This is a genomic window from Pseudomonas fontis (assembly GCF_028656955.1).
GTDB classification, from domain to species: Bacteria; Pseudomonadota; Gammaproteobacteria; order Pseudomonadales; family Pseudomonadaceae; genus Aquipseudomonas; species Aquipseudomonas fontis.
Genome location: NZ_JAMDGY010000013.1, coordinates 1 through 54903 on the forward strand (window position 1 = coordinate 1; position 54903 = coordinate 54903).

Here is a 54903-nt window from a genome sequence, read left to right on the forward strand (position 1 = left end):
AAAATTTCTGACACCCCCAAGTTTCCCGGTATTTCCACCCCACTCACGGCTGCCACCCATCTCGTGGAAAGGATCGTGGCAGCTCCAAATGAAAAACTTGGAGTGGATCATGCGCACCTTTAGCCCGCTTGAAATCTCGGTAGCGTCCCATCGTCAGCCCATCCGGCTCAGCTTTAGGCTGAAGGTCGGTGCCCTATGACTCCCAATGAACGTGCCAACCTCCTGAAAAACTGCCTCTGGACCCTCGAAATGCTCAGTGACGCCCTCATCGAGAACGACGATTGCCACGGTTCAATCCCCGAGCCGCAGCTCACCTTTCGAATGACCGCAGGCATCCACCACGCTATGCGCATCATCAGCGGTGTGGCAAGCGAGCAGTGGATTGTGCTTCAGGATCAACGAACCTGACCTAACGGCTCAACGGTTTCGAACCGTCTACGAGGCACACCCCAAAGCCCGCCTTGCGCGGGCTTTGTTGTTTCAAGCTCTCTCTTCAGGCTTGTGCGCACGCACCCTCATGATCAGCAAACTCAGCTAAACCCCCTGCCGGCGCATACTCAAAATCGCAGCCCCAAAGAAGATAAACGTCGACCCCACAACCCGGCTCACCCACTTGGAGAACTCAGGTCGGGTCAGCACGCCTTTGGCTCGCGAGGCGAGGGCGGCATACAGGCTCAGGGAGGTCAGCGACAGGCCCATGAAAATCGCCGTGAGGATCAAGAACTGCGGTAGCAGCGCCGCACCCTGGTCGATGAACTGCGGGAACAAGGCGGTGAAAAACATCGTCGCCTTGGGGTTGGTGGCGGCGGTGAGGAAGGCCGACTTGAACAGCTTCCAACGCGATGGCTTGACCTGTTGCTGGCCTGCTTCAACTTCACTGGTCAACATGGGGCTCTTTTTCAGCAACTGCTTGGCGCCGAGATAGAACAGGTAGCCGGCGCCGAGGATCTTCACAGCGTTGAACAACCACTCGGAGCTGGCCAGTAAGGCACCCAACCCGAGCATCGCCGCCGCCGACAGGCAGAACAGGCCGCAGGCATTGCCCAGCGACGACCAAACCGCATAGCGCGGGCCATAGGCCAGGCTGTTGTTGATCGCCATCAAGGTGGCAGGGCCAGGGCTGGCGATGGCAATCGCGGCAACCAGGGTAAAGGCTAAGAGTGCATGCAGGTCCAAGGTTCTGACTCACGGGGACAGGACGGGGCTGGAATGTTACAGGTTAAAGACCCTTAGGGCAGCCAAGGAAGCACCCTCGGGAAGAAGACGGCACTCAGTAACGCTGGGAGGGGATATTGATAATGTCGCGGCATAGGGGGAGTGAGCCCTTCAGGCAACGTCCGAAAGTTGTCCGACCAGCCTTGAACGAAGCGAAACGCGCGTTAACTACCGCGCGTTCCTTTACGCATCAGCCCACAGATCTAGGTCATCTCGGGCGGTGAGAGCCTTTACGGCTTGAAGTCTATCGCGGACTCAAGAACGAGGCGGGGGTGATACGTCAGCAACGATTCACGCGACATGAATCCGCTCAATACCGCGCATGTCTGAATGCCCAAGGCATCGCCAACCTGAATATCTTTACCCGTGTCGCCAATCATCCAGTCAGTCGGTTTCAGATCGCTGACCTGCTGCGCAATCAACGACTCCTTGGTATCGCGTTGCGCAGTGACCATGACCTCGTCGAAATACGGCAGCAGCCCAAGATTGGTTAGCTGCTGGATGGCGGGCTCACGCAGTTGGCGAGCGGTACAAACGTGAAGCCGTGCGTGCTGCTTGAGTCCCGCCAGGGCCTCGTGCATACCCGCGAAGTTGACATCCAGGGCGAGAAACCCAGGGCTCTCGATCAACTGCATCCAGTCACTGACAAATTGCGCGGTTTCTTGCTCGCCATAGCCGAACTCGCGCGAAAGAATAGCTTCGTGCGAGAGCTTGGCGTGCTTGAAGGCCCAATATTGATCAAAACTCAATTCAGATGCAGGAACCAATTGCTGAAACAGCGCGTACAAGCGCGGTTTTGAATCAATCAGCGTGCCATCAAGATCGAATATGATGTTCACTTCAGGCTCTCGAAATAGGCAAACTCCGTACGCAGGCCAGACAAAAAGTCAGTCTCTACCGGCAGCAAGTATTTCTTTAGCCTGGTGGTGTCAAAAACGAAATCCCGTTTGACCCCATTGAACGCCCGCGGTATGACTTCGACAGGTCTGCCACTGAGCAAGATCAACTGGTCCAGCACTTCCTTGATCGATACCGCGTGACCACCAACAAGGTTGATGACCCCAACGCTCTCGTCCAGCGCTACGGCAGCAAGAATGGCTTTGATCACGTCATCTATGTAGATGAAGCTTCTCAGCTCAGCCCCGTCACCGTACAACTCGACACTCGCACCGTTAACAATGTTGCCGATGGTCTTGGGCAGGAATTTTGCGTATTTCTCCTCCCCAGGCCCATAGACATGGCCAACGCGCAGGATTTGGCTGACGATTTTTTTCTCTGCCGCAAAGGCTGAAACTACCTTTTCGCAGTAGAGCTTGGACCAGCCGTACAAGGTCGCAGGCTCGGTGGGTGTCTGCTCGCTGATCGGTGTCGCGGCAGCGTATACATCAAGCGTGCTGGTAAACACGATCTTTTGCAGGTTGTTGAACGGTAGTTTCAACAACTTTTCGGTAAAGAAGATGTTTTCGTTGCAGGCACTGATGACGTTGGCTTCACCACCGCTTTTCGGCGTGTAGGCACCGGCATGAACCACCACCTCCACGCCCTCGAGCAGGGCCTTGTCGGCAGCCGACAAGCCAAAATCGCTCGCGTCGCGATTGTAGACAATCGTTTGACAACCGGAGATCTCTTGCGAGCTAAAGGCAATCACATTGTCATTGCCCCACGCTGCAATTGCCCCATCCAGTAGTCGCCCACCGATAAAGCCAGATGCCCCAGTGATCAAGATTTTCATAGGAAGGTAATCTCTTCGCGAATACCTTCAGCTGTGGTCAAGCGTGGAGCGGTGTCCATGCCACGCAACCACATCAAGTCATTTGGCAGCGGATTGATCTTGTTCTCCAGATCAGGGAACTCGCCATACAGCGCGATATCCTTGAAGATTTCCGGCATGTTCAAGCCCGCTTCGGTGAAGAACTGAACGGTGGTGAAGAACCGCGAAATATTGATTTCGGTAGGGTTGGGCACACCGTTGAAGTCGTAGGCCATGTCCACGCCGAAGATGCCGTGCGGTTTGTCAGAAACGGCCTTGACGCAGTTGATGGCAATTTCGGTTGCCTGGTCATTGGTGCAGGTCACACCTACTTTTGTAACGCCGGTCACACCGGAAATGCTGCGGTTGCCGTGGGTCCAGCTGCGACGTTCGCGCGACTGGGCAACCACCAGATTACCTTCGTGCCAAATGGTCAGGCAGGTAATAGTGTTGGGGGTCAGCATTTCGGCAGCAACGAAGTCGCCCCAACCTTTGTAGTGATCGATCCAGGCTTTGGCCAAGGCGAAATCATTGGTTGGAATCGCACCTTTACCGCCACCGCCAATGGAAGAGGCACGCAGCCAGATCTTGCCGTCTTCTTTGCCGAGGGCCTTGAAGGCCTCGCGCAGGTCGTTTTCATCATTGATCATGATGTTGCGTGGGACGGTAATGCCGGCTTTTTTAAACGCTTCGTAGGACTTGTACTTGAAGACACAGGTATCGATAACGTCATGGTCGGGCATGAACAGCTTGGTGCCCGTAGCAAGGATGTCTTCGCGAATCAGGGAGGCATGGTAGATTTCCAAGTCATTTTGGAAGTGCACCAGGTCAGGCTTTTCAGTATTCAGCAGTTGAAGAAGCTTTTCTTTGTATTCCGGAGAGTTGGCATAGGGAATGTAAAACTTCTTGCTCGCCTTTGACAGAAAGAGATCGGTCGGTTCGGAGCCCATCCCAATGACCGTTTCATTCTTCTTGCCCATCAGGATAGAGTTGATAACGCCCTCGGAAGGTGCGCCGCCGGCTCCTGCGATAAGTATTTTAGACATCCAAGATTCCAATCCGTGAAGCACAGTGTTCAAGCTGTGCAAATAAAATAAACACTCTAACGAGTATCGTGTGCGAAACGGGTATAGAAAGTCGCTTCGCTTTTATCCAACTTAATACTGTTTTGACCCAACTTTGCCTCACAAAACAGGCAGGCTGAAGCGTCAGAAATTTGCTCGTAGCATACCTAAGGAACGCGCCAATGTCATGGCCCGCTAGGCGCTTTCAGTATTCGGGTGGGGCCCTAAACGGCTCGCCCGCTGACTGCCTTGGCGGCCCTTTTGCGAGGCGTTGGTAAACCGTGGAGTGCAGCGTCGGCAAGACCAGCTCTAGAGGGGTTTTAGGGTGCGAGGCGCGCAGCAGGATGTACAAGCGCGTACTCACACAGGTGGCCGGGTCGAGCGGTTGCACCGCTCAGGGGAGCGCAACTTCAAACGCCCATTTCACACCAGGTCGCTTTGCTTTGAACATGCAGGTGCTTCTGCTTGGCAGGCACAAACGGGTCATCCAAACTGCTCAGCGCTATCGAAACCCAATCCGAATAGTCGCCCTCGGTCCTCGACCAAAACAGCGACGCGCCACACTGCCCACAGAACTGTCGCAGCACGGTAGGGGAGGAGGCATAGCCCTTGAGCGTGTCGGTGCCTTGGGTGATCTGCAAATCCGCCCTTGGCACGCTCGCAAAACTCGCAAACGCTGCGCCATTGCTTTTCTGGCACTGGCGACAATGGCAGTGGGAAACAGCTTTTGGCGTTGAACGCAGCTCATACGCCACGGCGCCACAAAGGCAGCTTCCTTTAAACAGGCTTGTCACGCTTACAGACTCCCATCCACATGAGGGTGTGCACATTATTCCCTTCAGGGCCGACCCACAAACGTCATCGTGGTCGAGTTCATTTCCAGACTTTCCCCCAGACACAACAAAGCCCGCTTCACGCGGGCCCTGTCGTTACCTCCAACCTCCAGGCAAATCACCCCACCCAAGGCTGCTGATGCGTCACGCAGTGAATCCCGCCACCACCGGCCGAAATGGCATCAATGTTCAACTGAATCACATCACGGTCCGGGTACAGCTCGGACAACAGGTCGAACGACTTCTTGTCCGCCACCTTGTCGCCAAACTCCGGTGCAATCACCGCGCCGTTGATCACGAAGTAGTTGATGTACCCCGCAGCAAAGTCCGGGTTGTCCTGGCTGAACTTGCTCGGCCGCGGATTCAACGGTGGTGAAATGGTGTGGATCTCCAACGGCCGACCATCGGCATCGGTAGCCTTTTTCAAGATTTCCAGATGCGCCAGGGTGACCTTGTGGTCGTAGGACGCCGGGTCCGTGTCCAGGTTGGCAATCACCACCCCGGGGCGGACGAAGCGCGCATAGAAGTCCACGTGCGCGTCAGTGATGTCCTTGCCCTTGATGCCCGGCAGCCAGATGATCTTGCGCAAGCCCAACTGCGCCATGAGCTCGGCCTCGACATCGGCCTTGCTCCAGCCCGGGTTGCGGTTCTTGTTGATCCAGCAGCTCTCGGTCAGGATCGCGGTGCCGTGGCCATCCAGCTCGATCCCGCCACCTTCACCGACCAGCTCGCTGCGCTCACGTGGCACACCGGCCAGCTTGCACACCAGCGCCGCGATCCTGGCGTCGTTGCGGTGATCCTGCTTGTTGCCCCAACCATTGAAGTTGAAGTCCACCGCCGCCACATCACCCTTGCCGTCGATGACAAAGTTCGCGCCGATATCGCGCATCCAGATGTCGTCCAGCCTGGTCTCGACAAAAGTGATGTTGTGGGTGCCGCACTCTTCCTCGGCAATGTCCCGCTCCTCACGGCGGCAGAACACCGTCACCGGCTGGTACCTGGCAACGCTGCGGGCAATCCGCCCCAGCGCCGCCTGCACATCACCGGTGAAGTCTTCCCAGAGATCCTCGTGTGCGCCAAAGGCAATGAAGGCCCGTACTTGCCTGTCGCCTTCGTCCGGCATATGCCAGCCGACCACCGGCGCGGCCTGCAGTAGCGGGGTATTGAAGCCGAACGTGGCCACGGCACCCATGCCGGCGACCACGGAGGCCTGTTTGATGAATTGTCGACGTGTAGGCATAGCGATGTATCTCTGGTTGACCGGTTACTTTCCGGTAGCTGTCTTGAATTTGGTCCAGGCACGCATCCGCGCACGCATGTCGGTCTGGGGGATGTCCTTGCCCGGGATCAGCCGCTCGAACGTGGCCTCATCCAGGTAGATATCCGGGTTGTTGCGCATTACCGGGTCAACACTCGAGCGCGCCTTGGCGCTGGAGGTCGGGTAGCCGGTGAAGTTGCTGATTGCCGCCATGTTCTCCGGGCGCATGACGAAGTTGATGAAACTGTAGGCATACTCCGGATGCTTGGCGTCCACCGGGATGGCCATGTTGTCCATCCAGACCGTGGTGCCTTCCTTCGCCACGCGGTACTGGAAGTCGACTTTCTTGCCGGCCGCATCTGCGGCGCGCTGCGCCTGGGTCATGTCGCCGCTGTAGCCGAACGACAGGCACAGGTTGCCGTTGACCAGGTCCGTCACTGGCTGTGACTGGAACTTGCGGATGTACGGGCGAATGCTCATGAGCAATTCGCTCGCCGCCGCCAGGTCTTCCTTCTTCGCGCTTCGCGGTTCACGGCCCAGGTAGTTGAGCACCACGGCCAGCACTTCGTCCGGCGAGTCGATCATCGAGATCCCGCAGTCGGCGAACTTGGCCGCCAGCTCCGGCTTGAACAACAAGTCCAGGCTGTTGACCGGGGCGTCCGGCATGCGCTGGCGAATCTGCTCATCATTGTAGGTCAGGCCGATGGTGCCCCAGGTGTAGGGCACGGTGGCCTTGGCCGAATGTGGGTAGTGCTCGCGCAGCTTTTGCAGGCCCGGCTCGATGTCGTTCAGCGCGGTGAGCTTGCTCGGGTCCAGCGTCTGCAAGCTGCCGGCCCGCATCAAGCGCTCGGCGACGGTGTCACCGGGGAAGATCAGGTCGTAGCCGCTGCCGCTGGTCATCAGCTTGGCTTCCAGCACCTCGCTGCCGTCCATCACGTCGTAGATCACCTTGATCCCGGTTTCCGCAGTGAAGCGCTTGAGGGTGTCTTCAGCGAAATAATCCGACCAGTTGTACAAACGCAGGGTTTTGTCGGCGGCGTGCGCCATGCTGACGGCGCTGCCGAGCGCCAATCCCAGCAGGCAACGCGCCAGTGTTTTGCTCGGCTTCATTTCACACCTCCCGAACGAGTCGGCTGCTGCGGCCATCCAGGCCCATCATGGCGCCGTACATCTCTGGCCGGCGGTCGCGGTAGATGCCCCAGGTCAGGCGTTCCTCGGCCATGGCGGCGAGGTCCAGGCTGACCAGTTGGATATCGGTGTTGCGCCGGTCAGACTCGACCAGCAGCTTGCCCTTGTGGTCACACACGAAGGACGAGCCGTAGAAGTCCATCTGCAGCAGCGGGTCGTTGGTCGCCGCCTCGCGACCGACACGGTTCGACGCTACCACCGGCACGATGTTCGCCGCCGCGTGGCCGCGCATCGCCATCTGCCAATGGTCACGTGAATCCATCGAGGCATTGCCTGGCTCCGAACCGATGGCGGTCGGGTAGAGCAATACCTCGGCGCCCATCAGCGCCAGGCAGCGAGCGGTTTCCGGGAACCACTGGTCCCAGCAGATACCCACGCCCAGGCGGCCGAAGGCGGTGTCCCACACGCGAAAACCAGTATCGCCCGGGCTGAAGTATTCCTTCTCCTGGTAGCCGATGGCGTTGGGGATGTGCGTCTTGCGGTACACACCCAGCAGCTTGCCGTCGGCATCGGCCACGCTCAGCGAGTTGAAGTAGGCGTTGCCGGCCTTCTCGTACCAGCTTAGCGGCAACACCACCGACAGCTCGCGGGCCAGCGCAGCAAAGCGCGCGAGCACTTTGCTGTCGCGGTATTCCTCGGCCAGGGCCAGGTGCTTGTGGTCCTGCTCGATGCAGAAGTACGGCGTGGCGAACAGCTCCTGCAACAGGATGACCTGGGCCCCTTGCGCGGCCGCTTCGCGCACCAGCTGTTCGGCCTGGTCAAGGTTGGCGCCCAGGTTCCAGCTGCACGGCATCTGGGTGGTTGCGACAGTCAGCAGGCTCATGCGTTGATGCCCTTCAGCGGCCAGGCCGGCTGTTGCTGGGTGATGCAGTGCACGCCACCGCCGCCGTGGGCCAGGTGATTGATCCGCACCGGCACGATTTCGCGGCCAGGGAAGGCGCCGCCCAGAACCTTGGCGGCCTCGTTGTCGGCCTCGATGCCGTAGGCCGGCATGATCACCGCACCGTTGCACAGGTAGAAGTTGGTGTAGGACGCGCAGAACACTTCGGCGTCGGTGTCTACCGCTTCGCTGGCCTCGTACAGGTCGATCAGCTCGAAGCGACGGCCCTTGGCGTCGGTGGCCAGTTCCAGGGCACGGCGGTTCTCGCGCGCCACTTCGGCATACACCGAACTCTTGTCATGGGTCGCGTCTACCAGCACCACGCCCGGGCGGACGAAGGCGCATACGCCATCGACGTGGCCGTCGGTCATGTCGCCGGTGACATACTGCGGGTCGCCCGGCAGCCAGATGGTTTTCTTCACGCCCAGCAGGCGACTGAAGACTTCTTCCATCTCGGCCTTGGTCACGCCCGGGTTGCGGTTGGGGTTGAGCAGCACCGATTCGGTGGTGATCAAAGTGCCTTCGCCGTCCACGTGGATGGCGCCGCCTTCATTGCTCAACGGGGTGCCGAAGCAATCCAGGCCCAGGCCGTTGAGTACGCGGCGGGCTACGCTTTCATCCTTGTCGAAGACCTGCTTGCCGCCCCAGGCGTTGAAGCGCCAGCTCACGCCGGCCAGGCCCAGTTGCGGGTGACAGACGAAGCTTGGGCCGGAGTCGCGGAACCAGCTGTCGTTGACCGGCTGTTCGATCAGGGTGATGTTCGGCCCGCACAGGGCCTTGGCACGTGCCACGCCGGACGGGTCGACGACCATCATCACCGGCTCGAAACGGGCAATGGCATTGGCCACACCGGCGAAATCCTCTTGTACCTGTGGCAGCGTCACGCCCCAGCCCGATTCCCACAACGCCTGGTTGTGTGGCCAGACCATCCAGGTCGCGGCGTGTTCGGACCATTCGGCTGGCATCTGCCAACGGTTTGCACTCGATTCATTCTGCAGCATGGGTTTGGCCTTTCAGTTAAGTAAATATGTTCACTGAAACAACGGTCTTTACGACTGAAACCAATGCTAGGCATTTGACTGCGGCGCAACAAACGATAGATTTAGCGTAATTCTGATTAGCTGAGCTTATGAATCATGTTAAAGCACTGGCCACCTCTGAATGCCTTGCGCGGGTTTGAAGCGGCTGCGCGGCTGGGCAGTTTTCACCAGGCCGCTGAAGAGCTGCACCTCACCCAGTCGGCCATCAGCCAGCAGATCCGCAGCCTGGAAACCTTCCTTGAGCAGCCGCTGTTCTACCGCAGCGGGCGCAGCGTCAGCCTCACCGATGCCGGCCACGATCTGCTCAGCACCACGCAATCGATGCTTCAGCAGCTGTCTGTCGGCATTCGCCGGCTGGAGCAGTACCGCAAGCCCAACCAACTGGTGGTCAACACCACGCCGGCGTTCTCGCGGCACTGGCTGCTGCCGCGTCTGGGCGATTTCCATCGCCAGTACCCGGAGGTCGACCTGTGGCTGTTCACCTCGTTCGAGCCGCCGGAGATGACCACCCAGACCATCGACCTGGCGATCCGTGACGACCTCAGCGCCCAGGCCGAGTGCAGCTATAAAGTGCTGCACAGCGACCAGTTGTACCCGGCGTGCCACCCCGATGTGCTGGCGCAACCGCCTGCGCAGCGCACCACGCTGCACGGCGAGCGGGAAATGGACTGGAGCCATTGGCTGGTGCAGGGCGGTGTGGATGTCGGCCAGCGCAGCCACGGCCTGAACTTCTCCGACCCGGGCCTGTTGCTGGACGCGGCGTGCAGCGGCCTGGGCGTTGCCCTGGTCAGCAGCCTGCTGGCGCAGCAGGCGGTTGAGGAGGGGCGCCTGCAACCGTTGGTCGAACAGCGTGTGCGGGGGCCGAACTGGGCGTGTCTGATCCACCGGGACAGCGAAAGCTGCTCGTTGACCCGCAGTTTCAGCGAGTGGTTGCAGGGGGCCTTGCAGGCATAGGCCGTTGCCCTCGGTCAAAGTTCGCTTTTCGATCTTTACTGTAGGATGAATTCCCGTTGGCGCCCCTCACGTGTCCGGCACGCTTGGGCGCCGTCGTTTCCACCGTGTGTGAGAACCCAGATGCCCCCAGAGGCCGGAACAACCCTCCCTAGCGTTCTAACAGCGTTGCGCCAAGGTACTGCAAACCTGCATCGGCGCCTTGAAGCGCGCCTGCCGTTTTTTGCGACTACGCTGGACGTCGGGCTCTATCGGCGCCTGTTGATGGCCTACTACGGCTTTCATGCGCCGTTCGAAGTGGCGCTGGCGCCGCATGTCACCGCGCTGGACCACGCCCGCCGGGCCAAGACGCCGACGCTGGTCCGCGACCTGCTGGCGCTGGGCCTGACCCCCGGGGACATCCACGCACTACCGCGTTGTAGTGATATTCCGGCAATCCACTGTGACCATTCGGCCCTGGGCGCGATGTATGTGCTGGAGGGCTCTACCCTGGGTGGGCAGGTGCTCAAGCGGGCGGTGGCCGAGCGGTTGCAGATCGATGCAGGAAACGGTGGGGCGTTTCTGGATGTCTATGGTCAGGCGACCGGGCCACTGTGGCGCGGTTTCCTGGAGTTTCTGGCGAGCGCGACCGCGCACCTGGAACAGCATGAGGTGGTGGTCGAGGCCGCCATCGACACATTTTCAAGCTTCGAGCGCTGGCTCGAGGCGCAAGAGGTACTGCTATGACAGATGGCACCGACCAGGCCTTCGAACAACTGCTGGAAAACTGCGCTGACGAGCCGATCCAGTACCCGGGCGCGATTCAGCCGCACGGGGTGTTGATGACCCTGAGCGAGCCGGGTTTCGAGGTGCGTCAGGTCAGCCGCAATGTTGGTGCGTTGCTCGGCCTTGAAGCCGCGCAGGTCCTCGGCAAGACGCTGACGGCGGTGATCGGCCAGCGCGTGGCCAAGGCCGTGCGCCAGGCCGTGGAGGCGGGCACGCTGGATGAGCTGACGCCGATCCCGATGAAAGTGCACGGCACCGAATTCGAAGGCTTTCTGCACCGCCATCAGGGGCTGTTGATCCTGGAGATGGAAGTGCGCCCGCGCAGCGTGGGCGACCAGCAAGCGCACCTGAGCCGGCTGTTGCAGCGCCTGCAAGCGGCCAAGAGCCTCGACGAGCTGTACGAGGCGAGTGTGCGCGAGATTCAGCGCATGACCGGCTATGACCGCGTGCTGATCTACCGCTTCGAAGAGCAGGGCCACGGCCAGGTGATGGCGGAAGCCTCGTCGCCGGGCATGGAGCTGTTCAAGGGCCTGTTCTTCCCGGCCTCGGACATTCCGCCGCAAGCGCGCCAGCTGTACCAGAGCAACTGGCTGCGGATCATCCCCAATGCGGCCTACCAGCCGGTACCGCTGGTGCCGACCCTGCGCCCGGACACACAAACGCCGCTGGACTTGAGCTTTGCCACCCTGCGCAGCGTGTCGCCGATCCACTGCCAGTACATGCAGAACATGGGCGTGCTGTCGTCCATGAGCATTTCCCTGCTCAAGGGCGGCAAGCTCTGGGGGTTGATCAGTTGCGGCCACCGCCAGCCGCTGCATGTGCCGAGCGAAATGCGCAGCGCCTGCAAGACCATCGGCCAGGTGCTGTCGCTGCAGATCAGTGCTCTGGAATCGCTGCAACTGGCGGCCCAGCGCGAGGAAAAACTGCAAACCCTGCACCAGCTGGGCGAGGCGATGGCTGCCAATGCCGGCTCGGTATTCGATGGCCTGGCCGAGAATGCCCAGGTGCTGATGGACCTGGTCGGGGCTGGCGGCGTAGCGATCATCGATGGCACGCAATTGCGCACGGCGGGCGTGTGCCCATCAGCGCAACAGGTCCGCGACCTGCATCAGTGGATCACCGCGCAGGCCAGGCCGGTGTTTGCCTCCCATGCACTGAGCAGCATTTATCCACAGGCTGGCGATTTTTGTGCGCTGGCCAGTGGCGTGCTGGCCTTCACCTTGCCCAAGCCCATCGACAACGGCGTGCTGTGGTTTCGCCCGGAAGTGAAGGAAACCATCAACTGGAGCGGCGACCCAAGCAAGCCGCTGCAACTGGAGCCGTCCGAGAACGGTTTGCGCCTGCGCCCGCGTACCTCGTTCGAGATCTGGAAGGTCGAGATGGAGGGGATCTCCCGCCCGTGGGGGCATGGCGACCAGTTCGCGGCCAACGACCTGCGCCGCTCGGCGCTGGAGTTCGACCTGGCACGTCAGGTGCTCAAGGAGCAGGCGGCAGTGCGGGCCCGTGATGAGCTGGTGGCGGTGGTCTCCCACGACCTGCGCAACCCGATGACAGTGATTTCCATGCTCTGCGGAATGCTGCAGAAGTCCTTCAGCAGCGATGGCCCGAACGCTTCGCGGCGCATCACCTCGGCGATCAGCACCATGCAGCAGGCGACCAGCCGGATGAACGTGCTGCTCGATGATCTGCTCGATACCTCGCGCATCGAGGCCGGGCGCTACACCATCGCGCCGCAGCCGCTGGATGTCAGCCATATCTTCGAAGAGGCCTACACCCTGCTGGCGCCGCTGGCGCTGAACAAGTCCGTGGAGTTGTCGTTCCACGCCGAGCCCGGGCTGGTGATTCATGCCGACCCCGAGCGCCTGTTCCAGGTGCTGTCGAACCTGATCGGCAATGCCATCAAGTTCACCCCGGCCGAAGGCAGGGTGGGGGTGGTGGCGATGTCCGACGGCGAGCAGATCGTGTTCAGCGTGCGCGACACCGGCAAGGGCATCCCGGCCGAGCAGTTGCCACATGTGTTCGACCGCTACTGGACGGCCCGCGAAGGCAACCCGTCCGGCACCGGCCTTGGCCTGTACATCTCGCAGGGGATCATCCAGGCCCATGGCGGCGTGATGCAGGCGGCGAGTGAGCCGGGGCAGGGCAGCGAGTTCCGCTTTACCTTGCCCAAGCCGGGCGTCTGAGGCAGCGGGTGAGTCGGGCATGGATCGACTACTGTTGATGTATGCCCGAAGGAAGGCCCGCCTGTGCCCACGCGCCCCGACATTCACGCCATAGACCCCGATGCCCGCCTGAACCTGCTGCGCGATGCGTTGCAGGCGGCTGCGGGCGGTGATCGCCAGGCGTTTGAAACCGTGTACCGGATGACTTCGGCGAAGATGTTCGGCATCTGCCTGCGCCTGCTCGGCCAGCGCGCAGACGCCGAGGATGTGTTGCAGGAAGCCTATGTGAGCATCTGGAACAAGGCCGCCAGTTTCGATCCGACCTATGCCAGCCCGATCACCTGGATGGCGATGATCACCCGCAACAAGGTCATCGACCGGCTGCGCCGCCAGCGCAGCGAGGGGCCGCTGGACACTGTCGAGCGTCTGGACGAGCTGGTGGCGCCGGCGGCCTTTGGCGCATCGTTCGAATTTCGCGGTGAGCGCCGGCGCCTGGACAGCTGCATGGAACGGCTGGAGGATGCGCAGCGCCAGTTGATCGAGGTGGCGTTCTTTGAAGGGCGCAGCTATGCGGAGCTGGCCGAGCATCGCGGGATTCCGCTGGGCACGGTGAAAAGCTGGATTCGCCGCAGCCTGGCGAGGCTCAAAGGGTGCCTTGGACTATGAACGACGAACTGCCTGGCGATGACGACCCTGACCTGCTGATCGCCGAGTACGCCCTTGGCGTACTGGAGGAGGCCGAGCGCCGCGTGGTGGAAGCGCGGGCCGCCAACGACCCGCAGTTCGCGGCGAAAATCGCGGCCTGGCAGCAGCACTTTTCCGGTTGGCTGGAAGCAATGCCGGCGCAAGTGCCCCCGGCGCAGGTGTGGAGTGCCATCGAGCGGGAGTTGTCGGCGCCGCCCCAGCCTGCGCGGCGCGGTCTGTGGAACAACCCTCGGCCGCTGCGCTGGATGGTTGCGGCCAGCCTGGCCGCGAGCGTGCTGCTGGCCATCGGGCTGGCTTGGACGCTCTCGCCGCCGGCGCCGCAACCGCCACTCACGGCAACCCTGCAACTGGACGATGGGCAATCGGCGTTTACCGTCAGCATCGACCGCAGCGCCGAGCACGCGCTGTTCATCCCCACTGCCGAGCTGGACTTGCAGGGCCGCGTTGCCCAGGCCTGGGTGATTGCCCCGGGGCAGGCGCCGCGCTCACTGGGCTTGTTGCGCCCGGACCAGGGATCATTGCTGAAAATCCCTCGAGAACTGCTCGCCACCCTGACCCCGGCCGCCGTGTTGGCGGTGTCGCTGGAGCCTGACGGCGGCTCGCCAACCGGGCAACCGACCGGACCGGTCGTCGCCAAGGGTAATATTTTTGCGTTGTAGTGCATCCGCACCTGCTGGCGCTGCGTAGCTTCTTCACCCTCGACGTGAGGGCTACCTTATCCATTGCGGAGAAGCGTCATGCACACTTCATTCAAACGTTTTGCGGCGTTCTGCTTCGTCCTGTTTGCGGCCATGGTGGGCGTTGCTGCGGCCGCCGATAACCCCATGGTCGGCGGGGCAGCGATGTATGCCAATAAAACCATCGTCGAGAATGCCGTCAACTCCAAGGACCACACCACCCTGGTAGCGGCGGTGAAAGCTGCCGGGTTGGTCGACACCCTGAACGGCAAAGGCCCGTTCACCGTATTCGCGCCGACCAACGAGGCCTTCAACCGGCTGCCGGCGGGCACCGTGGACACCCTGGTCAAACCTGAGAACAAGGCGACCCTGACCAAGATCCTCACCTACCACGTGGTGCCGGGCACCCACACCTCCAAAGAGTTGATGGCCCAGGCCATGAAAGGCCCGATCATGCTCAAGACGGTGCAAGGCGAAGCCCTGACCATCAAGGCGCATGACGGCAAGCTCTGGGTGATCGACGCCAAGGGCGGCACCACCGGGATCAGCATTGCCGATGTAATGCAGTCCAATGGGGTGATTCATGTGGTCGACAAGGTACTGATGCCTTAATCGTCACTGGGTTTACTTGAACACGGCGGCCGCTTGACGTGGTCGCCGTGTTTTTGTTTTCCGGCGTATGCTTGGACGCTCGACAAGCGCACTCGGGAGGCGCCATGACGCAACAGGAAGTGATCCGCGCCGCGTGTGTCGGCCAGCCGTTTCGTGAAGTGGCGGGGGATGGTTTCAGCCTCGGTGGTTTCGTCTGGCAGCATGCCGAGCCGGACCCGCAGCGCGCTGTGGTCATCATCAATGCGGCGACGTCAGTGCGTTGCCGGTTCTATTCGCGCTTTGCCGATTACCTGTATGCCCATGGCTTTGATGTGCTGACCTATGACTACCGCGGGATCGGCGAGTCGCGGCCGACGTCGTTGCGCGGGTTTGCGGCGTCGTGGTCGGATTGGGGCGCGGTGGATTTCGAGGCGATGCTGGGGCGGGCTCGGCGCGAGTTTGCCGGGCAGCCGATTGATGTGGTCGGGCACAGTTTTGGAGGGTGTGCGCTGGCGCTGGCGCCGACGGCTACCCAGGTACGCCGGGTGGTGACCATGGGCGCGCAGTTTGCCTATTGGCGGGATTATGCACTGGGCCAGCGTTTGCAGTTGTTGGCCAAGTGGCATGTGGCGATGCCCTTGCTCACACGGTTGTACGGGTATTTTCCCGGCAAGCGCCTGGGCTGGATGGAGGATACCCCGGCAGGGGTGGTGCGCGACTGGACGACGCGGACTCATCGTTATGAGCTCAGGCCCAGTGGGCAGGGTTTGGGGCGGTTGCCGGCGGGGGGGGGGAAAGCTGCAATCCTGGCGATCAGCCTGACCGATGATCCGTTTGGCACGGTGGCGGCGATTGAGCGGTTGCTGGGGTATTTCGAGCAGAGCCGGCGCGTGCATTTACGGATTTCACCCAGGGAAATCGGTGAGCGCGAGGTGGGGCATTTTGCGTTTTTCCATAGCCGGTTCGAGGCGCGGTTATGGCCGATTGCGTTGGGCTGGTTGCGCCAGGGGGAGGTTTCAACTGAAGCCCCTGGAACATTGATCCAGGCACCGTTGTAAACCTGTGGGAGCCGGCCTTGCCGGCGATGGGCCGCAGCCCCCATGGCAAGGCTGTGCCTTGCATCGCCGGCAAGGCCGGCTCCCACAGGATCGCTTGCTGGCTTCAGGCCTTGCGTTGCAACGGCTGCCCGGCAAAGTGCACACCCGCCAAGCCATGCACCATCAGCGCACGAATATTGCCATGGTCGCTGCCTTCAGGCGTCGCCAGCACCGAACGGTAGTGCTCGCCAAAGGCCAACAACGCCTCTTGATCGCTCAGCCCTTCCAGCACCGCCATGCCCAAGGTCTTGCACGACCCCTCGTTCTGCCCGGCCGCGTTTTCCACGCCACCGTTGTTGAACGCCTGTGGCTGGTATTCATAGTGCTCAGCGACAAACGCCAGGGTGTCGGCAAACACGTGCTCGCCGCTGGCAAGGCTGGAACGCAGGGTATTCAAATCAGTCATGGGTTTTTCCTTTGGCAAACGCCGCTTGCTGGTCAGCGTTGGCTTCTTTCTGGTGTTGGCTCTTCCACTGGTCGTACGGCATGCCATAGACCACTTCACGCGCCTCATCGAGGCTCACCTCCAGCTGACGCTCGTCAGCCGCCGCCTTGTACCACTTGGACAGGCAGTTGCGGCAGAAACCCGAGAGGTTCATCAGGTCGATGTTCTGCACGTCGGTACGGTTGCGCAGGTGCTCCACCAGGCGGCGGAACGCTGCGGCTTCAAGTTCGAGTTGTTCTTGCGGGGTCATGGGCATTCTCTAGGCAAAACGACAGGTATCACGACGCAGCGATACGGTTCTTCAGGTGGCGGCCACCATTGATGACCACGTTGCTGCCGGTGCTGTACTGGCTCTCAAGCAGGAACAGCACCGCCTCGATCAGCGGCTGCGCCCCCGGCTCGAACTCCAGCAGGGCCTTTTTCAGGGTCTGCTGGCGGTAAGCCTCGTCACCGTCTTCCTTGAACATCAACAAGCCCGGCAGGATCGCATTGACCCGCACCGTCGGCGCATATTTCTCGGCGAACGACAGCACCATGTTCTGCAGCGCCGCCTTGGTCGCGGCATAGGCGATATGGCTCTTGCTGCCCCGCGAGGAGGTCTCGTCGCAGATGTGGATGATGTCGGATTTTTCCAGCTTCAGCAGCTGCTCGCCCAACGCCAGGTTCAGGTGGTACGGCGCCTCGACATGCAACTTGAACATGGTGTTCAGGTTGGCCAGGTCGTCGTCGAGCCACAAGGAGGCGTTGTGGATGATCGCGCGCAGGCCGTCATAGTGGCTGCGCAAATGATCGATCAACGCCAGGCGGTCCTGCTCTACACACAGGTCGGCCTGGAACGGGATGATGTTCGGGTGGGCTGCTTCAGTGATTGTGCTGCGGCTGGCGGTGACGACCGTATGGCCGGCCTGCGCCAGTTGCAGTGCCAGTGCCAGCCCGACTCGCTGGCTGGCCCCGGTAACTAGGATTGGGCTGTTCATGGTGTGGACGGTCAACTTCATCAGAGGTTCGCATGGGTTGGCCCCAGCATACCCGAACTCTGTGCCGATGGCCGCCCCCGGCGGCGGGGCTCAGCGGCTGCCGAGCGTACTGCCCTGCGGCGCCGCTGGCTGCGCGCTGGCGTTGAGCCAGTTGGCCAGTAGGTGGGTGGACAGCGGGATGAACAAATACACCATCAGGGGCGTCAGGCCCAGGGTGCTGAGCAGTACGCGCGGCAGCAGGCTCAACTCGGCCAGCCAGTGGCCGAACAGCAGGTTGAAGGCCAGTGACACCGGGAAGAACGCCAGCCAGATCGCCACGGCCTGCTTCCAGCGCGGAGGGCGTTGCGCAGGGTGGCTGCCAAACCAGCCTTCGATGCCGCTCACGCGGTGTTCCGAGGGTTGCAGGAACAGGCCATTGCCACGGCTCAGCCAGGCGCTGCGCGAGGCGGAAAACTCCCAGGCGTGCAGGGTTTTTTCGTCGACGAAACGGAAGATGATCTGGAATTCGTCGCCACCCGGGGGCGGGGCAAGCACGCCGGAACCCAGGTAGCCGGGAAAGTCGGTGGCCAGCAGCTCGCCTTCGTGCAGCCAGGCGATCAGGTCCTGATAACGGCCATCGGCGACGCGGCGCGCGACCATCAGGGTAACGGGAGGGGTAGACATCGTGTATCTCCAGGCAAATGGCCGCAGCGGGGTAAGCGCGCCCATGAAACGCAGCCTGGGGTGGTAGGCTGCGTCGGATAGCAAGCAAGGATTATTCCGCAAATAAGCTGACTCGTCAGTGCTGGCCGATCACAGGTCAGCTTACGCAGAGTTGGTGACGGTTCGACATTGCGCGGTAGAATCGCCTCTGTCCCCAGAAACAGGGCCTTTCGGCGATGAGTCACCCCGATTCCACCTCACTGACCCACGACGGCCTCGACCACGAAGAGCTGTTTCCGATCCGCGAAGTGTCGCGTTTGACCGGCATCAACCCGGTCACGCTGCGTGCCTGGGAGCGCCGTTATGGGCTGATTCAGCCAACACGCACCGAAAGTGGGCACCGTTTGTATTCCCGCGCCGATATCGACGAGGTGCGCAGCATCCTCGGCTGGATCGAGCGCGGCGTCGCGGTCAGCAAGGTGGGGCGCATTCTCGCCAAAAGCCACAGCCTCAAGGAACAGGTGGCAGAACCGCAGGCCACCGGTGCTGCGAATGACTGGGCGCAGTGCCAGGCGCAAATTCGCCAGGCCGTCACGGCCTTTGATGAACGCCGGCTGGAGCAGGCCTACGGCCAGATCTTCGCCAGTTATCCACAGGTGGTGGTGTTCCAGGACATCCTCATGCCGGTCTGGCAGGAACTGCGGGTCGCCCACGACGGTTTCGGTCGGGTCAGTGAATGGCTGTTCCTCGACGGTTTCTTGCGCGCGCGGGTAGCGCAACGTTTGCAGAGGGCCCGTGACCAGCAGGAAGTCAGCGTGGTGCTGGCGGCCATTCCGGGGCAGTGTCGGGAGCTGGAGTTGCTGGTGGCGGCGTTGATGCTCGGCACCAGTGAGATCGCCGTGTCAGTGCTGGCGCTGGGGCAGCCGGTAGAAGAGTTGAGCCTGGTTTGCGAGCGCATGGCGCCACATGCGCTGGTGCTGTTTTCCAACCATCCGCCTGCCGCCGATTTGCCCAAGCGCCTGGCGCGTCTGGCCATGACCCTCGATTGTGCGCTGCTGTTTGCCGGCGAGGCGTCGGACCTGGCCCAGGACACGTTGATCCATTCGCAGATTGCCTGTCTGGGCAGTGAAGGGCGTTTGATGCGTCGGCGCCTGCAGCAATACCTGGCAGGTCACCTGGACAGCTGAGGGCCGACTAGTCGGTGTGCAGCTCGGGATGGGCGCGGCGGTGTTGTTGCAGGATGTACTGGCGCAGACGCTCGATCTCTTCGCTCTCGCGCTGGCTCAGCCGGTATGCCGCCAGGCCTTCGGCCGTGCGTCGTTGCAGGGTGCCTTGCAGGGCTATCGGCGCATCACCACCGGGGGCGAACCACAGGCTGAAGGTTTTCGGCGCTTCGCTGCCCTGCGGCAGTTCCAGCAGCACACCCTTGAAGGAAATTTCCCGTACCTTGAAGTCGGTGCTCAGGCCCAGCTCGTCTTCCAGCGCCACCGGGGTGTCCAGCGTCAGGCGCCACGGGCGCATCATTGGCCCGTCTTCAAAGATGCTTGGTGCCCCGAGCTTCAGGTGCACGGCATGGAATTCGTCTTCGATCAGTTCCAGCGGGAAAGTCATCTGCTGGTTGTCGAACTGCGCCTGCAAGGTTACCTGCTCCTGGGCGATCAACCGGGTCAGCAGCTCCTGCACCTCACTGCCACCATTGAGCCGCAAGGTCGATGTGGCATCGGCCAGGTTCAACTGTGGCGAACGGTGCATGGTCTGGATGAAGTCCAGCTCAGCCTGGGTCAGGAGGGCATCTGCTTGCATGATCGTGCTCGGTGAAAATCAGGAATGCGTATGCGTCACGGTGATGGACAACGATTTCGTCGGTTTGTTAAGACCGTTGGTCGTTTTCCAGGGCAGCGATCCTTGCGTTGGCGTCGGCCAGCTGCTTCTCCAGTTCGATCACCCGCTGTTCAGTGGCGACCTGCTGGCTGACATCCTTCTGCACGCCGATGAAGTACTTGAGCTGATCGGCCTCGTTGAATACCGGGGTGATCGACAGTTCGTTCCAGAACAGGCTGCCGTCCTTGCGGTAATTGCGCAGGATTTCCCGGCACGGCTGGCCGCTTTCCAACGCTCGGCGAATCAGCTGGCGGGCGGGCTGGTCGCGGTCTTCGCTCTGCAGGAAGCGGCAGTCGCGATAGAGGATGTCGTTGGCCTGGAAGCCCGTCAGGCGTTCGAACGCCGGGTTCACGTAGATCAGGATGGTGTCTTCATCGCCTTCCTGCTCGGCGACCACGATGCCGTCGTTGGAGGCATCAATCATGCGTTGCAACAATTTTGCGTTGATCATCGGGCCGACCAGGAAAGGGGGAATGAGAGCATTTTCACGGGATTCTAGTGCATTGGACCTTAGCCGATAAGGCCTTTTGCCAGCGTCGGGTGCTAGTATCCTACGTTTTTACTCAGTTTCGGAATCTGCTATGAAAGTCGCCATCCTTTCCGGGTCGGTCTATGGGACCGCCGACGAAGTTGCACGCCATGCCGAATCACTGCTCAAGGCCGCAGGCTTCGAGGCCTGGCATGCTTCCCGCGCCACCCTGCAGGACGTCCAGGGCTTCGCCCCGCAAGCGTTCCTCGCGGTCACCTCGACCACCGGCATGGGTGAACTGCCAGACAACTTCATGCCATTGTTCAGCGAGATCCGCGATGTGCTGCCAGCGGCATGGCGCGGCCTGCCGGGCGCGGTAATCGGCCTGGGCGACTCGTGCTATGGCGACACCTTCTGCGGTGGCGGCGAGCAGCTGCGTGAACTGTTCGCCGAGCTGGGCATCAACGAGGTGCTGCCGATGCTGCGCCTGGACGCCAGCGAAACCGTCACCCCGGAAACCGACGCCGAGCCATGGCTGGCAGAGTTTGCCGCCAAGCTCCAGAGCTGATCACGGCGCTGGCGTGTGTTCGCGCAGCAGTTGCAGCCAGGCTTGGGCGGCGCGTGACAGGTAGGCATCGCGCCGCCAGATAAAAGCCAGGTCCCAGCGCAGGTCGCTGGGTTCGCTCAAGGTCAGGCGCACCACCCCGGGCCGTTCCAGGGCGCGCGCCACCACGCTGGGCAGCAGCACCACGCCTTGCCCGGCCGCCACCAGGGCGGCGAGAAAATCGGCCTGGCCGCTGCGGCCACCTTCCCTGGGGGTAAAGCCCAGGGCATGGCAGGCGCTGAGCAAACGGTCGTTGAGCACGAAGCTGCGCTGGTACAGCAGGAACGGTGTATCGGCGAGTTGCCCCAGGCTGACCGACGGCTGAGTGGCCAAGGGGTGGTCGGTGGGCAGCAGGGCATCCAGGGGTTCGTTGCAAAAAGGCTGGTAGCCGAAGGCCGGGTTGTTCGAGGTCAGGCTGCCCCCCAGCTCCAGCTCCCCACTGAGTACCGCTTGTTCGACGCTGCGGCTGCCGCCTTCAAGCAACTGCACCTTGATGTTCGGGTAGCGCTGGCGGTACTCGGCAAAGATTTTTGCAAACACCGCGTCGCCGCCAATCAAGGGCAGGCCCAGGCGCAGCTCGCCACGGGCCAGTTGGCCGAGGTCGTCGAGTTCGTTCTGCATCTCCTGACGCAGGCGCAGCATGGCTTCGCCGCGCTCAAGCACCACCTTGCCGGCATCGCTCAGGTGCAGCTGCGAAGCATGTCGCTCCAGCAGCATCACGCCCAGGCTCTGCTCCAGTTGGGCGACCTGCTTGCTCACCGCCGACTGGCTGATGTGCAGGGTGAGGGCGGCCTGGGTAAAGCCGCCGCGATGGACCACTTCGATAAAACTGCGTAGCTGTTTGAATTCCATTCGCTGAATTCCATTTTGGAATGTTGTTCAGTCTAACAATTCGCTTTTTGCATGTTAGCGGTATTTCTACAATGAAGGCCTGTGAGGAACCCTTCGATGAACGCCGCTTTCCTGAAAAAATCCCTGCGCCTGCTCGCCGAGTTGGGCGTGCTGCTTGCCCTCTATCTGCTGGGTGGCCTGTTGGCTGGCTGGCTTGACTGGCCGATCCCCGGCGGGGTGATCGGCATGGCGCTGTTGCTGATGGTCTTCGCCACCGGCTGGGTGAAGCCCGCGACCCTGCAACTGGGTGCCGGCCTGTTGATGGCCGAGATGCTGCTGTTTTTCATCCCCGCGCTGATGAGCCTGCTCGACTACGGCACGCTGCTGCGTGATGAGGGCTGGCGCATCCTGCTGGTGATCGGTGTGAGCACCTTGCTGGTGATGCTGGTGACCGCGTTCACGGTGGAATGGGTGTGCCGCTGGAGCATGCGCCATGACGCTTGAGCCGATGTCGCTGTTCTGGCTGGCGCTGACCGTGCTGGCTTACCTCGGCAGCCGCTGGCTGTACCGGCGCACTGGCCGCTATCTGCTGTCGCCGCTGATCCTGGCGCCAGTGGTGCTGCTGGCCGTTGCGGTGCCGCTGCATACCGCCTACGCCGAATACGCGCGCAACACCCATTGGCTGATGGCCGTGTTGGGCCCGGTTACCGTGGCCTTCGCCGTGCCGATCTGGCAGCAACGCGCCTTGCTCGCGCGGCACTGGCCGGCGTTGGGCCTGGGCATGCTGTTCGGCAGCGCCGCTTCAATTGGCAGCTCCTGGGCCCTGGCCCATGCCTTGTCGCTGGACAGCGCGGTGAGCCTGTCGTTGCTGCCGCGCTCGATCACCACGCCCTTCGCCATGCCGCTGGCGCAAGACCTGGGCGGTGTGCCGGAGCTGACGGCGGTGTTCGTGATGTTCACGGGTGTGCTCGGGGCGATGTTCGGTGGGGTGTTGCTCAAGTACCTGCCGCTGCGCACACCCCTGGCCCGTGGCGCGTTGTTTGGCGTGGGGGCGCATGGTGCCGGGGTCAGCCGGGCCCATGAGGTGGGGGGTGAGGAAGGCTCTGTCGCGGGGCTTGTGATGGTGCTGACGGGTTTGCTCAATCTGTTTGCGGCGCCGCTTTTGAGCGCATTGCTGTGATTATTTTCGGCCCTGACTCGCAAGGTCAATGCGTTGGCTGCCAACGCAACTCACGCTATGGACACTCCTGATTAGACTGCTAACCAGAGCACATTCAAGTGCCGAGGTGATCGCAATGTCAGCCAACGCCTTGCCCAACACCCGTAGTCATATCCATCAACCGAGATCCTAGCGATGCCACTGGCCGAGATACCTCTCTGCGTTTGGCGGACCCGGGGTTTGAACTTCACCTTCCGCAACCAGAGCATTCGTTACTGGACAGCAGGGCAAGGAGAGCCGCTGCTATTGATTCACGGTTTCCCCACAGCCAGCTGGGATTGGCATTACCTGTGGCAACCTCTGGCCCAGCGCTTTCGCGTGATTGCCTGCGACATGCTCGGGTTTGGCGATTCGGCCAAGCCGGCGCAGCATGAGTACAGCCTGTTCGAACAGGCCGATCTGCTCCAGGCGCTGCTGCAACACCTGAATGTCGAAGAACCGGTGCACCTGCTCGGGCATGATTACGGTGCCACGGTTGCCCAGGAACTGCTCGCCCGGCACCACGACGGCGATGCACAGATCGGCAGTTGCGCCTTCCTCAATGCCGGGTTGTTCCCCGAGGCGCACCGTGCGCTGCTGATCCAGAAGCTCATGCTCAGCCCCTTGGGCTGGCTGGTGGCGCGCTCGTTCGGGCGCGACGACCTGGTGCGTAATATCAGCCAGATCTATGGCCCCTGCACCCATCCCAGTGAAAGTGCGCTGGACGACTACTGGAGCCTGGTGGCCTCGAACCGTGGCAACCGCATCATGCACAAGCTGATGGCCTACTTGCCGGAGCGCATCGCCAACCGCCAGCGTTGGGTCGGCGCCGTGCAGGCTGAGGGTGTTCCGCTACGCTTCATCAACGGTGCCGTGGACCCGGTATCGGGTATCCACATGGTCGAGCGTTACCACGAACTGGTGCCCAACCCTGACACCGTGCTGTTGCAGGGCATCGGGCATTACCCGCACACCGAAGCGCCGATACAGGTGCTGCGTCATTACCTGGCGTTCCGGCAGCAGCCGTTACCCAGCCTTTTGCAGAAAGTGGCCTGGTCCTGACCATCCCGCTGCCTTATTGCCTGCCATTCAGCGCCCACCCGGTTGATTGCCCGGGGCTGGGCGCTGGCCGACACTGCCTGTCTTGTTTCTAGCCTTGGTGGAGAACTGTCATGAGCGAATCGGTGCGCCTGGAAGATAAAGTGGTGATTGTCACGGGGGCCGGCGGCGGTCTGGGACGGGCCCATGCGCTACTGTTCGCGCAGCATGGGACGAAGGTAGTGGTCAACGACCTGGGCGGTTCGACCCACGGTGAAGGGGCCAATGCCTCGGCGGCGGACCGCGTAGTAGCGCAGATCCGCGAAGCGGGCGGCACGGCGGTGGCCAACCATGACTCGGTCACGGACGGCCAGCGCATTGTCGAGCAGGCACTGGATGAGTTTGGCCGCGTCGATGTACTGGTGAACAACGCCGGGATCCTGCGTGACAAGACCTTCCACAAGATGGAAGACGCCGATTGGGACCAGGTGTACCGCGTGCATGTCGAGGGTGCCTTCAAGCTGACCCATGCGGCGTGGCCGCATTTGCGCGAGCAGAACTGGGGCCGAGTGATCTTCACCAGTTCCACCTCGGGGATCTACGGCAATTTTGGCCAAGCCAACTACGGCATGGCCAAGCTGGGCCTGTACGGGCTGACCCGTACGCTGGCACTGGAAGGGCGCAAGCACAACATCCTGGTCAACGCCATTGCGCCCACCGGGGGCACGCGGATGACCGAGGGGCTGATTCCGCCGCAGGTGTTCGAGCAGTTGAAGCCTGAGCTGATCAGCCCGCTGGTGGTGTTTTTGGGCAGTGAGCAGTGCCAGGACAGCGGGCAGCTGTTTGAAGTGGGCGGCGGCTGGATCGGCAAGACGCGCTGGGAACGCAGCCTGGGCGTTGGTTTTGATCCGAAGGCCGGTTTCAGTGTTGAGGATGTGGCGGCCAATTGGGCGCAGATCGGCGACTTCGAAGGCGCGGTGCATCCCAAGGACAGCCTGGAGGCGCTGGCGCAGATGATGGCGAATCTGCACAAGCATGGCTGAGAACTTTTAACTGTACTGCGGACCCTGTGGGAGCCGGCCTTGCCGGCGATGCTTCCAGGGCCGCTACGCAGCCCATCGCCGGCAAGGCCGGCTCCCACAGTGGGGACGTCGCCCATAAAAAAGGCCGCTGCAAACGCAGCGGCCAAGTAAGACGTAGATCAAGGAGCTTCAAAATCAACGTCGGTGAACCTGAAGGGCGACGATCCAGCGTGTCAGGGGAGCACTCTAGGGGGAGAGGATTAACCTGGCATTAATCAGCAAGAACCGTCGGCCTGTGCTTCGCGAATGGGGTATTCGCTGCAAGCCAGGTAAGAATAGTCAGACCGCCGCGTCAGAAAAATAGCCCTTTGTGACAATCACTGTTGCGATTGCAGTAACAGTGCACCAAATCGGATCACTGTGCTGCTTCGTAGCCCATCCGCCAACTGATCGCCTGTGCCGTGGCCAGCAACTGCTGCGCAGCCGGGCCCTGCTCGTCAGCGTGGAAAATCGAGGTCGGCCCCACCACCGTCAGCACCGCGACAACCTTGCCCACCGCGTTGAACACCGGCGCAGACAAGGCGTCCACCCCCGGCATCAACAAACCATGCACATGGTGCAAACCCTGTTCGCGGATCTGCGCGAACAGCGCGTCGTAATGGCTGGCGCTTTGCCCCAGCACGGCCAGCTCTTCATCACGCAGTTCGATGGTTTCGCGCTCGGGCAGGTAGGCACCAAACACCAGCCCGGTGGACGAACTGAGCAGCGGCAATACCGAGCCGATCTGGGTGACCACCGTGACCGCGCGTACCGCCGGCTCGATATTGACCACGGTTGCGCCATGGTTGCCCCACACCGCAATGAAGCAGCTTTCGTTCAGGTCGTCGCGCAACTGCGACAGCGGCATGGCGGCCACCTTCAATACATCCATCCCGCCCAGCGCCGCCAAGCCGACGCGCAACGCCTCGCGGCCCAGGCCGTAGTGGTTGGTGGCCGAGTTCTGCTCGGCGAAGCCGCTGGCAATCAACGCTTGCAGGTAACGGTGGACCTTGCTCGCCGGCATCTGCACGTGGTCGGCCAGGCGTGACAGCGAAGTCGCCGGCGACAGCTGGGCCAGCGCCTTGAGGATGTCGGTACCGACCTCCGCCGAGCGGACCTTCTGTTTACCGTTGCTGTCGGCGGGGGGGCTGGCTTTGGCCATGGTGGGGAGGCTTCCGGGATTCAGGGGAGGGCGTCTTTATAGCTTGACGGTTATTCGTAATCAAATTACGTTATGCGTAATGTCATTACGATAACAATAACGCAGAAGTGCTGTCAGCGCTGGCAAGGCGAGCAGCCAACTGCCATAACCGGCCCTTTGGTGGCCTGGAGGCTCGATGAACCTCGATTCCACGACTTCGCTCGCGTACCAGAGCGGTTTCGGCAATGAATTCGCCAGCGAGGCACTGCCCGGCGCCCTGCCGGTAGGCCAGAACTCCCCGCAAAAAGCCCCTTACGGCCTGTACGCCGAACTGCTATCCGGCACTGCGTTCACCATGACCCGCAGCGAGCTGCGCCGTACCTGGCTGTACCGCATTCGCCCCTCGGCACTGCACCCGAAATTCGCGCGCCTGGAGCGCCAGCTGGCCGGTGGCCCGCTGGGCGCCGTCACGCCGAACCGCCTGCGTTGGAACCCGCTGGAAATCCCGAGCGAGCCCACCGACTTCATCGATGGCTGGGTCGCCATGGCCGCCAACTCGGCGTCTGAAAAGCCGGCCGGCATCAGCATCTACAACTACTGCGCCAACCGTTCCATGGAGCGGGTGTTCTTCAACGCCGACGGCGAGCTGCTGCTGGTGCCGGAGCAGGGCCGCCTGCGCATCGTCACCGAGCTGGGCATCCTTGAGGTCGAGCCGCTGGAAATCGCCGTGCTGCCGCGCGGGATGAAGTTCCGCGTCGAGTTGCTGGACAGCCAGGCGCGCGGCTACATCGCCGAAAACCATGGCGCACCGCTGCGCATCCCGGACCTGGGGCCGATCGGCAGCAATGGCCTGGCCAACCCGCGCGACTTCCTCGCCCCGGTAGCGCACTACGAAGAGCAGCAGGGCCCGGTGCAACTGGTGCAAAAGTTCTGCGGCGAGTTGTGGGGCTGCCAGTTGCAGCATTCGCCGCTGGACGTGGTCGCCTGGCACGGCAACAACGTGCCGTACAAATATGACCTGCGCCGCTTCAACACCATCGGTACGGTCAGTTTCGACCACCCGGACCCGTCGATCTTCACTGTATTGACCTCGCCGACCAGCGTGCCGGGCATGGCCAATATCGACTTCGTGATCTTCCCGCCGCGCTGGATGGTGGCCGAGAACACCTTCCGTCCACCGTGGTTCCACCGCAACCTGATGAACGAGTACATGGGCCTGATCCAGGGTGCCTATGACGCCAAGGCCGAAGGCTTCCTGCCTGGTGGCGGCTCGTTGCACAGCTGCATGAGCGCCCATGGCCCGGATGCGGAAACCTGCTCCAAGGCCATCGCTGCGGACCTGATGCCGAGCAAGATCGACAACACCATGGCCTTCATGTTCGAGACCAGCCAGGTGCTGCGTCCGACCCGCCATGCGCTTGAATGCCCGCAATTGCAGGCCGACTACGATAGTTGCTGGGCTACCTTGCCGAGCACCTTCACCCCGAATCGGAGATAACCATGAATCAATCCGCCATTGCCCGCAGTTGGGTCGAGCACGCCAACGGGCATAGCGATTTCCCGCTGCAGAACCTGCCGCTGGGTATCTTCAGCCGCGCCACTGAGCCACGCCGTTGTGGCGTCGCGATTGGCGATGCGATCCTCGACCTGGAAGGTGCGCTGGCTGCCGGCCTGTTCGATGGCGAGGCGCGTAGCGCTGTCGAAGCCACCCGGGGTGGTGCGCTGAACGCCTACTTCGCCCTGGGCCGTGGTGCGCGCGTGGCACTGCGTGAGCGCCTGTTGGAACTGCTGGGCGAAACCAGCCCGCACCAGGCCCAGCTCAAGGGCCTGCTGTATCCGGCTGCCGATTGCCAGTTGCACCTGCCGGCGCAGATCGGTGACTACACCGATTTCTATGTCGGCATCGAGCATGCGAAGAACGTCGGCAAGCTGTTCCGTCCAGATAACCCGCTGCTGCCGAACTACAAGTACGTGCCGATTGGTTATCACGGCCGTGCCTCGACCATTCGTCCGTCTGGCACCGACGTGCGGCGTCCGAAGGGCCAGACCTTGCCGGCCGGGCAGACCGAGCCGAGTTTTGGCCCGTGTGCACGCCTGGACTATGAGCTGGAGCTGGGCATCTGGATTGGCCAGGGCAATGACATGGGCGATTCGATCCCGGTGGCTGAGGCGGGCGACCATATTGCTGGTTTCTGCCTGCTCAACGACTGGTCGGCGCGGGATATCCAGGCCTGGGAATACCAGCCGCTGGGCCCGTTCCTGTCCAAGAGCTTCATCTCCACGGTTTCCCCATGGGTGGTGACGGCCGAGGCGCTGGCGCCGTTCCGTTGCGCCCAGCCGGCGCGTCCGGAAGGTGACCCGCAGCCGCTGTCGTACCTGCTGGACAAGCGTGACCAGGCCAATGGTGCGTTCGACATCGAGTTGGAGGTGCTGTTGATCACTGAGCGCATGCGTGAGCAGAACCTGCCGGCGCATCGCCTGACCCTGAGCAACACCCTGAGCATGTACTGGACCGTGGCGCAGATGGTGGCGCACCACAGCGTCAACGGCTGCCAGTTGCAGTCGGGCGACCTGTTCGGTTCGGGCACCTTGTCGGGTGCCAAGCCTGGCCAGTTCGGCAGCCTGCTGGAGATCACCCAGGGTGGCAAGGAGCCGATAGAGCTGGCCAGCGGCGAGGTGCGCAAGTTCCTCGAAGATGGCGATGAAATCATCCTGCGTGCGCGTTGCGTGCGAGACGGTGTGGCGTCGATCGGTTTTGGCGAGTGCCGGGGCAAGGTTGTTCCAGCGCGTTGAGAGGGCAGGGCAATGGATCTGTTTACCTATTACCGTTCGACTTCGTCGCACCGGGTGCGGATTGCCCTGGCGCTCAAGGGGCTGGAGTACCAGTCCCTGCCGGTCAACCTGCTCAAGGGCGAGCAGCGTGAACCTGGGTACGCGGCGATCAACCCGCAGGGGCGGGTGCCGGCGCTGAGGGTGGCGTCGGGTGATGTGCTGGTGCAGTCGCCAGCGATCATCGAGTACCTGGAAGAGGCCTATCCACAGCCGGCGTTGCTGCCCGGGGACGCGGTGCAGCGGGCCAAGGCGCGCGGTGTGGCGGCGCTGATCGGCTGCGATGTGCATCCGTTGCACAACGTCAGTGTGTTGAATCAGTTGCGTCAGTTGGGGCATGACGAAGGACAGGTCAATCAGTGGATCGGGCACTGGATTGGCCAAGGGGTGGCCGCTGTTGAACAGTTGATCGGGGATCATGGGTTCTGCTTTGGCGATGAGCCGGGGTTGGCGGATGTCTACCTGATTCCGCAGCTGTATGCGGCTGAGCGGTTTGCTACGGACCTGACGGCCTTCCCAAGGATTCGGCGGGTGGCGGGGATGGCTCTGGAGCATCCGGCGTTTGTTCAGGCGCATCCTGCGGCGCAACCTGATTCGCCCTGATTGGGGGGCAGCCATTTTGTGTGGGGGCTTTCGGGCCCCTTCCGCCTTTACGGCGGCTCACTTCTGACGGCGCCAAAGTGTGCGTCATGCATAGCAAAACCGCACACTGGGAGAGTGACTGTCTTGCACAACCTGTTGTAGCCGCTGCCGGCAGGCTGCGCTGGAGCCCGTGAGGGTTCCCCAAAGCGGCGCCTGCTATGCAGGCGAGCGCAGCCTGACGGCAGCGGCTACATAGAAGCGATAGACCGTAAAGCAAGAGTGAAGCGAATTGTGCCGTTGATCTTATCTGTCGGCCCCGTCTTCCAGAGGCCGAATGGGGGGGCAGACCTTTGGTTACTTTGGGCTGGGCCGGCACACCGGCGTTTGCCAAAGTGACCCGCCGTTCACGCCCCGCAAAAAACCTCAATGCACAGAGGGCGAAGAAGCAGGCGGCAAGTGACTCAAACGCTCCGTCAACCGCAACTGCTGAATCGGATCATCACTCAACAACAGCGCATGTTCCAGGTCATACCGCTCGGCCTGTGGGCACCCCAACCGCTGATACAGCGTGGCCCGTGCCAAATAGTCACTGGCGCTGGGCGCCCCCAGCTGCAGCACCCGTTCGGCGTCCTTGAGCGCCGCCAGGTCATCATCATGCGTCGCATGCAATTGCCGTAGATTGCGCGACAGGCGCTGCAACATCTGTGGCGCACTGGCCGTCAGCAGATGCTCTGCCGACAACGCCACCTGTGGCCCGAACTGCCGCCCCAGCAGCTCGCGACAATCGCTGGCATACAGGCGCCGCCCACCGCAGGGGTCCAGCAGATGATCGGCCCCTGGCACCCTGAGCAGAAAATGCCCCGGAAAATTCACCCCCTCCAGCGGGATCGACAATCCCTGTGCCAGCTCCAGCGTCAATATCGCCAGCGTCAGAGGCTGCCCCCGCCGGCGCTGCATGACCTGATCAAGCAACGCCGCCTGAGGCCGTAGTGGGTGATACTCATCCTCCTGAAAGCCCATGGCACACAGCTGACGCAACAGCGGCTGGGCCAGCTCGTTCAACGGCAACATCGGCAAGGCCCTGCTCACGTCTTGCCTCAGCGCATGCAGTTCGTCCAATACCTGGCGCGGTTGCACGCTGGCGTCATGTTCCACGGCCATCCACAACCCTGCCTCGAACAGGGCAACGGGGCTGCGATCTAGACAGGCCAGGCAGGCTTGGCGTGGGGTCATGACAATCTCCAATCAAGCTTTTGTTTTAGCGCTGACACGGGCTTTCGTCCAGTGCCCCGGCAGGGAACGCGGCGCCGCCTATACTGGTGGGAGCACCGCGACCCGAGGGCTTGGCGATGTTCGCTCTCATGCAAAGCACGCGCACCCAGTCACTGCACCTGTGTATCGATCCGGCCACCGGCTTGAAAGCCGTGATCGCGATCCATAGCGAGCAGCACGGCCCCGCTATGGGCGGCTGCCGCTACCTGGCCTACCCCGACGACGACAGTGCCATGAGCGATGCCGTTCGTCTGGCCCAGGGCATGACCTACAAAGCCGCATTGGCTGGCCTGCCGTTTGGCGGCGGCAAGGCCGTGGTCATCCGCAACCCCCACGTCGAAAACCGCGCAGCCCTGTTCGAGGCACTGGGCCGCTTCATCGATTCGCTGGATGGTCGCTTCATTGTCGGCACCGACAGCGGCACCTCGACCGTGGACATGGACTGCATCGCCCAATCCACCCTGCACGTCACCAGCACATCGGCAGCAGGTGACCCGTCGCAACATTCAGCGATGGGGGTGTTTGCAGGTATTCGGGCCACGTCCATGGCCCGGCTGGGCAGCGACAATCTGGAAGGCTTGCGGGTGGCCGTGCAGGGGTTGGGCAATGTCGGCTATGCCCTGGCCGAACAGCTGCACGCTGCCGGGGCGGACCTGCTGGTCAGTGACCTGGACCCAGGCAAGGTGCAACTGGCGATGGAGCAGTTCAATGCCCACCCGATTGCCCCGGAAGCCTTGATCGGTACACCCTGCGATATTTTTGCGCCGTGTGGGCTGGGTGCGGTGCTCAACGGCCAGAGCGTGATGCAGTTGCGCTGCGCTGCGGTGGCAGGTTCGGCGAACAACCAGCTGACCACCCTGCAGATTGCCGACCAGTTGGAAAACCGCGGCATTCTCTACGCGCCGGACTACATCATCAATTCCGGCGGGCTGATTTATGTGGCGCTCAAGCACCAGGGCGCAGACCTGGGCTCCATCACGGCGCACCTGGCGCGTATTCCGTCACGGCTGACCGAGGTGTTTGCCCATGCCCAGGCCGAAAAGCGCTCGCCAGCGCGGGTGGCGCAGATGCTGGCGGAACGGCTGGTGTACAGCACCTGAGGCGGCCCGTCTGACGCTTACGCCGCGACAACCGCGAGCGCAGTTTCCAGCACACTGTCGATAAGGTTTTCGGGTTTGAACATGTTCGCGTGAACAGTTAGTCCCTCCAGACAGATGAATATAAATGCCGTCTTTTTCTCAATCTCAGCGCTGTTCGCTTCAATCAGGCAGTTGCGGATAAGTGCTTGAATGGACAGTTTATGGTTTCGCATGATCGCGGTAAATTCAGGGACGGAATTATTGAACTCTTCAGATGCCTTGATGAACATGCAGCCGTTGAATTCCTTTGATTTAAACCAGCGTCGGTGCCATTCAAAAATAGCGCTGATTCTTTTGACGCCGCGGGTATGACCATTTACATATTTGCAAAGATCGGCCATGAACAGTTCATCTCGAAGCTTTAATACTTCGGCAATTAACCCTTCTTTTGTACCGAACTGTTTGTACAGCGTCATTTTTGCTACGCCAGACTCCGCAATTATTTTGTCCACACCCACGCTTGCGTAGCCATGCCGCGAAAAAAGACTCAGTGCAGTCGCGAGGATTTCATCACGCTTTGCCATCTACAAATCCTATTAAGATTTAGTTATTAATAGATAAAATGAATTTATCATAATGCCATCACCGGGTATAGTTCGGCCGAATTTAAGGCAGACAGGTCTGTCTACTTATGGAGGTGGAAATGCTCAAGTTCATTGGGAAAATGGCAGGTGGAAGCCCTCTGCCACCTAGGCCAGCCGCAAGGATGGTGTGGAATGGTCTCATAGGTGGGCTTCTGGGCATTAGTGTGATTGCAATTTTGACACAAAGCTTTGGCTTGCCGTTCATGATGGCTCCTCTGGGGGCCACCTGCGTACTTTTATTCGCCGCCCCCGATGCGCCGCTGGCTCAGCCACGCAATGTGATTGTTGGTCATCTGCTGTCGAGTTTTGTCGGGATAGTGGTTGCCAAGTACTTGGGGGTTACTCCGCTTTATATGGGGCTTGCAGTCGGCGCTGCCATCGCGTTGATGCAAGTTACCCGAACATTGCATGCACCGGCGGGAGCGGACCCGCTGGTTATTCTCTTGGCGGGGGGTGCCGACTGGGACTTTCTGTTTATGCCGGTCACTGTCAGTTCGGTGATTCTCGTTGCGATAGCGCTGGTGCTGAACAATGCGAGCACTGCCAATAAATGGCCCAAATACTGGTGATGTCATGCCGATTCTAAGCTTGGACTTGTCGTGCCCTGTCGACGTGGCGGTGAAGAACGTAATTGCTAATAATTTGACAGTGCTGACCAACAAGATTCTCGGAAAAAACGCAGGGTTGACGGTTGTTAAAATTACCGACGCCGGCACATATTGGTATGTGGCCGGCGAGGTGTACGAAAACCGTCAGGTGTTTTCACTGGACATAAAGATCACTGAAAAAACCAATGATCCGGTAGAGGTTCATGCCTGGATCGGCGCAGTCTATTCGATGCTTAGGTGTGAGCTGGGCATGAAAAGCGGCGCGCCAAACTATATTTCGGTTACGTGTTTGGATGGCCGATTCTGGGGCTACGATGGAACAACACAAACAGCAAGGAATGCACAATGAAGGTCAGTGAGATTTTTAAAACAATCGTCCACCGCACGCTACTTGAAGATAGCGCGACGGTTGATGCCCCTGGTGACCGGGTAATTGACTTGGGGCTGGGAGAGGCCTGCCTGCCCGATCTGGAATTCCAGCCGTATCAGCCAGGGGTAAGAAAAAACGTATTGATTCACCCTATCTTCGACAACAGTAAAGATGATCCATCCGGTTCCGATTGCGCGATACTGCAGTATTTGCCTGGCGCGTTCACCCCCAAGCACCTGCATGTGGGCTATGAAACAGTATTGGTGCTCAAAGGCGAATATGTTGAAAACGATGTGTTGTACCACCCGGGTACATTGATTGTCCGCGAACCTGGAACCACCCATGAAATGCGCACCACGACCGGTTGCGTCATTCTGGCATTTCGCGACATGCCGGTAAAACAGTTGACCTGATCGGTCCTGGTTGAACGTGATTCCGCACGGCCGTGCGATTGTTGAGCGGTCGGCTGATTCAAACACTACCCAGCGCCTTAACACCAAATATAATATCTGGCACGTGTATTTATATGGAACTCATTACTGCATCGGAAGCGGCCGCTCTCATTACCAATGGGGCAACGTTAGTGTCGGGGGGCTTTGGTAGTTGCGGCCACCCTGACGTATTGACGAAGGCATTACGCGATTCATTTTTGCGAACAGGCATGCCCAGTAACTTAACGCTGTTGTTTGCAGCAGGGCAAGGCGACAAAGCCGGCAAAGGCTTGGACCAGTTAGCATTGGATGGGCTGGTAAAAAAAGCGATCGGGGGGTTTTGGGGGTTATGCCCAGCTCTGGCAAAAATGGCGGTTGAAGGGCGAATTGAAGCCCATAACTGGCCACAAGGTGCAATCAGCAAGCTGTTTTCAAGAATTGCAGCGGGGGAGCCAGGCCTGATTACCAAGATTGGCTTGGGGACTTTTGTAGACCCTGCCATCGAGGGCGGCGTTATTGGTGCTAGCGGTGCCGATCCGATTGTTGAGCCGATCAGCATCAAGGGCGAGGACTACCTGTTGTACCCCTCAATGAAGGTCGACTATGCGCTTTTGCGCGGTAGCGTATCTGATGAGTGTGGAAATATTTCGTTCGAGTCTGAAACGTCCTTCATGGATGCGATGGCTCAGGCGCAGGCCGTAAAGAACTGCGGTGGCAAGGTTATCGTGCAGGTGAAGAAAATCACCGCATCTGGAAACCTCAAGCCTGCCGAGGTGAAGGTGCCTTCCTTCCTTGTCGATTTTGTGGTGCTCGCCGATGACGCGGAACATCCGCAAACCTATGGGCGCCATTACGAAGCGGCGTACACCAGCCGAACGGGCAACGCGCCGCCTGTAGCGCTAGACGAAGTTGCCATGGCCAAACGCGTTATTGCCAGCAGAGCCGCACGTGAGCTGGCGAACTATCCTGGGGCAAATATTAATCTGGGTATTGGAATCCCCGCGATCGTCGGTGCCTATGCGAAAAAGATTGGCGTGGCGGATTTCACCTTGACCGTCGAATCGGGCGTGGTGGGTGGGGTACCCGATGAAGGGCTTTCATTTGGTGCCTCACTGAACCCTCAGGCCATTGTCGAGCAGGCTGCGTTATTTGATTTTTATGATGGGGGTGGCCTGGATGTTTCATTTCTAGGGTTTGGTGAAGTTGACAGGTTTGGCAATGTCAATGTCAGTAAGTTCGGCGAGCGGTTACCGGGCGCAGGTGGCTTCATCAATATTTCCCAGACCGCAAAAAATATCTATTTTTGCGGCACGGCAACAACCCGTGGCAATACCTTGAGTGTCGATGCCGCGGGCCGTGTAACCAACGTAACGCAGGGCAAGATATCAAAGTTTGTCAATGAGGTGGGGCAGTTGACGTTCAACGCAGACACGGCGTTACGTCGAGGCCAACAGGTACATTACATTACGGAATTCGGCCTGTTTAAACTGACGGAAAGTGGCATCGAACTGGTTGAAATCGTTGCCGGCGTGGGGATTGATATTATCCGGGATGTCGTGCCGTTCCATTTTGATGTGGCCATTGATCTAAAAGAAGTTGTGTGTGTGATCTGACTTCTCTTTAGCGTTTTCACTTTCCTTTCAGTCAAGAGTCGTATTATGGAAGATACTATTTGCATCGTCGGTGCGGGGTCCACCTGTCTCGCGTTTGTACATTACTACACTGAAAAAATGAAAGCACTCCCGCCAGGTGCACCTAAAACACTATATGTAATTGAGAAGTCCGAAGAGTTTGGCTGTGGTGTGGCCTATGCTTCAGATTTGAGCAGCAATATTCTCAACACCAAGTCGGGGTCGATTAGCCCATTCATTGACAAGCCTGGCGATTTTTTTCAGTGGCTGGGCAGTAATAAGGCAATGGTCTCACGTTGTTTTCCTGATTTCGCCATGGTCACTGACTCCTATGCGCCGCGGCCTCTGTTTGGCGCTTATTTAAAAGACCGATTCAAGACGTCGATCAAAGATGCTGCCGCGGTTGGCGTTAATGTGGTACAGATTTTTGCGGAAGTGACGGATATCGTCAGAACGCTACGGGGTTACTTGATTTATACCAGTTGCGGGGTATCGCTCAAGTGCGGAAGTGTCTTCATGATGTGTGGCACACTTGCGCCCAGGCAAGCAGAAGGTCAGCAGGAAGCCAGTATGCTTGCTCATCCCTATCCGGTATCCCAATTGCCGAGCGTGGTTCGCTCTGACGACGCTGTGGCCGTCATAGGTTCCCGACTTAGCTGTATCGATACGGTGATTGCGCTGTTTGAAAATGGGCACAAAGGGGAGGTGACTATCTATTCGCGCAGTGGGTATTTCCCTTCCGTGCGCGGCACCCAAGGGCGCATTGTGCCTAGGTACCTGACCGAGGACTATTTCGATGACCTGTTACGCAAGAGCTTACCTCTGACGCTTGATCAGTTGGTGGGGCTTGTGACGAAAGAGATTGCTCATCAGGGGGGTATGACCCGTAGTGATTTCGTCGCGCCTCAAGCCCCTCAGGACATCGTGGCCTTTCTAAAGGAAGAGTTAGAAAAGTCTACCTGCCCACGCCCGTGGCAGGCGGTGCTCTATGCCACCAACAAGGTAGTGGGAACGATCTGGGCATTACTTTCGGCTGCGGACAAGAAGATGTTCATTGATAAGTACTTCAGTGTGTTCATGTCTTATCGCGTGTCCATTCCTTCTGAAAATGCCCAGAAGATTTTGAATTACCTGTCGTCCGGGCAGCTGAGGTTTGTGCGAGGCCAGCACACGGTTGTTGCGTCGTCCGCTAACGAAGTTGTTGTTCAGGAGGAAGGCGGGGCGGTACGCCACTACGGCAAGCTGATCAACGCTACCGGCTCGCCGCGCGATATCAGCCGGCTAGACTCTGCGTTGATCTCAAAGCTCATGGCGCACAACTACATTTCACCGAACAGTTATGGCGGGCTTTGTATTGATCGAACGTCCTATCGCGCGATCAATGCACTCGGGCAGATCGAGGATGGCTTGCATGTAGTGGGTGAGCTGACCAATGGCGAGTTTTTCTTCACAAGTGCGCTAGACATTAACTCTACGCATGCCTACCGGTGTTGTGAAAATTACTTTGCGCGTCTGGCCGAGCGTGCCTACGCAACGCAGACACATGAGCATTTCGGAGCCAGTGTCATGCTTTGATCCGTTCGAAAGCAGTGCGACAGGCCCACAGAGTGAACTTTGTGGGCCTTACTGAATCACGTCGACGCGTGGGGTGTTACGCGTTGTCAGGCTTGTCCAAATCAGCCAACGCAGCAGCGTTGTTCTTGAACGCCGCAGCAAAGACCAAGCGATTTTTGGCCATGAAGATACTGGCTTCTTCCGCTACCGTCTCATCCAGGCCTGGCACGTTTTTCACCAGCACCTGGGTCAACGTCTCTGCCAGCTCCAGCATTTGGTCGTGTGCATCAGCAAGTTTGCGGTCCAAAAACGTAGTCTCCAAATCGCGCGTGCTGCGGTAAAGAATCTCTACAGCCATACGAGGCCTCTCAATCAGTGATGTCAGGGCGTCTCATGGGAGTCGCCACCCTGTGTCGCGGTAAGTGGGGTCAGAACGGCAATCTAGGCAATGGTACTGTTCATTCATACAGTAATTCAAGCATAAGCCAATCCAGCGGATTTGGATAGTGGCATTTTTATAGCTCAGATTGGTCCCGTCAGCTGCCTCACGACTGGCAGTTTTAGTGCCTTGCGGCAATCGGTCGTCTTCTCAAACACGGCTCCTGGCCTTTTTACTGCATGCAGGCAACCTGTCATGTGCTTGCCGCATCCTCCTTCCAGCCGTATCAAGGAACTCGCATCGTGAACATCAATTGGGCTGACAAACTGCGCAAGGGGCTGCATGCCTCGGCTGATTCGCTCGGCAATCTCTGCGTCGAGGCCTTTCATTACCTGGCGTTGTTCGGCATCGGTGCAATCACCGCCTACGCGGCGGTGGCCACGTTCATCGACATGCTCGGCAAGGGTGGGGTCAGCGTGGATGACATCCTGCTGTTGTTCATCTACCTGGAGTTGGGGGCGATGGTCGGGATCTATTTCAAGACCAACCACATGCCGATCCGCTTCCTGCTGTACGTCGCGATCACCGCGCTGACGCGCCTGCTGATCGGTGATGTGTCGCACCACAAGGCGCCGGATGTGGGCCTGCTGTACGTGTGTGGCGGGATCCTGCTGTTGTCGTTCTCGATCCTGGTGGTGCGCTATGCCTCATCGCGCTATCCGTCGACCAAGGTCATTGATGCCAGCGGCAAGGACGTGCTGGACGACGGCAAGGTTTAACGCGCGGCCGTACCAAGGCGGTCACTTGTGGTGCAGGCGTTGTGGGAGCCGGCTTTGCCAGAGGCGCGACCGGTTCCCGGTCGATCGCTGGCAAGGCCAGCTCCCACAGAGATGGCTGCAGAACTGTTAATTGCTCAGGTACCAGGCTCGTGGACATAAAAAAGGCAGGCCCCCTGGGCCCGCCTTTTTACCGTCTGCGTTCTAGCGTGTGTTGATCAACCCTGCCGTGCCTGCTCGTTCTCCAGGAACTCTTCCTGCAGCAGTGCATCGTTCACGGGTTCGCCATTTTGCTGGGCCACGGCGCGCTTGCTGCGCAGTTTGCCGTAGAAGTGTTCCAGCGCATGGTTGAGTTTTGTCGCGGCACCTTCCACCGCTTGCTCCAGCGATGCGGATTTGTGCGCAACGGAAATCGGTTGGTGACCCTTGGGGCGTGCCTCCAGCTGGCAGCGCTTGTCATGCGGGCCCGACTTGTCGCCGTTTTCATCCCGCAGATGGACCTCAATACGGGTGAGGTCTTCTTCATAACGATCGAGCGCGCTTTCTACCGTACTGCGGACCCACTGCTCCAGACGGATGTTGCCTTGAATATGGTTGTCGCTATTGACTTGGATTTGCATAGTTCAATCCCTTATTCAGCTAGCTCGCAAGAGAATCGATGGGGCCGTGGCGGCCTGTGGAAATCATCGCCTCTTGACTACAAGGTCAGGCAGTTCGCCAAACAATTCAACCCCTTTCAAAAGAAAAATATCTTGTAGCAAAAAGCCCGGCGAAGGCCGGGCTTTTGCATGCGCCAGGTCAGAACGCGATGGAGGTCTGCAGGTATACAGTGCGTGGTTCACCCACGTACTTGCCCTTGTTGTTGTCATCGAACGAGCGGGTGAAGTACTGGTGGTTGAAGATGTTTTTCACCCCCACGGCGACGTTCAGGTCCGACAGTTGCGGGCCGAAATCATAGCCGGCGCGGCTGCTGAACAGCATGTAGCCCGGGATCCGCCCGGTGCTGCCGTCGGCACTTTCGTTGGAGGTGTTGGCGTTGTCGGCGAACTGCGAACTCTGGTAGGTGCTGTCCAGGTTCAGCTTCCACGGGCCGTCGGTATAACCGACACCCAGCGTGCCTTTATGTTTTGAGGAGAACGGCACACGATTGCCTTTGTTCGGCCCATCTTCGCGGATGGTCGCGTCTACAAAGGCATAGGTGGCGTACACGTCGAAACCGGCCAGGGCCGGGTTCAGGCCATCGAGGGCGTACTTCACGCTGGTCTCGATACCCTGGTGGCGGGTCTCGCCACGGGCGATCACCGAGTCGTTGGTCTGGTTGCTTTCGTACTGGTTGTCGAAGTTGATCAGGAACGCGCCGATCTCGGCTTGCAGGTTGCCGTTGTCATAACGGGTGCCCAGCTCCCAGGTGCGGGCTTTTTCCGGCTTCACTTCGCCCGAGTCCACGCGTTTCTGCATCTGGCTGTACTGCACGCTGCCGAAGGAGCCTTCGGTGTTGGCGTACAGGTTCCATTCGTCGGTCAGGTGATACATCACGTTCAGGGCGGGCAGGGCGGTGTTGTAGTCACCCTGGTAGCGCTGGCCGTTGAGCTTGTTGGTCTGCCCGGAGTCGATCATCTCGTAGCGGATGCCGGGGGTGATGGTCCATTTGCCGATGTCGATACGGTCGTCGAGGAACAGCGCATGGGCTTCGGTGCTGCCACGGGTATCGCGGTCGTTGCGGCTGGCGGTGGTGGGCAACTGGTTGCCATTGACCGGCTCGCGGTAGCGCAGCTCGTGGCCGGCTTCGTTCACGTAGCGATAGCCCAGGCCCACTTCGTGCCAGCTCTCACCCAGCGCGAAACCTTGCGAGAAGCGGGTTTCGATACCGCGTATCCAGTACTCGCGCGGCGACAGCGAAAGGAAGGTGCCCTGGTCCAGGTAACCGCTGCGCAGGGTCTTGGTGAAGAAGCTGTTGACGCTGAACTGGCGGTCATTTTCCTTGTAGTCGTAGTCGTAGCCGAAGTTGAACATGGTGCGTCGCCCCCAGAACTTGTCGTTCAGGCGGGTCGACTGGTACGGGTCGGCATCGTAGTCGGCAACGCTCAGGCCACCGGGCATCTGTGCTTCACCCTCGTAGTACTGGGCCATGGCATGCACGCTGTTGGCTTCGTCGATCTGGTACCTGCCCTTGAGGATCAGGTCGTCGATCTGCGTGTCGCTGTGCTCGCGCCAGTCACCGCCGCGTACACCGGAGTAGAGGATCGCCCCGCCCAGGCCATTGGAGTTGGTGCCACCGGCGAGCAGGTTGGCGTTGGTCTTGAAGCCGTCGTGGCTGGACGATGGGCTGGTCTGGGTTTGCAGGCCCACTTTCACGCTTGGCTCGTCGGGAATCGCCCGGGTAACGAAGTTGACGATGCCGCCGACGTTCTGCGGGCCATAGCGCACGGCGCCACCGCCACGCACCACGTCGACCGCGTCCATGTTGCCCATGCTCACCGGGGCGAATGACAACTGCGGCTGGCCATAGGGTGCGAAGGGCACCGGGATGCCGTCCATCAACACCGTGGAGCGCGACGCCAGGCGCGGGTTGAGGCCGCGAATGCCGAAGTTCATCGCCATGTCGTGGCTGCCGGTGCCGTTGTTTTCCGGGGCGTTCACGCCTGGGATACGGTTGAGCACCTCGCGTGCGGTGGTGGCGCCAGTGCGCTCGAATTCTTCGCGGCGGATCACGTCACGGGCGCCGGGGTGGCCGAATACGTTGTCCTGCGCCGCTTCGCCCAGCCAATCGCCGACCACGCTCGAGGCGCCCAGCTCGACCGCTGCCGGGGTGGTGGCCGACGGCGCTGGGGCCGGTTGCAGGCTGTAGGCATTGTTACCTTCGGCGCGGGCTTGCAGGCCGGTGCCTTCGAGCAGTGCATCGAGCCCTTGCTGCGCCGTGAAGTTGCCGTGCAGGCCACGGCTCTGCACGCCCTGGGTCACCTGCGAGCCAAACGAGATCAGCACGCCGCTGGCCCGGCCGAACTGGTTCAGCGCGTCTTCCAGCGAAGTCGGCGCGATCTGGTAAGCGCGTGCGACAGCATCGGCGGCCTGCAGCGGCGCAATGCTGGCGAAGGTCAGGCTGGTGCCTAGCAGCAGTGCGCGCAGGGCAAGGGCGAGGGGGCTTGGTCGAAGGGGCATGCAAGTGATCCTTGAGAAGGGCGAAGGGTTCTGCCTTCTCTGTCACGCGAGAAAAATAAACGGCTCACGGTTTTTGAAATTTATTTCAGGCGCGGGCTTCAACCGTTACCCAGTAGCGGGTGAAGCGGCGCACGCGTACCGGCAGGGCCACTTCCAGCAGGTCGAGAATCCGCTCGCTGTCCGCCAGTGGATAACTGCCGGAGATCAGCAGGTTGGCCACCGCCGGGGCGCAATTGAGCTGGCCGCGCCGGTAGCGGCCGAGCTCATCGAGGAAATCGCCCAGGCGCATGTGCGCGGCCACCAGCATGCCGTCGACCCAGGCGCCGGCATTGGCATCCAGCGCGCTGCTGGTGTGCCAGCCATGGCCGTCGCTGTGCGCCTGTTGCCCGGCGGCCAGCAGTTGCCCGGCGCTGCTGGCGCTGCCCTGAAACACCGATACGCGGATTTGTCCGGGCAACTGGCGAACGTTGAAGCGACCTGCGGAAAGCTTCAGCAGGCCCTCGCCGGTGAGCACGCGCAGCGGGCGCTGGTCGGCAGCCACACTCAGGAGGATTTCGCCCTCCAGCAGCTCGATCAGCCGCTGGTCGCGGTCGAAGCGCACGTCAGCGGCGCTGGCAGTGTTCAGGTGCAGCTCGCTGCCATCGTCCAACCGCGCCTGCCGGCGTTGGCCGAGTGGGCTGCGGTAATCGGCGAGCAGCGGCGGCAGCGGGTTGTGGGCCTGCAAGGTCAGGCCGCAGGCACTGCCCACGCCCAGGAGCAGCAACGCCTTGAGCGCACGCCGGCGGCTGGCGGAGCGCGGCGCTTGCAGGGCGGCGTGGGCCAGGGGCGAGTTGAGCCCGCGCAGGCGCTGGTTGACGCGCAGGATGTGCTCCCAGGCCCGGCGATGCTCTTCGCTGGCTTGCAGCCAATGTTCCATGGCCCGTTGCTGGTGGGCATCGAGGGTGCCGCCCTGGATTTCGATCAGCCAATGCACTGCCTGTTCGGCGACGTTGGCTGAAAATTCCCCGGCGTTGTTGTTCACAGGGCGAAGTAGCAGCGCAAGGCTGCCTTGTTCAGGTGGCGTTTGACCGTGGCCAGGGAAATCCCCAGCTGGCTGGCGATTTCGGCGTAGCTCAGGCCGTCGACCTGGGCCAGCAGGAACGCCCGCTTGACCTGCACGGGCAAGCCGTCGAGCAGGCGGTCCAGTTCGATCAGGGTTTCCAGAATGATTGCCCGGTGTTCTTCCGAGGGGGCAACTTCTTCGGGCAACTGGGCGAGGGCCTGGTAGTAGGCGCGCTCCAGGTCCTGGCGGCGATAGTGGTTGCTCAGGACACGCTTGGCGACGGTGGTGAGGAACGCCCGTGGCTCATTCAGCGTGGGGGTTTCACGGGCCTGCAGCAGGCGCATGAAAGTGTCCTGGGCCAGGTCGGCGGCATTGTCCGGGCAGCCCAGACGGCGTCGCAACCAGCCGGTCAGCCAGTTGTGATGGTCTAGGTAGAGGCCTTCAAGCGAAGTCGACTGGGCACTGGGCACTGGGCACCGTGAACACTCCGGCGCCAGGAAATGCGCAACAGGTATTAAGAATTGTTCGCATTGTAGGGGCGAAGGGTGGATTCAGCAATTGCTGCGCGATTGGTGGTGTGTTTGTGGCTGCGTCACGCGGGGGCAGAGGCCGTCCAGATCAACGGCAGCACTCTGTTTTGCTTGTGAGAATATTTATCATTATTATTAGCGCCTTTCTCGCAATGGACTGATCCCATGAAAAGCAAAGCTGCCGGGCTGCCGTTGGGCTACCGCCTGGCCGTGACCTCCCGCTGCCTGGCTGCCCTGGTGGGCGGCTATCTGTTGGCAGCCATGGCGAGCGTCTGCATGGGCCTGTTGCTGCCGATGCCCAAGGCTGAAGCAGTGATCACCGGCATGATGCTGTCGTTCCTGTTCTACCTGGTGGCGATTCTCTGGAGCTTCGCCTGTCGCACCGCCGCACAGGCCTGGCTCGGCATCTTGCTGCCCAGCGCCGTACTGGCGCTGATCAACGGGCTGGCCTACTGGATGAACACCCCATGAAAGAAGGTTTTCGCCAGTCGATGGCCTGGCTGCACACCTGGGCGGGGCTGGTCTTCGGCTGGCTGCTGTTCGCGATTTTCCTCACCGGGACGCTGTCCTACTTCAAGGCCGAGATCAATCACTGGAGCCAGCCCGAGATCCCCAGCCGGGCGCTGAACAGCGCCGCCAGCCTCGACCTCGCGCAGCGCTACCTGCAAACCCATGCCGCAGGCGCCGGCAGCTGGTTCATCGACCTGCCCAGCGAGCGCGAGCCCGAGCTGAGCGTCAGTTGGCGCCCCGCTGGTGGCGGGCGCGGTGATTCCACCCAGAAGGTGCTCGACCCGGCCACCGGCAGCGAGCTGCAAGCCCGCGACAGCCGCGGTGGCGACTTCTTCTACCGGTTCCACTTCCAGTTGCAGATGCCCCACCCGTGGGGCCGCTGGCTGTCGACGTTCTGTGCGCTGATGATGTTCGTCGGGCTGATCACCGGGATCATCACCCACAAGAAGATCTTCAAGGAGTTCTTCACCTTCCGCCCCGGCAAGGCCCAGCGCTCGTGGCTCGATGGCCACAACGCGATCGGCGTGCTGGTGTTGCCATTCCACCTGATGATCAGCTACAGCAGCCTGGTGATTTTCATGGCGCTGGTGATGCCGGCGAGCATCGCGGTCAGCTACAACAATGACACCCGGGCGTTCTTCAGCGACGTGTTCGGCATTCCCCAGTCGGTCAAGGCGACCGGCAAGGCGGCCGAGCCGCTGCCGCTGTCGACGCTCTACGCCAAGGTCCAGGAGCAGGTCCCCGGCGCACGCATCGCCTGGGTTGAAGTACAGAACCCGGGTGATGAAAACGCCCGGGTGCGAGTCACGCGCTATTCGGGGGATCGCATCGCGCACCTGCGCGGCGGTGGCTGGTTGTTCGATGGGGTCTCGGGCACGCATCTGTCCAGCGACTTTGCCGACACCACGCCGATGCTGATTTCCGGCGGTTTCTACGGCTTGCACCTGGGCGAGTTCGCCGGGCCGGTGTTGCGCTGGCTGTACTTCTTCTTCGGCCTGGCCGGCACGGCGGTGATCGGCACCGGCCTGGTCATGTGGCTGGGCAAACGCCAGCTCAAGCACGCCAAGAGCGGCGTGCAGCCCTTTGAGCTGCGCCTGGTCGAGGTGCTGAACATTGCCAGCATGAGCGGGCTGATCCTGGCGGTCGCCGGGTTCTTCTGGGCCAACCGGCTGATTCCAGCGTTCCAGGAGGGCCGCGCCGATGCGGAGATCAACACCTTCTTCCTGATCTGGGGGTTGTCGTTGCTGCATGCGCTGCTACGGCCCGGGCGCAAGGCCTGGGGCGAACAGCTCGCGGTGGCGGCGGTGTTCTACCTGGCCCTGCCACTGATCAATGCCTGGACCACCGGCCAGGGCTTGAACCATTCGATCCGCGTGGGCGACTGGAGTATGGCCGGCTTCGACCTGACCGCGCTGGGCTGCGGGCTGTTCCTCTACTGGGCGGCGCGCAAGATGCTGCTGCCGCCTGTCGTTGCCCCCAAGCGTGCGCCCAAGGTTGCGAAAGCCGCGGCGCTGATTGAAAGCGAGGTGAAGTGATGTTGGCGATCACGCTATTCGGCTTTGCCGGGTTCGCCGGCCTGTGCCTGTCGATGGAACGTCATTACAGCGACCTGCTCGGCCACAAGGCCACGCCACGGCGCCTGCGGGGCCTGCGCATTGGCGGCTGGTTGCTGTTGGTGGTCGCGCTGTGGCTGGCGGTGCTCAAAAGCGGCTGGGCCATGGGCCTGGTCGAGCTGTTCGCAGTGCTGATGGCCGGCCTGTGCCTGTGGGTCTTCGTGCTGCCATACCGGCCCAAGCTGTTGCTGGTGCTGGCGGCGGCCAGCGTTGTGCTCGGGCCGTTCTCGGCGCTGGGCTGGATCTGAGCCGATGAACGAGCCGTTCGACCTTCCTTCCGCAAGCCCGGGCCCGGATGAGCCTGGGCGGGCGCGCTTCCTCCAGGTGTTCCTGGCGCAGCGCTCGCGGATGGAAAGCCTGGTGAGCCGCCGCGTCGGCTGCCGGGCGACGGCGGCTGATCTGGTGCAGGACCTGTTCCTGCGCTTCTGGCGGCGCCCGCAGGTGAACGTCGAGGCGCTGGACACCTACCTGTTGCGCTGCGCCGGCAACATTGCCATCGACCACCTGCGTAGCGAAGGCGCCCGTGGCCGGGCCAACGATGGCCTGCCAGAAGGCGAATTCGCCAGCTCCGGCAGCGAACCGCAGGCGGCGCTGGAAACCGATAGCGAATTGCGCCGCATCGAAGCGGCCCTGCGTGAACTACCCGAGCGCACCCGGCAGATCTTTCTGCTCAACCGCATCCATGGGCGCAAGTACGCGGACATCGCCAAGGCCATGGGCCTGTCCCAAAGTGCCGTGGAAAAACATATGATGCGGGCCCTTGAGGCTTGCAAGGCGAGTATCGCCGGCGGGCCCGCCGTACCCCGCACGCCAGGGAATGCCCCGCGATGAACGCCGCCATGACACTCACCCCCGAACAGCAACAGGCGGCCTTGGCCTGGCTCAGCCAGATCAACCAGCAGCCTGCGCGTGCCGAGCGGGCAGAGTTCAAGCGCTGGTTGCTGGCCGACCCGGCTCATGGCGAGGCCTATCGGCAGGCGCAATCACTGTGGCTGAGCACCGCCGAGCCCGCTGCGCGGTTGGCGGCTGAAGAGGCGCAAGCCCTGCAGAAATACCTCGATGCCATGGACCTGCCCGCCGCCAAATGGCGCCCGCGCCTGGCCGGGCTGGCCGTCGCGGCGAGTGTGGTGTTGTGTGTCGCCCTGGGCGCCGGCCTGCATCCGGGCAACTGGATCGACGACTTCGGCGCGGACTACGTCTCCTCCGTGGGTGAGATCAGGTCGGTTACCCTGGCCGACCAGTCGCAACTGACGCTGGATGCCGACAGCGCCATCAGCGTCGATTTCAGCCATGGCCAGCGTCAGGTCGAGGTGCGTCGCGGCGCGGTGTTCTTCCAGGTAACCCACACGGGTGCGCCGTTTACCGTACAGGCCAATGGCGGCGAAGTACGCGTGCTGGGCACCCAGTTCGAGGTGCGCCGCCAGGCTGACGGCGCGCAGGTCACCGTGCTCTCCGGCAAGGTCGGCGTGACCGCTGCGCCAGGGCAGGCGCAGCAGGTGCTGAGCGCCGGGCAGCAGGTGGCCTTCGAGCAGGGCGCCGCTGCTGCGGTGCATGGCGTCGACAGCGAAAGCCAGCTGGCCTGGCGCCAAGGCTGGCTGAACTATTACCAGGCGCCGCTGGCGCAGGTGGTCGATGACCTGTCGCGCTATTACCCCGGGCGCATTGTCGTGCTGGGCGGTGAACTGGGCGCGCGCAAGGTCAGCGGCAGCTTCCCCGCCGATGACCCGTTGGCGGCGCTCGATGCCCTCGGTGCCGTGGTTGGTTTCCAGCGCAAGACGTTGCTTGGCCGGGTGACGGTGCTGCGCTGAAAAATATTTTCAGAAAAGTGCTGAGGTAATTTCATCCGGCATCCGTGTAGTGATTGGTAATGCGATTAATTCGCATGGGCGTTGTTCACTCACAGGTCATCGGCATGAAGTTCAGGGCACAGTCTTCGGTAGTACGTTGCGTTTCCATCTGTCTCGGTGCGGCGGCGATGCTGCCCGGCAGTTTTACCCAGGCGATTGCCCAGGCGGCGGAGCAGGTCGATCAGCTGTTCAGTTTTGCCCAGGCCAGCAAGCCGTTGCCGCAAGCGCTGAATGACTTCAGCCGGGTGACCGGGTTGAGCGTCGTGTATACCGTCGACCTGCCGCGCATCAACGCCCCGGCGCTCAATGGCGCACTGAGCGCCGAGCACGCCCTGCAACGCTTGCTCGGCAACAGTGGCTACAGCTTCCGCCGCCTGAACGCGCGCACCCTGACCCTGGAACCCGCTGTCCAATCGGGTGCGCTGAACCTCGACCCGACCAATATTTCCTCGCAGGCCGACAGCGTCGGCAGCTACCAGCCACCGGTCACGGCGTCGATCATGCGCGGGCAGGGGCCGAACCAGGACATCCCCCAGGCGATCAATGTGGTACCGGCGCAGGTCATCAAGGACCAGGCGCCGCGCAACCTCGACGATGCGCTGTACAACGTCAGCGGCATCACCCAGGGCAACAACTTCGGGGCGACCGCCGACACCGTGATGAAGCGTGGCTTTGGTGACAACCGCGACGGCTCGATCATGCGCGACGGCATGCCGCTGGTTCAGGGGCGCAGCCTCAACGCCACCACCGAGCGGGTTGAAGTACTCAAGGGCCCGGCGTCGCTGCTGTACGGCATCCAGGATCCCGGCGGGGTGATCAACGTGGTCAGCAAGCGCCCGCAGTTGCAACGCTACAACGCCATCAACGTACGCGGTTCGACCTACGGCAGCGGCAAGAATGGCAGCGGTGGCGGGCTGGACAGCACCGGCGCGCTGGGCGACAGCAACTTCGCCTACCGCCTGGTGTTGGACCACGAGGATGAAGACTACTGGCGCAACTTCGGCACCCACCGTGAATCGCTGGTGGCGCCGTCGCTGGCCTGGTTTGGCGAAGACACCCAGGTGCAACTGGCCTACGAGCACCGCGAGTTTCTCTACCCGTTCGACCGTGGCACGGCGATCAGCCCGACGACCAATCACCCGCTGAACATTCCCGGCACCCGTCGCCTCGACGAGCCGTTCAACAACATGGAAGGGCGCTCCGACCTGTACCGCCTGGAAGTCGATCACCAGCTTTCGGATGACTGGAAAGCCCACTTCGGCTACAGCTTCAACCGTGAAACCTACGATGCCAGCCAGGTCCGGGTGACGGCGGTGAATGCCGCCAAAGGCACGCTCACCCGCAGCATGGACGGCACCCGTGGGTCGCTCAGCAACGACCGCTTTGCCACCGTCAGCCTCGACGGCAAGGTGCAGTTGGCCGGCATGCAGCATGACCTGCTGGTGGGGTTCGATGATGAGTACCGCAAGATCTACCGCGCCGACCTGATTCGCGGCAGCAGCAACACCTTCAGCTACCTGGACCCGGTCTATGGCCTGGCGCCTGAAGGCACAGCGGTGCGGGCCAGCGACAGCGACCAGACCGACAAGCTGCGCAGCAACTCGCTGTTCTTCCAGGACTCGCTGCACCTGGACGAACACTGGATTCTGGTGGCCGGTGCGCGCTACCAGATGTTCGACCAGTACGCCGGCCGTGGCCGTCCGTTCAAGGCCAACACCGACAACAGCGGCCAGGCCTGGGTGCCGCATGCGGGGCTGGTGTACAAGGTCGATGACAGCCTGTCGCTGTATGGCAGCTACACCGAGTCGTTCAAGCCCAATTCGAGCATTGCCCCGCTGACTGGCGGGCGGGTGCTGGATTCCTCGATTGACCCGGAACAGGGCAAGTCCTGGGAGCTGGGGGCCAAGCTGGATATTCCCGGCTCGATCACCGGGACCCTGGCGTTCTTCGACATCACCAAGCGCAACGTGCTGGTGGCCAACTTCGACCAGGCCTCGGGCGATACGCTGTACAGCAATGCCGGCGAGGTCAGCTCGCGCGGTGTGGAGCTGGACCTCAGTGGCCAGCTCAGCGAGCGCTGGAGCCTGATTGGCAGCTATGCGTTTACCGATGCCGAAGTGACTGAAGACCCCAAATTGAAAGGCAACCGCCTGCAGAACGTGGCGCGGCATTCCGGCTCGATGTCGGCGGTGTATGACGTGGGCAGCCTGTTCGGTGGCGACCGCTTGCGGCTGGGGGCCGGGGCGCGTTATGTGGGGGAGCGTGCGGGTAATTCGGAGAACGATTTCGACCTGCCGGCGTACACCGTGGCGGATGCTTTCGCGACCTATGAAACCCGCCTGGATGAGCACAAGGTGCGCTTGCAGCTGAACGTGAAGAACCTGTTCGACAAGACCTACTACACCTCGGCGGTGAACCGCTTCTTTGTTGCGGTGGGGGATTCGCGACAGGTGACGTTGTCGAGCACCCTGGAGTTCTGAAGGGCCCCATCGCCGGCAAGGCCGGCTCCCACAGCGGCCGGTGTGATGCCATATCTCGTGGGAGCCGGCCTTGCCGGCGATGGGCTCAGCCGCGCAATGCCAGCCGATACTCCCCAGGCGTTGCCCCCAGTGCCTGGCGAAAGCGGTTGCTGAAGTGGCTGGCACTGGCAAACCCGCACTGCAGGGCGATTTCGCCCAGCGCCAGGTCACCCAGGCGCAACAACTGCCGCGCCCGCGCTAAACGCCGGGCCAGCAGGTACTGGTGCGGCGGCAAGCCGAAGCTGGTGCGGAACATTCGCGCAAAGTGGTATTCCGACAGATGGCACAGCCCGGCCAGCTCACCCAGGCTGATGGGCTGTTCCAGATGCCCCTCGACATACTCCACCAACAGCCGACGCTGATGCGCCGCCAGCCCGCCTTTGAGCCGCAGGCCCTGGCGCGGGCCGACCTGGCTCAACACCGCGTGATCGAGAATCTCATGGGCCAGGCTGCTGGTCAGCAGGCGCTCGCCGGGCTCATCCCAGTTCAGCGCAATCAACTGGCGAAACCGCCGGGCCTGCTCGGGGGCGTCGATAAAGGTCGCCTCGCGCAGTTGCAATTCGCGCGGTTCGCGGTCCAGCAGGCGCACGCAGCCCAGGGCGAACTGCGCCTCGCTGATGTACAGGTGCGCCAGGCGGATATTGCCGTTCACCACCCAGTTCGACGCGGAACCTGCCGGCATGATGCACAGCTTGTTTGGCGCGCCCTTGTTGGCCGGTTGATCGCGGCGAAAGGTGCCGGTGCCGTCGGCGATGTAGCAGGACAGCGTGTGGTGGGTCGGCGCTTCGTAGTCGCGGGCGTCATGACGGTTGCTCCACTGGGCTGCGGCCAGGCCGTCACCGAGCTGCGCACTGTGTTCCAGGCGGGTATTGGGCGACTCGTGCATGGCTTTGAAGACTTGCAGGTGATCCAGCGGCGTCATGGTCATTACCTCTGTCGCCATCCTACCCGTGCGCGCTTGCCTGGTCAGCCGGGCAGCACGCAAAAGCGCAAGTTTGTGCAAGCGCGGCGGCAGGCCTTGCCCGGACACTGAAGGCACACCAGTGAGGAGCGCTGCCATGAATCTGTCGTTGTACCTGTTGACCGTAGTGATCTGGGGCACCACCTGGATCGCCCTGAAACTGCAATTGGGCGTGGTCGCCATTCCGGTGTCGATTGTCTATCGCTTTGCCCTGGCGGCACTGGTGCTGTTTGCCATCCTGCTGATCAGCCGCCGCCTGCAACCGATGAACCGGCGCGGGCATGCGATCTGCCTGGCCCAGGGCTTGTGCCTGTTCTGCGTGAACTTCATGTGCTTCCTGACGGCCAGCCAGTGGATCCCCAGCGGCCTGATCGCCGTGGTGTTCTCCACCGCCACCTTGTGGAATGCGCTGAATGCGCGGGTGTTCTTCGGCCAGAAGATCGCGGCCAATGTGCTGGCCGGCGGGGCGTTGGGGCTGGGAGGGCTGGGGCTGTTGTTCTGGCCGGAGCTGGCGGGCCACACGGCCAGTCGGGAAACCCTGGTCGGGCTGGGCCTGGCCTTGCTGGGTACGCTGTGTTTCTCGGCCGGCAACATGCTCTCCAGCCTGCAACAGAAGGCCGGGCTGCGGCCGCTGACCACCAATGCCTGGGGCATGTGTTATGGGGCGGGTATGCTCGGGGTCTACTGCCTGTTGAGCGGTATCCCGTTCACGATGGAGTGGAACACGCGGTATATCGGCTCGCTGCTGTACCTGGTGATTCCGGGGTCGGTGATCGGCTTCACGGCCTACCTGACCCTGGTCGGGCGCATGGGGCCGGAGCGCGCAGCGTACTGCACGGTGTTGTTCCCGCTGGTGGCGTTGAACGTGTCGGCCTATGCCGAAGGCTATCAATGGACGCTACCGGCCCTGTGCGGGCTGGTGCTGGTGATGCTGGGCAATGTGCTGGTCTTTCGCAAGCCGCGGGAGAAGGTGGCGCTTGGCACTGTGGCCGCGAGAACCTGAGGCGGCCCTATCGCCGGCAAGGCCGGCTCCCACAGGTTATGTATGGCATCACAGCGACCACTGTGGGAGCCGGCATTGCCGGCGATAGGGCCCGAAAGGTTACTTCCAGACCTGCGGGTTCACCAGGTCCTTGGGCCGCTCACCCAGCAAGGCGGCACGCAGGTTATCAATCGCCCGATTGGCCATCGCCTCACGGGTCTCGGCGGTCGCCGAGCCGACATGCGGCAGGGTCAGCGCATTGCCAAGGGCAAACAACGGCGACTGCGCCAATGGCTCTTTCTCATACACATCCAGCCCGGCACCGCGAATCGTGCCGTTCTGCAGCGCCTGCACCAACGCAGCCTCATCCACCACCGGCCCGCGCGACACGTTGATCAGAAACGCACTCGGCTTCATCAGTTGCAGCTCACGGGTGCTGATCAGGTGCGTGGTCTGTGCCCCCAATGGCACCACCAGGCAGACGAAATCGGCTTGCGCCAGCAGTTCGTCGAGGCTGACGAATTGCGCCCCCAGCTCCTGCTCCAACGCGGCCTTGCGGCTGTTGCCGCTGTACAGGATCGGCATGTTGAAACCGAACCGCCCACGCCGGGCAATCGCCGCCCCGATATTGCCCAGGCCGACAATCCCCAGCGTCTTGCCATGCACGTCGCTGCCAAACTGCGCCGGGCCCACGGTGGCCTGCCACTGGCCGGCCTTGGTCCAGGCATCCAGCTCGGCTACCCGCCGCGCCGCGCCCATGAGCAAGGCAAAGCCCAGGTCAGCGGTGCTTTCGGTGAGTACATCCGGGGTGTTGGTCAGGGCCAGGCCGCGCTCGTTGAAATAGGCCAGGTCATAGTTGTCGTAACCCACCGACACGCTGGCGACCACTTCAAGCTTGTGGGCGTTTTCCAGCTGCGCCTTGCCCAGCTTGCGGCCTACACCGATCAACCCGTGGGCCTCGGGCAGCGCTTCGTTGAACTGGGCACTGATGTCGCCGAGCTTGGGGTTCGGCACGATCACGTTGAAATCCTGCTGCAAGCGTTCGACCATCGGCGCAGTGATGCGGCTGAAGGCAAGGACGGTCTTTTTCATCGGCAAACTCTCGGCTGACGGTGGAGAATGGGTAGCACGCTATCATTCTCCACCGCCCCTGTGCAGCAAGATTTCAGTTGGCGATGCGCAGCTCGTGGGTCTTCAGGTCGGCCTCATGGGCGGCGAGGATTTCCGGCAGGGAGTTGCGCAGGTATTCGACCCAGGTCTTGATCTTGGCATCCAGGTATTGGCGCGACGGGTAGATCGCGTACAGGTTCAGCTCCTGCAAGCGGTACTCCGGCATCACCCGCACCAGGCTGCCATCGCGCAGGCCGTCGATCGCCGAATAGATCGGCAGTACGCCAACCCCCATGCCACTGCGGATCGCCGCATTCATGGCATCGGCCGAGTTCACCTGGAACGGCGCCTGGGTGATGTTGACCATTTCCTGGCCTTCCGGGCCGTCGAACAGCCACTTCTCCAACGGGATCACCGGGCTGACCATGCGCAGGCAGGCATGCTTGAGCAGGTCGGCAGGCTTGTGCGCAACGCCGTGCTGTTTCACGTAGTCGGGCGAGGCACAGACGATGCTGTAGGTGATGCCCAGGCGCTGGGAGACGAACCCCGAGTCCGGCAGCTCGCTGGCCAGCACGATGGACACGTCGTAGCCCTCGTCGAGCAGGTCCGGCACACGGTTGGCCATGGTCAGGTCGAAGGTCACTTCCGGGTGGGTTTCGCGGTAGCGGGCAATCGCGTCAATGACGAAATGCTGGCCGACCCCGGTCATCGAATGCACCTTCAACTGCCCGGCCGGGCGCGAATGGGCATCGCTGGCCTCGGCCTCGGCTTCCTCGACATAGGTGAGGATCTGCTCGCAGCGCATCAGGTAGCGCTTGCCCGCTTCGGTCAGGGCAATGCGCCGCGTGGTGCGGTTGAGCAGGCGGGTTTGCAGGTGAGCTTCAAGGTTGGAAACCGCCCGCGAAACGTTCGCGGTGGTGGTGTCCAGCTGTACGGCGGCGGCGGTAAAACTGCCGACCTGCGCTACACAGCTGAATGCACGCATGTTTTGCAGAGTGTCCATGGGGCGCTCTCAAAGAAGACGACAGAATTGTGACATGAAGTTACCTGGGGGTCTTCCAGACTAAAGCCGGATTATCGCCGTTTTCGTAACAAAGATTCGCAGTAATACACTCTTATCGCCAGTGCGGCCGCCCCCTAGAATTGCCTTCTCCAAGCGTCATCCACCTTCTTAGTCGGGAATTTGCAGCTGTGCCGCGTCGCATCATCAGAGCGCTCAATGCGCTCAGCGTCTGTGCCTTTAGCGTGACCTTGAGCGGCTGTATCGGAACTTGGGGCATTGCCCCGCAAAGCAAGACGTTGCACGCCAATACCCTGACCACCGACGCGGCGATCCGCGAGGCTGCCGCTGACGCCCACTGGCCCGACCAGCAGTGGTGGCATGCCTATGGCGACCCGCAACTGGACCGCTGGATTGCCCTGGCGGTCAAGGATAGCCCGAGCATGGCCATGGCCGCTGCGCGGGTGCGCGAAGCCAGGTCGATGGCTGGCGTAGTGGAGTCCGCGGAGCAACTGCAGGTCAACGGCGAGGCCACGCTCAAGCGGCACAACTGGCCTGAAGACCAGTTCTATGGCCCCGGTGCGCTGTCGGGCACCAATACCTGGGACAACAACGCGGCCCTGGGCTTCAGCTATGCACTGGACCTCTGGGGTCGCGAGCGCAATGCCAGCGAGCAGGCCGTGGACCGTGCGCACATGAGCGTGGCCCAGGCCCGCCAGGCCCAGCTCGAATTGCACAACAACATTGTCAAGGTCTACATCCAGTTGTCGTTGCACTTCGCCCAGCGCGACATCGTCAAGGCCGAACTCGAACAGCAGGAGCAGATCCTCGCCCTGGCCGAACGCCGGCTGGCAGGCGGTATCGGCACCCATTTCGAAGTCAGCCAGGCGCAGACCCCGCTGCCGGAAACCCACCGCCAGCTCGACGCCATGAATGAAGCAATCGCCCTGGCGCGCAACCAGCTGGCAGCTTTAGCCGGCAAAGGGCCGGGGGAGGGTGCGCAACTGCTGCG

Annotated in this window: 59 protein-coding genes (1 of these 59 only partly in view); 32 read left to right on the forward strand and 27 right to left on the reverse strand. The window is 61.5% G+C overall.

What is annotated here, in order from left to right:
* The first annotated feature begins 195 nt into the window (after positions 1-195).
* Positions 196-408 (forward strand): hypothetical protein, encoded by a 213-nt coding sequence (locus tag M5G11_RS04380; protein WP_273909350.1) that lies wholly within the window; start codon positions 196-198, stop codon positions 406-408.
* A gap of 126 nt (positions 409-534) precedes the next feature.
* Here M5G11_RS04380 and M5G11_RS04385 read toward each other — a convergent pair whose 3' ends face one another.
* The 9 genes from M5G11_RS04385 to M5G11_RS04425 form a co-directional block, all read right to left on the reverse strand.
* A complete protein-coding gene (locus M5G11_RS04385) occupies positions 535-1176 on the reverse strand; it encodes a LysE family translocator (protein WP_273909351.1) in 642 nt (213 codons plus the stop codon).
* A gap of 269 nt (positions 1177-1445) precedes the next feature.
* Positions 1446-2054 carry an HAD family hydrolase gene (locus M5G11_RS04390; protein WP_273909352.1) on the reverse strand — a complete coding sequence of 203 codons (609 nt, stop codon included), beginning with the start codon at positions 2052-2054 and terminating at the stop codon, positions 1446-1448.
* Complete coding sequence (locus M5G11_RS04395) at positions 2051-2947, reverse strand: NAD-dependent epimerase/dehydratase family protein (protein WP_273909353.1); 897 nt, start codon at positions 2945-2947, stop codon at positions 2051-2053. Before M5G11_RS04395 ends, M5G11_RS04390 begins: the two co-directional genes overlap by 4 nt.
* Positions 2944-4011 carry an ATP-grasp domain-containing protein gene (locus M5G11_RS04400; protein ID WP_273909354.1) on the reverse strand — a complete coding sequence of 356 codons (1068 nt, stop codon included), beginning with the start codon at positions 4009-4011 and terminating at the stop codon, positions 2944-2946. Before M5G11_RS04400 ends, M5G11_RS04395 begins: the two co-directional genes overlap by 4 nt.
* Positions 4012-4439: 428 nt before the next feature.
* A complete protein-coding gene (locus M5G11_RS04405) occupies positions 4440-4823 on the reverse strand; it encodes a GFA family protein (RefSeq protein ID WP_273909355.1) in 384 nt (127 codons plus the stop codon).
* A gap of 157 nt (positions 4824-4980) precedes the next feature.
* A complete protein-coding gene (locus M5G11_RS04410) occupies positions 4981-6102 on the reverse strand; it encodes an agmatine deiminase family protein (protein WP_273909356.1) in 1122 nt (373 codons plus the stop codon).
* Between the two features lie 24 nt (positions 6103-6126).
* Positions 6127-7230, reverse strand: a complete 1104-nt coding sequence (locus M5G11_RS04415; RefSeq protein ID WP_420793784.1) for an extracellular solute-binding protein — start codon at positions 7228-7230, stop codon at positions 6127-6129.
* A 1-nt stretch (position 7231) separates the two neighbouring features.
* Positions 7232-8131 (reverse strand): N-carbamoylputrescine amidase, encoded by a 900-nt coding sequence (gene aguB, locus M5G11_RS04420; RefSeq protein WP_273909357.1) that lies wholly within the window; start codon positions 8129-8131, stop codon positions 7232-7234.
* Entirely contained in the window at positions 8128-9189 is a 1062-nt protein-coding gene (locus tag M5G11_RS04425; RefSeq protein WP_273909358.1) for an agmatine deiminase family protein, read from the reverse strand. Before M5G11_RS04425 ends, aguB begins: the two co-directional genes overlap by 4 nt.
* 135 nt (positions 9190-9324) lie before the next feature.
* On the opposite strand from M5G11_RS04425, the gene M5G11_RS04430 reads away from it, so the two are divergent.
* From M5G11_RS04430 to M5G11_RS04460, 7 genes are all read left to right on the forward strand, one after another.
* Complete coding sequence (locus M5G11_RS04430; protein WP_273909359.1) at positions 9325-10182, forward strand: LysR substrate-binding domain-containing protein; 858 nt, start codon at positions 9325-9327, stop codon at positions 10180-10182.
* 120 nt (positions 10183-10302) lie between these two features.
* Positions 10303-10905, forward strand: coding sequence for a biliverdin-producing heme oxygenase (locus M5G11_RS04435; protein ID WP_273909360.1), 603 nt, complete (start codon positions 10303-10305; stop codon positions 10903-10905).
* Positions 10902-13127, forward strand: coding sequence for an ATP-binding protein (locus tag M5G11_RS04440; RefSeq protein ID WP_273909361.1), 2226 nt, complete (start codon positions 10902-10904; stop codon positions 13125-13127). The genes M5G11_RS04435 and M5G11_RS04440 overlap by 4 nt, the downstream gene beginning before the upstream one ends.
* Positions 13128-13190: 63 nt before the next feature.
* Positions 13191-13772 carry a sigma-70 family RNA polymerase sigma factor gene (locus M5G11_RS04445; protein WP_273909362.1) on the forward strand — a complete coding sequence of 194 codons (582 nt, stop codon included), beginning with the start codon at positions 13191-13193 and terminating at the stop codon, positions 13770-13772.
* On the forward strand, positions 13769-14470 hold the full coding sequence (locus M5G11_RS04450; RefSeq protein WP_273909363.1) for an anti-sigma factor: 702 nt from the start codon (positions 13769-13771) through the stop codon (positions 14468-14470). Before M5G11_RS04445 ends, M5G11_RS04450 begins: the two co-directional genes overlap by 4 nt.
* A gap of 78 nt (positions 14471-14548) precedes the next feature.
* Positions 14549-15100: a fasciclin domain-containing protein gene (locus tag M5G11_RS04455; RefSeq protein ID WP_273909364.1), complete on the forward strand. Its 552-nt coding sequence runs from the start codon at positions 14549-14551 to the stop codon at positions 15098-15100.
* Positions 15101-15204: 104 nt separating this feature from the next.
* The gene (locus tag M5G11_RS04460) at positions 15205-16137 is read left to right on the forward strand and encodes an alpha/beta hydrolase family protein (RefSeq protein WP_273925251.1); all 933 of its coding nucleotides are present in this window, start codon (positions 15205-15207) and stop codon (positions 16135-16137) included.
* 103 nt (positions 16138-16240) lie between these two features.
* On the opposite strand, the gene M5G11_RS04465 is transcribed toward M5G11_RS04460, so the two are convergent.
* The 4 genes from M5G11_RS04465 to M5G11_RS04480 form a co-directional block, all read right to left on the reverse strand.
* Positions 16241-16582, reverse strand: coding sequence for a HopJ type III effector protein (locus M5G11_RS04465; RefSeq protein WP_273909366.1), 342 nt, complete (start codon positions 16580-16582; stop codon positions 16241-16243).
* Positions 16575-16871 (reverse strand): DUF1244 domain-containing protein, encoded by a 297-nt coding sequence (locus M5G11_RS04470; protein ID WP_273909367.1) that lies wholly within the window; start codon positions 16869-16871, stop codon positions 16575-16577. Before M5G11_RS04470 ends, M5G11_RS04465 begins: the two co-directional genes overlap by 8 nt.
* Before the next feature lie 28 nt (positions 16872-16899).
* A complete protein-coding gene (folM, locus tag M5G11_RS04475) occupies positions 16900-17598 on the reverse strand; it encodes a dihydromonapterin reductase (RefSeq protein WP_273909368.1) in 699 nt (232 codons plus the stop codon).
* 90 nt (positions 17599-17688) lie between these two features.
* Positions 17689-18261 (reverse strand): putative antibiotic biosynthesis monooxygenase, encoded by a 573-nt coding sequence (locus M5G11_RS04480; RefSeq protein ID WP_273909369.1) that lies wholly within the window; start codon positions 18259-18261, stop codon positions 17689-17691.
* A gap of 215 nt (positions 18262-18476) precedes the next feature.
* On the opposite strand from M5G11_RS04480, the gene M5G11_RS04485 reads away from it, so the two are divergent.
* Entirely contained in the window at positions 18477-19427 is a 951-nt protein-coding gene (locus M5G11_RS04485; protein ID WP_273909370.1) for a MerR family transcriptional regulator, read from the forward strand.
* 7 nt (positions 19428-19434) lie between these two features.
* Here the strand turns inward: M5G11_RS04485 and M5G11_RS04490 are convergent, their stop codons facing one another.
* Positions 19435-20043, reverse strand: coding sequence for a hypothetical protein (locus M5G11_RS04490; RefSeq protein WP_273909371.1), 609 nt, complete (start codon positions 20041-20043; stop codon positions 19435-19437).
* 67 nt (positions 20044-20110) lie between these two features.
* Positions 20111-20572: a PAS domain-containing protein gene (locus M5G11_RS04495; protein WP_273909372.1), complete on the reverse strand. Its 462-nt coding sequence runs from the start codon at positions 20570-20572 to the stop codon at positions 20111-20113.
* 130 nt (positions 20573-20702) lie between these two features.
* Here M5G11_RS04495 and M5G11_RS04500 point away from each other — a divergent pair, with 130 nt between their 5' ends.
* The gene (locus tag M5G11_RS04500) at positions 20703-21158 is read left to right on the forward strand and encodes a flavodoxin (RefSeq protein ID WP_273909373.1); all 456 of its coding nucleotides are present in this window, start codon (positions 20703-20705) and stop codon (positions 21156-21158) included.
* On the opposite strand, the gene M5G11_RS04505 is transcribed toward M5G11_RS04500, so the two are convergent.
* Entirely contained in the window at positions 21159-22046 is an 888-nt protein-coding gene (locus M5G11_RS04505) for a LysR family transcriptional regulator (RefSeq protein WP_273909374.1), read from the reverse strand. It lies immediately after the preceding gene.
* Positions 22047-22142: 96 nt separating this feature from the next.
* Here M5G11_RS04505 and M5G11_RS04510 point away from each other — a divergent pair, with 96 nt between their 5' ends.
* From M5G11_RS04510 to M5G11_RS04525, 4 genes are all read left to right on the forward strand, one after another.
* Entirely contained in the window at positions 22143-22529 is a 387-nt protein-coding gene (locus M5G11_RS04510) for a CidA/LrgA family protein (RefSeq protein WP_273909375.1), read from the forward strand.
* Positions 22519-23205 carry an LrgB family protein gene (locus M5G11_RS04515; RefSeq protein WP_273909376.1) on the forward strand — a complete coding sequence of 229 codons (687 nt, stop codon included), beginning with the start codon at positions 22519-22521 and terminating at the stop codon, positions 23203-23205. Before M5G11_RS04510 ends, M5G11_RS04515 begins: the two co-directional genes overlap by 11 nt.
* Positions 23206-23379: 174 nt before the next feature.
* Positions 23380-24285, forward strand: coding sequence for an alpha/beta fold hydrolase (locus M5G11_RS04520; protein WP_273909377.1), 906 nt, complete (start codon positions 23380-23382; stop codon positions 24283-24285).
* Positions 24286-24395: 110 nt separating this feature from the next.
* Positions 24396-25304, forward strand: coding sequence for an SDR family oxidoreductase (locus M5G11_RS04525; protein WP_273909378.1), 909 nt, complete (start codon positions 24396-24398; stop codon positions 25302-25304).
* A gap of 394 nt (positions 25305-25698) precedes the next feature.
* Here the strand turns inward: M5G11_RS04525 and M5G11_RS04530 are convergent, their stop codons facing one another.
* Positions 25699-26484 (reverse strand): IclR family transcriptional regulator, encoded by a 786-nt coding sequence (locus M5G11_RS04530; RefSeq protein WP_273909379.1) that lies wholly within the window; start codon positions 26482-26484, stop codon positions 25699-25701.
* Positions 26485-26659: 175 nt separating this feature from the next.
* Here M5G11_RS04530 and hmgA point away from each other — a divergent pair, with 175 nt between their 5' ends.
* From hmgA to maiA, 3 genes are read left to right on the forward strand one after another with little or no spacing between them, the layout of a single operon-like run.
* Positions 26660-27961 (forward strand): homogentisate 1,2-dioxygenase, encoded by a 1302-nt coding sequence (hmgA, locus tag M5G11_RS04535; protein WP_273909380.1) that lies wholly within the window; start codon positions 26660-26662, stop codon positions 27959-27961.
* 2 nt (positions 27962-27963) lie between these two features.
* Positions 27964-29256 (forward strand): fumarylacetoacetase, encoded by a 1293-nt coding sequence (gene fahA / locus M5G11_RS04540; RefSeq protein WP_273909381.1) that lies wholly within the window; start codon positions 27964-27966, stop codon positions 29254-29256.
* Between the two features lie 12 nt (positions 29257-29268).
* Complete coding sequence (maiA, locus tag M5G11_RS04545; RefSeq protein WP_273909382.1) at positions 29269-29895, forward strand: maleylacetoacetate isomerase; 627 nt, start codon at positions 29269-29271, stop codon at positions 29893-29895.
* A 402-nt stretch (positions 29896-30297) separates the two neighbouring features.
* Here maiA and M5G11_RS04550 read toward each other — a convergent pair whose 3' ends face one another.
* Positions 30298-31107 carry a SirB1 family protein gene (locus M5G11_RS04550; protein ID WP_273909383.1) on the reverse strand — a complete coding sequence of 270 codons (810 nt, stop codon included), beginning with the start codon at positions 31105-31107 and terminating at the stop codon, positions 30298-30300.
* Positions 31108-31223: 116 nt separating this feature from the next.
* On the opposite strand from M5G11_RS04550, the gene M5G11_RS04555 reads away from it, so the two are divergent.
* A complete protein-coding gene (locus M5G11_RS04555) occupies positions 31224-32246 on the forward strand; it encodes a Leu/Phe/Val dehydrogenase (RefSeq protein ID WP_273909384.1) in 1023 nt (340 codons plus the stop codon).
* Positions 32247-32263: 17 nt separating this feature from the next.
* On the opposite strand, the gene M5G11_RS04560 is transcribed toward M5G11_RS04555, so the two are convergent.
* Complete coding sequence (locus tag M5G11_RS04560; RefSeq protein ID WP_273909385.1) at positions 32264-32809, reverse strand: TetR/AcrR family transcriptional regulator; 546 nt, start codon at positions 32807-32809, stop codon at positions 32264-32266.
* A gap of 119 nt (positions 32810-32928) precedes the next feature.
* Here M5G11_RS04560 and M5G11_RS04565 point away from each other — a divergent pair, with 119 nt between their 5' ends.
* The 5 genes from M5G11_RS04565 to M5G11_RS04585 all read left to right on the forward strand — a co-directional run bounded on the left by M5G11_RS04565 (position 32929) and on the right by M5G11_RS04585 (position 37484).
* Positions 32929-33438, forward strand: coding sequence for an HPP family protein (locus tag M5G11_RS04565; protein ID WP_273909386.1), 510 nt, complete (start codon positions 32929-32931; stop codon positions 33436-33438).
* A gap of 4 nt (positions 33439-33442) precedes the next feature.
* On the forward strand, positions 33443-33826 hold the full coding sequence (locus M5G11_RS04570; protein WP_273909387.1) for a hypothetical protein: 384 nt from the start codon (positions 33443-33445) through the stop codon (positions 33824-33826).
* Positions 33823-34260, forward strand: coding sequence for a cupin domain-containing protein (locus M5G11_RS04575; protein ID WP_273909388.1), 438 nt, complete (start codon positions 33823-33825; stop codon positions 34258-34260). The genes M5G11_RS04570 and M5G11_RS04575 overlap by 4 nt, the downstream gene beginning before the upstream one ends.
* Before the next feature lie 113 nt (positions 34261-34373).
* On the forward strand, positions 34374-35891 hold the full coding sequence (locus M5G11_RS04580; protein WP_273909389.1) for an acyl CoA:acetate/3-ketoacid CoA transferase: 1518 nt from the start codon (positions 34374-34376) through the stop codon (positions 35889-35891).
* A 45-nt stretch (positions 35892-35936) separates the two neighbouring features.
* Entirely contained in the window at positions 35937-37484 is a 1548-nt protein-coding gene (locus tag M5G11_RS04585; protein ID WP_273909390.1) for an FAD/NAD(P)-binding protein, read from the forward strand.
* Between the two features lie 76 nt (positions 37485-37560).
* Here M5G11_RS04585 and M5G11_RS04590 read toward each other — a convergent pair whose 3' ends face one another.
* Positions 37561-37821 (reverse strand): YebG family protein, encoded by a 261-nt coding sequence (locus M5G11_RS04590; RefSeq protein ID WP_273909391.1) that lies wholly within the window; start codon positions 37819-37821, stop codon positions 37561-37563.
* Between the two features lie 323 nt (positions 37822-38144).
* On the opposite strand from M5G11_RS04590, the gene M5G11_RS04595 reads away from it, so the two are divergent.
* Positions 38145-38621, forward strand: coding sequence for a phosphate-starvation-inducible protein PsiE (locus tag M5G11_RS04595; RefSeq protein ID WP_273909392.1), 477 nt, complete (start codon positions 38145-38147; stop codon positions 38619-38621).
* Positions 38622-38836: 215 nt separating this feature from the next.
* Here the strand turns inward: M5G11_RS04595 and M5G11_RS04600 are convergent, their stop codons facing one another.
* The 4 genes from M5G11_RS04600 to M5G11_RS04615 all read right to left on the reverse strand — a co-directional run bounded on the left by M5G11_RS04600 (position 38837) and on the right by M5G11_RS04615 (position 43289).
* A complete protein-coding gene (locus tag M5G11_RS04600) occupies positions 38837-39238 on the reverse strand; it encodes an HPF/RaiA family ribosome-associated protein (RefSeq protein ID WP_273909393.1) in 402 nt (133 codons plus the stop codon).
* Positions 39239-39416: 178 nt separating this feature from the next.
* The gene (gene fecA, locus M5G11_RS04605) at positions 39417-41777 is read right to left on the reverse strand and encodes a TonB-dependent Fe(3+) dicitrate receptor FecA (RefSeq protein ID WP_273909394.1); all 2361 of its coding nucleotides are present in this window, start codon (positions 41775-41777) and stop codon (positions 39417-39419) included.
* Between the two features lie 85 nt (positions 41778-41862).
* Positions 41863-42798 carry a FecR domain-containing protein gene (locus tag M5G11_RS04610; RefSeq protein WP_273909395.1) on the reverse strand — a complete coding sequence of 312 codons (936 nt, stop codon included), beginning with the start codon at positions 42796-42798 and terminating at the stop codon, positions 41863-41865.
* Positions 42795-43289, reverse strand: a complete 495-nt coding sequence (locus tag M5G11_RS04615) for a sigma-70 family RNA polymerase sigma factor (protein ID WP_273909396.1) — start codon at positions 43287-43289, stop codon at positions 42795-42797. Before M5G11_RS04615 ends, M5G11_RS04610 begins: the two co-directional genes overlap by 4 nt.
* A 225-nt stretch (positions 43290-43514) precedes the next feature.
* On the opposite strand from M5G11_RS04615, the gene M5G11_RS04620 reads away from it, so the two are divergent.
* The 6 genes from M5G11_RS04620 (at position 43515) to M5G11_RS04645 (ending at position 49799) form a co-directional block, all read left to right on the forward strand.
* On the forward strand, positions 43515-43820 hold the full coding sequence (locus M5G11_RS04620) for a DUF3649 domain-containing protein (protein ID WP_273909397.1): 306 nt from the start codon (positions 43515-43517) through the stop codon (positions 43818-43820).
* On the forward strand, positions 43817-45394 hold the full coding sequence (locus tag M5G11_RS04625) for a PepSY-associated TM helix domain-containing protein (protein WP_273909398.1): 1578 nt from the start codon (positions 43817-43819) through the stop codon (positions 45392-45394). Before M5G11_RS04620 ends, M5G11_RS04625 begins: the two co-directional genes overlap by 4 nt.
* Complete coding sequence (locus M5G11_RS04630; protein ID WP_273909399.1) at positions 45394-45720, forward strand: DUF3325 domain-containing protein; 327 nt, start codon at positions 45394-45396, stop codon at positions 45718-45720. The genes M5G11_RS04625 and M5G11_RS04630 overlap by 1 nt, the downstream gene beginning before the upstream one ends.
* Before the next feature lie 4 nt (positions 45721-45724).
* The gene (locus tag M5G11_RS04635; protein WP_273909400.1) at positions 45725-46303 is read left to right on the forward strand and encodes an RNA polymerase sigma factor; all 579 of its coding nucleotides are present in this window, start codon (positions 45725-45727) and stop codon (positions 46301-46303) included.
* Positions 46300-47280, forward strand: coding sequence for a FecR family protein (locus M5G11_RS04640; RefSeq protein ID WP_273909401.1), 981 nt, complete (start codon positions 46300-46302; stop codon positions 47278-47280). Before M5G11_RS04635 ends, M5G11_RS04640 begins: the two co-directional genes overlap by 4 nt.
* A 104-nt stretch (positions 47281-47384) precedes the next feature.
* The gene (locus M5G11_RS04645; protein WP_273909402.1) at positions 47385-49799 is read left to right on the forward strand and encodes a TonB-dependent siderophore receptor; all 2415 of its coding nucleotides are present in this window, start codon (positions 47385-47387) and stop codon (positions 49797-49799) included.
* An 85-nt stretch (positions 49800-49884) separates the two neighbouring features.
* Here M5G11_RS04645 and M5G11_RS04650 read toward each other — a convergent pair whose 3' ends face one another.
* Positions 49885-50760 (reverse strand): helix-turn-helix transcriptional regulator, encoded by an 876-nt coding sequence (locus M5G11_RS04650; protein ID WP_273909403.1) that lies wholly within the window; start codon positions 50758-50760, stop codon positions 49885-49887.
* 136 nt (positions 50761-50896) lie between these two features.
* Here M5G11_RS04650 and M5G11_RS04655 point away from each other — a divergent pair, with 136 nt between their 5' ends.
* Positions 50897-51802 carry a DMT family transporter gene (locus tag M5G11_RS04655; RefSeq protein ID WP_273909404.1) on the forward strand — a complete coding sequence of 302 codons (906 nt, stop codon included), beginning with the start codon at positions 50897-50899 and terminating at the stop codon, positions 51800-51802.
* Positions 51803-51901: 99 nt separating this feature from the next.
* On the opposite strand, the gene M5G11_RS04660 is transcribed toward M5G11_RS04655, so the two are convergent.
* Both M5G11_RS04660 and M5G11_RS04665 read right to left on the reverse strand, forming a co-directional pair.
* On the reverse strand, positions 51902-52873 hold the full coding sequence (locus M5G11_RS04660; RefSeq protein ID WP_273909405.1) for a 2-hydroxyacid dehydrogenase: 972 nt from the start codon (positions 52871-52873) through the stop codon (positions 51902-51904).
* Positions 52874-52946: 73 nt separating this feature from the next.
* Entirely contained in the window at positions 52947-53894 is a 948-nt protein-coding gene (locus M5G11_RS04665; protein ID WP_273909406.1) for a LysR family transcriptional regulator, read from the reverse strand.
* Between the two features lie 188 nt (positions 53895-54082).
* Between M5G11_RS04665 and M5G11_RS04670 the strand changes: the two genes are divergently transcribed.
* Positions 54083-54903: the 5' portion of an efflux transporter outer membrane subunit gene (locus M5G11_RS04670; RefSeq protein WP_273909407.1), read on the forward strand. The gene runs 706 nt beyond the window's last position; only the first 821 of its 1527 coding nucleotides appear in the window; its start codon is at positions 54083-54085; its stop codon lies beyond the right edge, outside the window.

What these genes read in the sequence shown, in the direction of transcription:
- M5G11_RS04570 (WP_273909387.1), top strand. Translation starts at nt 33,443, where the DNA reads ATGCCGATTCTAAGCTTGGACTTGTCGTGCCCTGTCGACGTGGCGGTG.
- M5G11_RS04470 (WP_273909367.1), bottom strand. Translation starts at nt 16,871, where the DNA reads ATGACCCCGCAAGAACAACTCGAACTTGAAGCCGCAGCGTTCCGCCGC.
- M5G11_RS04620 (WP_273909397.1), top strand. Translation starts at nt 43,515, where the DNA reads ATGAAAAGCAAAGCTGCCGGGCTGCCGTTGGGCTACCGCCTGGCCGTG.
- M5G11_RS04660 (WP_273909405.1), bottom strand. Translation starts at nt 52,873, where the DNA reads ATGAAAAAGACCGTCCTTGCCTTCAGCCGCATCACTGCGCCGATGGTC.
- M5G11_RS04415 (WP_420793784.1), bottom strand. Translation starts at nt 7,230, where the DNA reads ATGAAGCCGAGCAAAACACTGGCGCGTTGCCTGCTGGGATTGGCGCTC.
- folM (WP_273909368.1), bottom strand. Translation starts at nt 17,598, where the DNA reads ATGAACAGCCCAATCCTAGTTACCGGGGCCAGCCAGCGAGTCGGGCTG.
- fecA (WP_273909394.1), bottom strand. Translation starts at nt 41,777, where the DNA reads ATGCCCCTTCGACCAAGCCCCCTCGCCCTTGCCCTGCGCGCACTGCTG.
- M5G11_RS04650 (WP_273909403.1), bottom strand. Translation starts at nt 50,760, where the DNA reads ATGACGCCGCTGGATCACCTGCAAGTCTTCAAAGCCATGCACGAGTCG.
- M5G11_RS04425 (WP_273909358.1), bottom strand. Translation starts at nt 9,189, where the DNA reads ATGCTGCAGAATGAATCGAGTGCAAACCGTTGGCAGATGCCAGCCGAA.
- M5G11_RS04465 (WP_273909366.1), bottom strand. Translation starts at nt 16,582, where the DNA reads ATGACTGATTTGAATACCCTGCGTTCCAGCCTTGCCAGCGGCGAGCAC.
- M5G11_RS04665 (WP_273909406.1), bottom strand. Translation starts at nt 53,894, where the DNA reads ATGGACACTCTGCAAAACATGCGTGCATTCAGCTGTGTAGCGCAGGTC.
- M5G11_RS04630 (WP_273909399.1), top strand. Translation starts at nt 45,394, where the DNA reads ATGTTGGCGATCACGCTATTCGGCTTTGCCGGGTTCGCCGGCCTGTGC.
- M5G11_RS04440 (WP_273909361.1), top strand. Translation starts at nt 10,902, where the DNA reads ATGACAGATGGCACCGACCAGGCCTTCGAACAACTGCTGGAAAACTGC.
- M5G11_RS04590 (WP_273909391.1), bottom strand. Translation starts at nt 37,821, where the DNA reads ATGGCTGTAGAGATTCTTTACCGCAGCACGCGCGATTTGGAGACTACG.
- M5G11_RS04555 (WP_273909384.1), top strand. Translation starts at nt 31,224, where the DNA reads ATGTTCGCTCTCATGCAAAGCACGCGCACCCAGTCACTGCACCTGTGT.
- M5G11_RS04530 (WP_273909379.1), bottom strand. Translation starts at nt 26,484, where the DNA reads ATGGCCAAAGCCAGCCCCCCCGCCGACAGCAACGGTAAACAGAAGGTC.
- M5G11_RS04575 (WP_273909388.1), top strand. Translation starts at nt 33,823, where the DNA reads ATGAAGGTCAGTGAGATTTTTAAAACAATCGTCCACCGCACGCTACTT.
- M5G11_RS04580 (WP_273909389.1), top strand. Translation starts at nt 34,374, where the DNA reads ATGGAACTCATTACTGCATCGGAAGCGGCCGCTCTCATTACCAATGGG.
- M5G11_RS04625 (WP_273909398.1), top strand. Translation starts at nt 43,817, where the DNA reads ATGAAAGAAGGTTTTCGCCAGTCGATGGCCTGGCTGCACACCTGGGCG.
- M5G11_RS04525 (WP_273909378.1), top strand. Translation starts at nt 24,396, where the DNA reads ATGAGCGAATCGGTGCGCCTGGAAGATAAAGTGGTGATTGTCACGGGG.
- M5G11_RS04450 (WP_273909363.1), top strand. Translation starts at nt 13,769, where the DNA reads ATGAACGACGAACTGCCTGGCGATGACGACCCTGACCTGCTGATCGCC.
- M5G11_RS04430 (WP_273909359.1), top strand. Translation starts at nt 9,325, where the DNA reads ATGTTAAAGCACTGGCCACCTCTGAATGCCTTGCGCGGGTTTGAAGCG.
- M5G11_RS04520 (WP_273909377.1), top strand. Translation starts at nt 23,380, where the DNA reads ATGCCACTGGCCGAGATACCTCTCTGCGTTTGGCGGACCCGGGGTTTG.
- M5G11_RS04395 (WP_273909353.1), bottom strand. Translation starts at nt 2,947, where the DNA reads ATGAAAATCTTGATCACTGGGGCATCTGGCTTTATCGGTGGGCGACTA.
- aguB (WP_273909357.1), bottom strand. Translation starts at nt 8,131, where the DNA reads ATGAGCCTGCTGACTGTCGCAACCACCCAGATGCCGTGCAGCTGGAAC.
- M5G11_RS04410 (WP_273909356.1), bottom strand. Translation starts at nt 6,102, where the DNA reads ATGCCTACACGTCGACAATTCATCAAACAGGCCTCCGTGGTCGCCGGC.
- M5G11_RS04380 (WP_273909350.1), top strand. Translation starts at nt 196, where the DNA reads ATGACTCCCAATGAACGTGCCAACCTCCTGAAAAACTGCCTCTGGACC.
- M5G11_RS04600 (WP_273909393.1), bottom strand. Translation starts at nt 39,238, where the DNA reads ATGCAAATCCAAGTCAATAGCGACAACCATATTCAAGGCAACATCCGT.
- M5G11_RS04460 (WP_273925251.1), top strand. Translation starts at nt 15,205, where the DNA reads ATGACGCAACAGGAAGTGATCCGCGCCGCGTGTGTCGGCCAGCCGTTT.
- M5G11_RS04510 (WP_273909375.1), top strand. Translation starts at nt 22,143, where the DNA reads ATGAACGCCGCTTTCCTGAAAAAATCCCTGCGCCTGCTCGCCGAGTTG.
- M5G11_RS04490 (WP_273909371.1), bottom strand. Translation starts at nt 20,043, where the DNA reads ATGCAAGCAGATGCCCTCCTGACCCAGGCTGAGCTGGACTTCATCCAG.
- hmgA (WP_273909380.1), top strand. Translation starts at nt 26,660, where the DNA reads ATGAACCTCGATTCCACGACTTCGCTCGCGTACCAGAGCGGTTTCGGC.
- M5G11_RS04485 (WP_273909370.1), top strand. Translation starts at nt 18,477, where the DNA reads ATGAGTCACCCCGATTCCACCTCACTGACCCACGACGGCCTCGACCAC.
- fahA (WP_273909381.1), top strand. Translation starts at nt 27,964, where the DNA reads ATGAATCAATCCGCCATTGCCCGCAGTTGGGTCGAGCACGCCAACGGG.
- M5G11_RS04640 (WP_273909401.1), top strand. Translation starts at nt 46,300, where the DNA reads ATGAACGCCGCCATGACACTCACCCCCGAACAGCAACAGGCGGCCTTG.
- M5G11_RS04550 (WP_273909383.1), bottom strand. Translation starts at nt 31,107, where the DNA reads ATGACCCCACGCCAAGCCTGCCTGGCCTGTCTAGATCGCAGCCCCGTT.
- M5G11_RS04495 (WP_273909372.1), bottom strand. Translation starts at nt 20,572, where the DNA reads ATGATCAACGCAAAATTGTTGCAACGCATGATTGATGCCTCCAACGAC.
- M5G11_RS04500 (WP_273909373.1), top strand. Translation starts at nt 20,703, where the DNA reads ATGAAAGTCGCCATCCTTTCCGGGTCGGTCTATGGGACCGCCGACGAA.
- M5G11_RS04455 (WP_273909364.1), top strand. Translation starts at nt 14,549, where the DNA reads ATGCACACTTCATTCAAACGTTTTGCGGCGTTCTGCTTCGTCCTGTTT.
- M5G11_RS04635 (WP_273909400.1), top strand. Translation starts at nt 45,725, where the DNA reads ATGAACGAGCCGTTCGACCTTCCTTCCGCAAGCCCGGGCCCGGATGAG.
- maiA (WP_273909382.1), top strand. Translation starts at nt 29,269, where the DNA reads ATGGATCTGTTTACCTATTACCGTTCGACTTCGTCGCACCGGGTGCGG.
- M5G11_RS04585 (WP_273909390.1), top strand. Translation starts at nt 35,937, where the DNA reads ATGGAAGATACTATTTGCATCGTCGGTGCGGGGTCCACCTGTCTCGCG.
- M5G11_RS04435 (WP_273909360.1), top strand. Translation starts at nt 10,303, where the DNA reads ATGCCCCCAGAGGCCGGAACAACCCTCCCTAGCGTTCTAACAGCGTTG.
- M5G11_RS04565 (WP_273909386.1), top strand. Translation starts at nt 32,929, where the DNA reads ATGCTCAAGTTCATTGGGAAAATGGCAGGTGGAAGCCCTCTGCCACCT.
- M5G11_RS04645 (WP_273909402.1), top strand. Translation starts at nt 47,385, where the DNA reads ATGAAGTTCAGGGCACAGTCTTCGGTAGTACGTTGCGTTTCCATCTGT.
- M5G11_RS04505 (WP_273909374.1), bottom strand. Translation starts at nt 22,046, where the DNA reads ATGGAATTCAAACAGCTACGCAGTTTTATCGAAGTGGTCCATCGCGGC.
- M5G11_RS04400 (WP_273909354.1), bottom strand. Translation starts at nt 4,011, where the DNA reads ATGTCTAAAATACTTATCGCAGGAGCCGGCGGCGCACCTTCCGAGGGC.
- M5G11_RS04515 (WP_273909376.1), top strand. Translation starts at nt 22,519, where the DNA reads ATGACGCTTGAGCCGATGTCGCTGTTCTGGCTGGCGCTGACCGTGCTG.
- M5G11_RS04655 (WP_273909404.1), top strand. Translation starts at nt 50,897, where the DNA reads ATGAATCTGTCGTTGTACCTGTTGACCGTAGTGATCTGGGGCACCACC.
- M5G11_RS04560 (WP_273909385.1), bottom strand. Translation starts at nt 32,809, where the DNA reads ATGGCAAAGCGTGATGAAATCCTCGCGACTGCACTGAGTCTTTTTTCG.
- M5G11_RS04480 (WP_273909369.1), bottom strand. Translation starts at nt 18,261, where the DNA reads ATGTCTACCCCTCCCGTTACCCTGATGGTCGCGCGCCGCGTCGCCGAT.